Origin of the sequence: Serratia sp. ASV30, assembly GCF_016428815.1 — a bacterium.
Classification (GTDB): domain Bacteria; phylum Pseudomonadota; class Gammaproteobacteria; order Enterobacterales; family Enterobacteriaceae; genus Chania; species Chania fonticola_C.
In genome coordinates, this window is the sequence record NZ_JAELTL010000018.1 from 1 (window position 1) to 57,671 (window position 57,671).

52 protein-coding genes are annotated in these 57,671 nt (G+C 54.1%); 22 read left to right on the forward strand and 30 right to left on the reverse strand.

The genetic code is table 11. The features are described 5' to 3' along the window. From JHD74_RS10305 to fis, 7 genes are all read left to right on the forward strand, one after another. On the forward strand, positions 1–427 hold a 427-nt coding region (locus tag JHD74_RS10305; protein ID WP_233169500.1), incomplete at its 5' end, for a carbohydrate kinase family protein. A gap of 131 nt (positions 428–558) precedes the next feature. Next, positions 559–801 (forward strand): YhdT family protein, encoded by a 243-nt coding sequence (locus JHD74_RS10310; RefSeq protein WP_024486310.1) that lies wholly within the window; start codon positions 559–561, stop codon positions 799–801. Further along, positions 791–2,236, forward strand: coding sequence for a sodium/pantothenate symporter (panF, locus tag JHD74_RS10315; protein ID WP_024527980.1), 1,446 nt, complete (start codon positions 791–793; stop codon positions 2,234–2,236). Before JHD74_RS10310 ends, panF begins: the two co-directional genes overlap by 11 nt. A gap of 10 nt (positions 2,237–2,246) precedes the next feature. Beyond that, positions 2,247–3,128: a 50S ribosomal protein L11 methyltransferase gene (prmA, locus tag JHD74_RS10320; protein WP_199062671.1), complete on the forward strand. Its 882-nt coding sequence runs from the start codon at positions 2,247–2,249 to the stop codon at positions 3,126–3,128. A 191-nt stretch (positions 3,129–3,319) separates the two neighbouring features. Beyond that, positions 3,320–4,054, forward strand: a complete 735-nt coding sequence (locus JHD74_RS10325; protein WP_024527982.1) for a carbonic anhydrase — start codon at positions 3,320–3,322, stop codon at positions 4,052–4,054. A 355-nt stretch (positions 4,055–4,409) separates the two neighbouring features. Further along, complete coding sequence (gene dusB, locus JHD74_RS10330) at positions 4,410–5,375, forward strand: tRNA dihydrouridine synthase DusB (protein WP_037411678.1); 966 nt, start codon at positions 4,410–4,412, stop codon at positions 5,373–5,375. Between the two features lie 21 nt (positions 5,376–5,396). Continuing rightward, the gene (fis, locus tag JHD74_RS10335; RefSeq protein ID WP_000462905.1) at positions 5,397–5,693 is read left to right on the forward strand and encodes a DNA-binding transcriptional regulator Fis; all 297 of its coding nucleotides are present in this window, start codon (positions 5,397–5,399) and stop codon (positions 5,691–5,693) included. Positions 5,694–5,772: 79 nt separating this feature from the next. Here fis and JHD74_RS10340 read toward each other — a convergent pair whose 3' ends face one another. Further along, complete coding sequence (locus JHD74_RS10340) at positions 5,773–9,090, reverse strand: autotransporter domain-containing protein (protein WP_199062672.1); 3,318 nt, start codon at positions 9,088–9,090, stop codon at positions 5,773–5,775. Between the two features lie 361 nt (positions 9,091–9,451). Here JHD74_RS10340 and lpxP point away from each other — a divergent pair, with 361 nt between their 5' ends. After that, positions 9,452–10,372, forward strand: a complete 921-nt coding sequence (gene lpxP, locus JHD74_RS10345; RefSeq protein WP_024527984.1) for a kdo(2)-lipid IV(A) palmitoleoyltransferase — start codon at positions 9,452–9,454, stop codon at positions 10,370–10,372. A 228-nt stretch (positions 10,373–10,600) separates the two neighbouring features. Further along, complete coding sequence (locus tag JHD74_RS10350; protein ID WP_024527985.1) at positions 10,601–11,290, forward strand: CTP synthase; 690 nt, start codon at positions 10,601–10,603, stop codon at positions 11,288–11,290. Between the two features lie 28 nt (positions 11,291–11,318). Here the strand turns inward: JHD74_RS10350 and JHD74_RS10355 are convergent, their stop codons facing one another. After that, positions 11,319–12,008, reverse strand: coding sequence for an LrgB family protein (locus JHD74_RS10355; RefSeq protein ID WP_074031510.1), 690 nt, complete (start codon positions 12,006–12,008; stop codon positions 11,319–11,321). Beyond that, entirely contained in the window at positions 12,001–12,423 is a 423-nt protein-coding gene (locus JHD74_RS10360) for a CidA/LrgA family protein (protein WP_024527987.1), read from the reverse strand. The genes JHD74_RS10355 and JHD74_RS10360 overlap by 8 nt, the downstream gene beginning before the upstream one ends. A 134-nt stretch (positions 12,424–12,557) precedes the next feature. Here JHD74_RS10360 and JHD74_RS10365 point away from each other — a divergent pair, with 134 nt between their 5' ends. Both JHD74_RS10365 and JHD74_RS10370 read left to right on the forward strand, forming a co-directional pair. After that, a complete protein-coding gene (locus JHD74_RS10365) occupies positions 12,558–13,442 on the forward strand; it encodes a LysR family transcriptional regulator (protein WP_024527988.1) in 885 nt (294 codons plus the stop codon). Between the two features lie 281 nt (positions 13,443–13,723). Then, positions 13,724–15,451, forward strand: a complete 1,728-nt coding sequence (locus JHD74_RS10370) for a SulP family inorganic anion transporter (RefSeq protein WP_074031509.1) — start codon at positions 13,724–13,726, stop codon at positions 15,449–15,451. A gap of 35 nt (positions 15,452–15,486) precedes the next feature. Here JHD74_RS10370 and JHD74_RS10375 read toward each other — a convergent pair whose 3' ends face one another. From JHD74_RS10375 to dcuC, 6 genes are all read right to left on the reverse strand, one after another. Further along, positions 15,487–17,136, reverse strand: coding sequence for a Na+/H+ antiporter (locus tag JHD74_RS10375; RefSeq protein WP_024527990.1), 1,650 nt, complete (start codon positions 17,134–17,136; stop codon positions 15,487–15,489). A 182-nt stretch (positions 17,137–17,318) separates the two neighbouring features. Beyond that, positions 17,319–18,680, reverse strand: a complete 1,362-nt coding sequence (locus JHD74_RS10380) for an NCS2 family permease (RefSeq protein ID WP_024527991.1) — start codon at positions 18,678–18,680, stop codon at positions 17,319–17,321. A gap of 388 nt (positions 18,681–19,068) precedes the next feature. Further along, positions 19,069–19,476 carry a VOC family protein gene (locus JHD74_RS10385; RefSeq protein WP_074031508.1) on the reverse strand — a complete coding sequence of 136 codons (408 nt, stop codon included), beginning with the start codon at positions 19,474–19,476 and terminating at the stop codon, positions 19,069–19,071. 46 nt (positions 19,477–19,522) lie between these two features. Then, positions 19,523–20,191 carry a glutathione S-transferase family protein gene (locus JHD74_RS10390; RefSeq protein WP_074031507.1) on the reverse strand — a complete coding sequence of 223 codons (669 nt, stop codon included), beginning with the start codon at positions 20,189–20,191 and terminating at the stop codon, positions 19,523–19,525. Next, positions 20,188–20,643, reverse strand: a complete 456-nt coding sequence (locus tag JHD74_RS10395) for a lipocalin-like domain-containing protein (protein WP_199062673.1) — start codon at positions 20,641–20,643, stop codon at positions 20,188–20,190. The genes JHD74_RS10390 and JHD74_RS10395 overlap by 4 nt, the downstream gene beginning before the upstream one ends. 105 nt (positions 20,644–20,748) lie before the next feature. After that, positions 20,749–22,221 carry a C4-dicarboxylate transporter DcuC gene (gene dcuC, locus JHD74_RS10400; RefSeq protein WP_199062674.1) on the reverse strand — a complete coding sequence of 491 codons (1,473 nt, stop codon included), beginning with the start codon at positions 22,219–22,221 and terminating at the stop codon, positions 20,749–20,751. 204 nt (positions 22,222–22,425) lie between these two features. Here dcuC and JHD74_RS10405 point away from each other — a divergent pair, with 204 nt between their 5' ends. Then, complete coding sequence (locus JHD74_RS10405; RefSeq protein WP_199062675.1) at positions 22,426–23,772, forward strand: adenylosuccinate lyase family protein; 1,347 nt, start codon at positions 22,426–22,428, stop codon at positions 23,770–23,772. Positions 23,773–23,839: 67 nt separating this feature from the next. On the opposite strand, the gene JHD74_RS10410 is transcribed toward JHD74_RS10405, so the two are convergent. Next, the gene (locus tag JHD74_RS10410) at positions 23,840–24,763 is read right to left on the reverse strand and encodes a LysR family transcriptional regulator (RefSeq protein ID WP_199062676.1); all 924 of its coding nucleotides are present in this window, start codon (positions 24,761–24,763) and stop codon (positions 23,840–23,842) included. A 362-nt stretch (positions 24,764–25,125) separates the two neighbouring features. Here JHD74_RS10410 and JHD74_RS10415 point away from each other — a divergent pair, with 362 nt between their 5' ends. Continuing rightward, on the forward strand, positions 25,126–25,386 hold the full coding sequence (locus JHD74_RS10415) for a YdgH/BhsA/McbA-like domain containing protein (RefSeq protein ID WP_024527998.1): 261 nt from the start codon (positions 25,126–25,128) through the stop codon (positions 25,384–25,386). A 196-nt stretch (positions 25,387–25,582) separates the two neighbouring features. After that, positions 25,583–26,332 (forward strand): 3-oxoacyl-ACP reductase family protein, encoded by a 750-nt coding sequence (locus tag JHD74_RS10420; protein ID WP_199062677.1) that lies wholly within the window; start codon positions 25,583–25,585, stop codon positions 26,330–26,332. 58 nt (positions 26,333–26,390) lie between these two features. Here JHD74_RS10420 and ssb1 read toward each other — a convergent pair whose 3' ends face one another. Next, positions 26,391–26,933 (reverse strand): single-stranded DNA-binding protein SSB1, encoded by a 543-nt coding sequence (gene ssb1 / locus JHD74_RS10425; protein WP_024483970.1) that lies wholly within the window; start codon positions 26,931–26,933, stop codon positions 26,391–26,393. Positions 26,934–27,220: 287 nt separating this feature from the next. On the opposite strand from ssb1, the gene uvrA reads away from it, so the two are divergent. Next, complete coding sequence (uvrA, locus tag JHD74_RS10430) at positions 27,221–30,049, forward strand: excinuclease ABC subunit UvrA (RefSeq protein WP_199062678.1); 2,829 nt, start codon at positions 27,221–27,223, stop codon at positions 30,047–30,049. 234 nt (positions 30,050–30,283) lie between these two features. Here uvrA and JHD74_RS10435 read toward each other — a convergent pair whose 3' ends face one another. The 4 genes from JHD74_RS10435 to JHD74_RS10450 form a co-directional block, all read right to left on the reverse strand. Then, complete coding sequence (locus JHD74_RS10435) at positions 30,284–30,703, reverse strand: DUF1090 domain-containing protein (RefSeq protein WP_024528001.1); 420 nt, start codon at positions 30,701–30,703, stop codon at positions 30,284–30,286. Between the two features lie 375 nt (positions 30,704–31,078). Continuing rightward, positions 31,079–31,432, reverse strand: a complete 354-nt coding sequence (locus JHD74_RS10440; RefSeq protein ID WP_021180803.1) for an MmcQ/YjbR family DNA-binding protein — start codon at positions 31,430–31,432, stop codon at positions 31,079–31,081. 245 nt (positions 31,433–31,677) lie between these two features. Beyond that, a complete protein-coding gene (locus JHD74_RS10445) occupies positions 31,678–32,871 on the reverse strand; it encodes an amino acid aminotransferase (RefSeq protein ID WP_024483973.1) in 1,194 nt (397 codons plus the stop codon). A 147-nt stretch (positions 32,872–33,018) separates the two neighbouring features. After that, positions 33,019–33,486: an Lrp/AsnC family transcriptional regulator gene (locus JHD74_RS10450; RefSeq protein ID WP_199062679.1), complete on the reverse strand. Its 468-nt coding sequence runs from the start codon at positions 33,484–33,486 to the stop codon at positions 33,019–33,021. Between the two features lie 224 nt (positions 33,487–33,710). Between JHD74_RS10450 and JHD74_RS10455 the strand changes: the two genes are divergently transcribed. Continuing rightward, positions 33,711–34,478: a transporter substrate-binding domain-containing protein gene (locus JHD74_RS10455; RefSeq protein WP_199062680.1), complete on the forward strand. Its 768-nt coding sequence runs from the start codon at positions 33,711–33,713 to the stop codon at positions 34,476–34,478. A gap of 49 nt (positions 34,479–34,527) precedes the next feature. Here the strand turns inward: JHD74_RS10455 and alr are convergent, their stop codons facing one another. Next, positions 34,528–35,607: an alanine racemase gene (alr, locus tag JHD74_RS10460; RefSeq protein WP_199062681.1), complete on the reverse strand. Its 1,080-nt coding sequence runs from the start codon at positions 35,605–35,607 to the stop codon at positions 34,528–34,530. A gap of 17 nt (positions 35,608–35,624) precedes the next feature. Continuing rightward, positions 35,625–37,037, reverse strand: a complete 1,413-nt coding sequence (dnaB, locus tag JHD74_RS10465) for a replicative DNA helicase (RefSeq protein WP_024483977.1) — start codon at positions 37,035–37,037, stop codon at positions 35,625–35,627. 167 nt (positions 37,038–37,204) lie between these two features. Here dnaB and JHD74_RS10470 point away from each other — a divergent pair, with 167 nt between their 5' ends. Then, positions 37,205–38,194, forward strand: coding sequence for a quinone oxidoreductase (locus JHD74_RS10470; protein ID WP_024528006.1), 990 nt, complete (start codon positions 37,205–37,207; stop codon positions 38,192–38,194). Between the two features lie 297 nt (positions 38,195–38,491). On the opposite strand, the gene pspG is transcribed toward JHD74_RS10470, so the two are convergent. From pspG to JHD74_RS10485, 3 genes are all read right to left on the reverse strand, one after another. Next, positions 38,492–38,710 carry an envelope stress response protein PspG gene (gene pspG / locus JHD74_RS10475; RefSeq protein WP_024528007.1) on the reverse strand — a complete coding sequence of 73 codons (219 nt, stop codon included), beginning with the start codon at positions 38,708–38,710 and terminating at the stop codon, positions 38,492–38,494. Positions 38,711–38,868: 158 nt separating this feature from the next. After that, entirely contained in the window at positions 38,869–39,879 is a 1,011-nt protein-coding gene (gene dusA, locus JHD74_RS10480) for a tRNA dihydrouridine(20/20a) synthase DusA (RefSeq protein ID WP_199062682.1), read from the reverse strand. A gap of 153 nt (positions 39,880–40,032) precedes the next feature. Next, on the reverse strand, positions 40,033–40,605 hold the full coding sequence (locus JHD74_RS10485; RefSeq protein ID WP_024528009.1) for a sugar O-acetyltransferase: 573 nt from the start codon (positions 40,603–40,605) through the stop codon (positions 40,033–40,035). A gap of 220 nt (positions 40,606–40,825) precedes the next feature. Here JHD74_RS10485 and zur point away from each other — a divergent pair, with 220 nt between their 5' ends. Continuing rightward, on the forward strand, positions 40,826–41,335 hold the full coding sequence (gene zur / locus JHD74_RS10490) for a zinc uptake transcriptional repressor Zur (RefSeq protein WP_065684847.1): 510 nt from the start codon (positions 40,826–40,828) through the stop codon (positions 41,333–41,335). 115 nt (positions 41,336–41,450) lie between these two features. Here zur and JHD74_RS10495 read toward each other — a convergent pair whose 3' ends face one another. From JHD74_RS10495 to JHD74_RS10510, 4 genes are all read right to left on the reverse strand, one after another. After that, positions 41,451–41,660, reverse strand: coding sequence for a CsbD family protein (locus tag JHD74_RS10495; protein ID WP_024483982.1), 210 nt, complete (start codon positions 41,658–41,660; stop codon positions 41,451–41,453). Positions 41,661–41,966: 306 nt separating this feature from the next. Further along, on the reverse strand, positions 41,967–43,307 hold the full coding sequence (gene dinF / locus JHD74_RS10500; RefSeq protein WP_065684846.1) for an MATE family efflux transporter DinF: 1,341 nt from the start codon (positions 43,305–43,307) through the stop codon (positions 41,967–41,969). Between the two features lie 111 nt (positions 43,308–43,418). Continuing rightward, positions 43,419–44,027 carry a transcriptional repressor LexA gene (gene lexA / locus JHD74_RS10505; RefSeq protein ID WP_021180815.1) on the reverse strand — a complete coding sequence of 203 codons (609 nt, stop codon included), beginning with the start codon at positions 44,025–44,027 and terminating at the stop codon, positions 43,419–43,421. A 123-nt stretch (positions 44,028–44,150) separates the two neighbouring features. After that, entirely contained in the window at positions 44,151–44,519 is a 369-nt protein-coding gene (locus tag JHD74_RS10510; protein ID WP_021180816.1) for a diacylglycerol kinase, read from the reverse strand. A 322-nt stretch (positions 44,520–44,841) separates the two neighbouring features. Here JHD74_RS10510 and plsB point away from each other — a divergent pair, with 322 nt between their 5' ends. Next, on the forward strand, positions 44,842–47,307 hold the full coding sequence (plsB, locus tag JHD74_RS10515; RefSeq protein WP_199062683.1) for a glycerol-3-phosphate 1-O-acyltransferase PlsB: 2,466 nt from the start codon (positions 44,842–44,844) through the stop codon (positions 47,305–47,307). A gap of 69 nt (positions 47,308–47,376) precedes the next feature. Here the strand turns inward: plsB and ubiA are convergent, their stop codons facing one another. The 6 genes from ubiA to JHD74_RS10545 all read right to left on the reverse strand — a co-directional run bounded on the left by ubiA (position 47,377) and on the right by JHD74_RS10545 (position 53,507). After that, positions 47,377–48,243: a 4-hydroxybenzoate octaprenyltransferase gene (gene ubiA / locus JHD74_RS10520; protein ID WP_024528013.1), complete on the reverse strand. Its 867-nt coding sequence runs from the start codon at positions 48,241–48,243 to the stop codon at positions 47,377–47,379. Positions 48,244–48,260: 17 nt separating this feature from the next. Next, the gene (gene ubiC / locus JHD74_RS10525; RefSeq protein WP_024483987.1) at positions 48,261–48,782 is read right to left on the reverse strand and encodes a chorismate lyase; all 522 of its coding nucleotides are present in this window, start codon (positions 48,780–48,782) and stop codon (positions 48,261–48,263) included. Between the two features lie 301 nt (positions 48,783–49,083). Continuing rightward, entirely contained in the window at positions 49,084–49,986 is a 903-nt protein-coding gene (gene malM / locus JHD74_RS10530) for a maltose operon protein MalM (RefSeq protein WP_024528014.1), read from the reverse strand. A 113-nt stretch (positions 49,987–50,099) separates the two neighbouring features. Next, entirely contained in the window at positions 50,100–51,395 is a 1,296-nt protein-coding gene (locus JHD74_RS10535; RefSeq protein WP_199062684.1) for a maltoporin, read from the reverse strand. Between the two features lie 29 nt (positions 51,396–51,424). Continuing rightward, a complete protein-coding gene (malK, locus tag JHD74_RS10540) occupies positions 51,425–52,540 on the reverse strand; it encodes a maltose/maltodextrin ABC transporter ATP-binding protein MalK (protein ID WP_024528016.1) in 1,116 nt (371 codons plus the stop codon). Beyond that, positions 52,533–53,507: an alpha-amylase family glycosyl hydrolase gene (locus tag JHD74_RS10545; protein WP_199062685.1), complete on the reverse strand. Its 975-nt coding sequence runs from the start codon at positions 53,505–53,507 to the stop codon at positions 52,533–52,535. Before JHD74_RS10545 ends, malK begins: the two co-directional genes overlap by 8 nt. Before the next feature lie 354 nt (positions 53,508–53,861). Between JHD74_RS10545 and malE the strand changes: the two genes are divergently transcribed. The 3 genes from malE (at position 53,862) to malG (ending at position 57,632) form a co-directional block, all read left to right on the forward strand. Next, positions 53,862–55,058: a maltose/maltodextrin ABC transporter substrate-binding protein MalE gene (malE, locus tag JHD74_RS10550; protein ID WP_024528018.1), complete on the forward strand. Its 1,197-nt coding sequence runs from the start codon at positions 53,862–53,864 to the stop codon at positions 55,056–55,058. Positions 55,059–55,151: 93 nt separating this feature from the next. Next, positions 55,152–56,729: a maltose ABC transporter permease MalF gene (gene malF, locus JHD74_RS10555; protein ID WP_024528019.1), complete on the forward strand. Its 1,578-nt coding sequence runs from the start codon at positions 55,152–55,154 to the stop codon at positions 56,727–56,729. 12 nt (positions 56,730–56,741) lie between these two features. Beyond that, complete coding sequence (gene malG, locus JHD74_RS10560) at positions 56,742–57,632, forward strand: maltose ABC transporter permease MalG (protein WP_024528020.1); 891 nt, start codon at positions 56,742–56,744, stop codon at positions 57,630–57,632. Positions 57,633–57,671: the final 39 nt, after the last annotated feature.

The window sequence follows — 57,671 nt, forward strand, 5'->3', positions numbered from 1 at the left end:
GATGAGCCAGGCCTTCGATTACATCCTCGAATATACCGATATCTTCCTGCCGAGCGAGGGAGAAGTGCATCACTTTGCCAGCAGCAAAAACCAACAGGAAGCGGATATCGTGCAGGAACTGTTGGCCAGTGGCGTGAGCCACATCGTGATCAAGCGCGGCCAGAAAGGGGCCAGCCATTACCAGCAACAAAACGGCCAGACGCAGGAGCTACACACTCCAGGCTATAACAGCAAAATGGTCGATCCGACCGGAGCAGGCGACTGCTTTGGCGCGACCTTTGTCAGCCTGTTCCTGTCCGGCTTCAGCGCAGAAAAAGCGTTGCAGTATGCCAATGCCAGCGGTGCCCTGGCGGTTTCCCATAAGGGGCCGATGGAAGGGCTATCCAGCCTGGCGCAGATTGAGCATTTTATTGCACAACAGGCGTAAAGCCCATCAACCGGCCAGCCTTTGGCCGGTTTTTTATCCCGATTGCCAACATAACGGCTTGGCAAAACCGTCCCTTGTCGTAAAATCCCCTCCTTTGCCAATCCATAACCGTAAACCCCTTGGAGGCACGGATGGAACAACGCTTTGTTCAAGCTAACCGCGAAGCACGCTGGGCACTGGGCCTGACGCTGCTTTACCTGCTGGCCTGGTCGCTGGCGGCCTATCTGCCAGACAGCAACGCCGGGATCACCGGGCTGCCACACTGGTTCGAAATGGCCTGCCTGCTGGTACCGCTGCTGTTTATTGGCCTGTGCTGGCTGATGGTACGCGGCATCTTCCGCGATATCCCCCTGGAGGATAGCGATGCAAACTGAGGTCATTCTGCCGCTGATCGCCTATCTGTTGCTGGTATTTGGCCTCTCGGTGTATGCCTATACCCGTCGCCAAAGCGGTAACTTCCTGAGTGAATATTTCCTCGGCAACCGTTCGATGGGTGGCTTTGTGTTGGCCATGACGCTGACCGCCACCTATATCAGCGCCAGCTCGTTTATCGGTGGGCCGGGTGCCGCCTATAAATACGGCCTCGGCTGGGTGCTGCTGGCGATGATCCAACTGCCCGCCGTGTGGCTTTCACTTGGCGTGCTAGGGAAAAAGTTTGCCATTCTGGCGCGGCGCTACAATGCCATTACCCTTAACGACATGCTGTTCGCCCGCTATAAGAGCCGCTTGCTGGTATGGCTGGCCAGCCTGAGCCTGTTGGTGGCCTTCCTTGGGGCAATGACGGTTCAGTTTATCGGTGGCGCACGCCTGCTGGAGACCGCTGCGGGCATTCCTTACGACACCGGCCTGCTGATATTTGGTATCAGTATTGCGTTGTACACCGCGTTTGGCGGCTTCCGTGCCAGCGTGCTGAACGATGCCATGCAGGGGCTGGTGATGCTGATAGGCACGATATTACTGCTGGTTGCGGTGATCCACGCGGCGGGCGGCTTGCATAGCGCGGTCGATAAGCTGCAACAGATCGATCCGGCGTTGGTTTCACCGCAAGGCGGCGATCAGATCCTCAGCCTGCCGTTTATGGCTTCGTTCTGGATCCTGGTGTGCTTTGGCGTGATTGGCCTGCCGCACACCGCCGTACGCTGTATCTCATATAAAGACAGCAAAGCCGTGCACCGTGGCATTATCCTCGGCACTATCGTGGTGGCTATTCTGATGTTTGGTATGCATCTGGCTGGCGCCCTGGGCCGTGCGGTGCTGCCGGATCTGAAGATCCCCGATCAGGTGATCCCAACGTTGATGATCACTGTGCTGCCTCCGTACGCCGCAGGGATCTTCCTGGCCGCACCGATGGCGGCTATCATGTCGACCATCAATGCGCAGTTGCTGCAATCCTCTGCCACCATCATCAAAGACCTCTATCTGGGCGTGCGTCCGCTGCAGATGAACAATGAGAAGATGATCAAACGCTTTTCCAGCCTGACCACGCTGATCCTCGGATTACTGGTGCTGCTGGCCGCCTGGCGCCCGCCTGAAATGATCATCTGGCTGAACCTGCTGGCGTTCGGCGGGTTGGAAGCGGTATTCCTCTGGCCGCTGGTGCTGGGCCTGTACTGGGAACGCGCCAACGCGCAGGGAGCCCTTAGCTCAATGGTCACCGGTGCGTTATGCTATACGCTATTAGCCAGCTTCGGCCTGCAACTGGCCGGATTGCACCCTATTGTGCCTTCGCTGTTACTCAGCCTGTTGGCGTTTTATCTCGGTAACGTCTACGGCGAAAAGCGCCAGTTGCCGTCGTCCTTACCCTCTTGAGAGAATTGTTATGCCTTGGATCCAATTAAAACTGAACACCACCGGCAGCCAGGCAGAAGACCTGAGCGATGCGTTGGTTGAAAGCGGCGCAGTATCGGTCACCTTCCAGGACACCCACGACAACCCGGTATTTGAACCGCTGCCGGGCGAAACCCTGCTGTGGGGCGATACCGATGTGATCGGCCTGTATGATGCCGAAACCGATATGGCCGAAGTGGTCGCCATACTTGAACAGCATCCGCTGTTGGGCAGCGGTTTCCGCCACAAAATCGAGCAGTTGGAAGATAAAGACTGGGAACGTGAGTGGATGGATAACTTCCACCCGATGCGTTTTGGCGAGCGCCTGTGGATTTGCCCAAGCTGGCGTGACGTGCCCGATCCGGACGCGGTGAACGTCATGCTAGACCCTGGCCTGGCGTTTGGCACCGGCACCCATCCGACCACCGCGCTTTGCCTGCAATGGCTGGATGGATTGGATCTGGCTGGCAAAACCATCATCGACTTCGGCTGTGGCTCCGGCATCCTGGCGATTGCCGCGTTAAAACTCGGTGCCGCCCGCGCCATTGGCATCGACATCGATCCCCAGGCCATTCAAGCCAGCCGTGACAACGCGCAGCGTAACGGCGTTTCAGAGCGTCTTGAGCTGTATCTGCCAAAAGACCAGCCAGCCGATCTGCTGGCCGATGTGGTGGTGGCGAACATTCTCGCTGGCCCGCTGCGTGAACTGGCACCATTAATCAGCGACCTGCCAAAATCCGGCGGCTATCTGGGCCTGTCAGGCGTACTGGCAACTCAAGCCGCCAGCGTAGCCGAAGCCTATCAGGATAAATTCAATCTCGACCCGGTGGCCGAGCGTGAAGAATGGTGCCGCATCACCGGCCAACGCAACTAGTTACATTTTCCCTGCTTGCCAAAAACCATCGGAAATTTAAACAGTTCCGATGGTTTTTTCTTTTCCTAAGAATCCGCCAGTTTATCCCGACACTTGCTGGGCGTATTCTCCTGCTCGGAGTGAAGGTGGCCCGCAGCATACGAGCCGCCCACCCAGGATAATTGGTATTTTCATTGGACAAGGATTAGGAAATGAAAGGAAAAATGTTGCTGGCTGCCCTGTTGGCCGCCAGCTTCTCGATCGGTGCCGCAGAACATGCTCATTGGGGCTATGAAGGCCAGGAAGACCCGGCGCATTGGGGTAAGCTTTCACCCGATTTTTCACTGTGTGAAACCGGTAAAAACCAGTCCCCGGTCAACATTCAGGGCGCGCTGAAAACCCAGCACGGCAAGCTTGAGCTGGCTTTCCAGCAGGGCAAACAACAAATCGTCAACAACGGGCACACCATTCAAGTCAACGTCAGCGAAGGCAACACCCTGCGCCTGGACAACGACACCTTCACGCTACAGCAGTTCCATTTCCACGCCCCGAGTGAAAACGAGATCGACGGCAAGCAGTTCCCCCTGGAAGCACACTTTGTCTACAAAGACAAAGACGGTGCCCTGGCGGTGCTGGCCCTGATGTTCCAGCAGGGTAAAGCCAATCCGCAACTGGCGCAGGCCTGGCAACAAATGCCTACCGCTGTCGATCAGACCGCCGTGCTGAACAAACCGCTGGATATCAAAGCGCTGCTGCCGAAACAGTTTAACTTCTACCGCTTCAGCGGTTCACTGACGACGCCCCCCTGCTCCGAAGGGGTCAGCTGGTTGGTGCTAGATCAGCCTGTAAGCGCTTCTGCCGAACAAATCAGTCAATTCCACTCGGTAGTCCACCATAACAACAATCGCCCGGTACAGCCGCTGAACGGCCGCGTCATCGTCGATTGATTTTTGCCAGCGACAACAGCCGCTGCCCTCACTGGGGTGGCGGTATTTCCAAGCACCATTCTTGCCGATTTGTCAAAGTATTAAGCTGAGAATGTTACAAATAACCTGATGTTACGATCTGTTATTACCGGCACGTAAAGATAAAATCCTGTCGTTAGTGGAATATTTTTGCGCACGAAAATTAAGCACAATCACACAACTAATTGTTAAATAAACATAATATTTTCATCAAGGGTGCATAAGCGCACTTTTATTGCCCAATAACTGTCGATTGGTCAAAGTTTGGCCTTTCATCTGAATGAAAAAATGCGTAATATACGCGCCCTTGCGGACACAGTATGGTCAGTCTTTGTCTATGCGCATTGGACACCACCAGTTAACAAATTGCCTGATTGCGGCCCCGATGGCCGGCATCACAGATCGCCCATTCAGAACCTTATGTCATGCAATGGGTGCTGGGATGGCTGTATCCGAAATGCTCTCCTCCAACCCGGAGGTGTGGCGCACGGATAAGTCACGTCTGCGTATGGTACATAGCGATGAACCAGGGATCCGTTCCGTGCAAATAGCCGGATGTGATCCTGATGATATGGCCGCCGCGGCGCGCATTAATGTGGCCAGCGGTGCACAGATCATCGACATCAATATGGGGTGCCCAGCCAAGAAAGTGAACCGGAAGCTTGCAGGGTCTGCGTTACTGCAGTACCCGGATCTGGTTAGACAGATCCTCCTCGCGGTGGTTAACGCGGTGGATGTGCCGGTAACACTTAAGATCCGAACCGGCTGGGAACCAGAGAACCGTAACTGTGTAGAAATTGCCCAACTGGCCGAAGATTGTGGTATACAGGCCCTGACGATTCATGGCCGAACCCGTGCCTGCCTGTTCAACGGCAACGCGGAGTACGACAGCATTCGGGCAGTTAAGCAGAATGTCTCCATTCCGATTATCGCGAATGGCGACATTACTGACCCGCATAAAGCCAGAGCAGTGCTCGACTACACTGGGGCTGATGCCCTGATGATAGGCCGTGCTGCTCAGGGGAGACCCTGGATCTTCCGGGAAATCCAGCATTATCTGGACACTGGGGAGCTGCTGCCACCGATGCCACTTGGCGAAGTGAAGCGCTTGTTAATAGGGCATATTCGGGAATTGCACGGCTTTTACGGCCAAGGCAAGGGATTCCGGATTGCTCGAAAGCACGTCTCTTGGTACTTACAGGAGCATGCCCCTAATGACCAGTTTCGGCGCACATTCAACGCCATAGAGGATGCCAGCGAACAGCTGGAGGCGTTGGAGGCATATTTCGAAAATCTTGCGTAACAAAAAAGAGCTGACAGAACTATGTTCGAACAACGCGTAAATTCTGACGTACTGACCGTTTCAACCGTGAACTCACAGGACCAAGTGACTCAAAAGCCTCTGCGTGACTCGGTTAAGCAAGCACTGAAGAACTATTTTGCTCAACTGAACGGTCAAGACGTTAACGATCTGTATGAGCTGGTACTGGCTGAAGTTGAACAGCCACTGTTGGACATGGTGATGCAGTACACCCGTGGCAACCAAACCCGCGCTGCCCTGATGATGGGGATCAACCGCGGTACACTGCGTAAGAAATTGAAAAAATACGGCATGAACTGATACTAGTCAGTCAAGCTGTTGAAAAAAGGCGCTTTTACCTCATGGGTCAAGCGCCTTTTTCTTTTATCATACCGGCCTGTCAGAAACGCCAGGTGGCCGATAGGTTACCCGCTACCGAGTCATAACCAGAACGGAACAGATCGCTCTCTACCCCCAAGCCCAGCTCCACATCCCTATTGATTTGGTAACGAACTCCGGCTTTCACCCCCATGGAGTCACGCCCAGTCACCTGATTCTTGTTGCTGAAGCTCGCCGTGCGGTAGTTGGCGAAAGAGGCTTCTTGCGATACGTCGCTATCCAGCAACTCATGATCCCAGGTAAGTTGCAGATCGGCAGCAATAGCAGCGCCCGAAGAGAGCGGAAGATCCCAACTGCTGTTGACCCCAATGCTGGAGCGCAGAGAATCAAAAGTGCTAGAACCTAGCGCCAGGCGGCTACTGTCGTTGCCCGTTTCCGTCACGCTTGGGCGATGCAGGGTCGTGTAATTCAGTGCGGCCACCGGGCCAGCGCTCCATTGGTCATTCAGCGCCCAGCGGTAGCCGCCACCAGCAGCTACAGAACCCGCCAGGCCGGTCCAACTGGCATGTTGGCTCGCATGATAAGTCTCGACGCTGATGCTGCGATCCAAACGGCTATCTTCAATGCCAAACCGACCATTGCCGAATAAATACATCCCCGCTTGCCGATCGGCGGCATAACGAGCCTGGATGCCCAGATCGAAAGCCGTGGTTTTACCGGTGGCGTTTTCCGGTGATTTGACCGTTACCGATTGCCCACTGACCGCACCATGGAAGCCATAAACCCAGTCGCTATTCTGCTCACTGTGCTTTTCAGCACCAAAGACTATGCCGTAGCTGCTGGCATCATAGCCAACCCGATCGCCTTGGCGCTGCTGCCAAAAACCGCCACCAAAGGGTATGGCAAAACTATGCCATTCGCCTGCAACCTGCTGCTCTGGCGTGGTGGAATGAGATCCGCTGACGATCCGCGTAATCTGTTGTTCGCGATTAAGAGAACTGGCGAACATCGCACTGTAGGCTGCGGGCGAAAGTTGCTGCAAAGCGCTGCTGATGCTCCGTCCGTCGACAGCAGAGAAGTCCAATGTGCGGTACAACGGCTGGATGTCTGCACCCGCGCCAGACACAATGTGGTCCAGCGCCTGGCCAACCTGCCGCGCATTGCTGTCCTGGGCATACTGGCTGTAGGCGTTGTCTGCACGCAACATCGCGAGTTGCCAACGATCCTCACCCTGCGGCGTTGCCTGCAAGGCCAGCGTAGGCGAACTGAGTAACCCGTCCACCGTGCTGAATTCTCCGCTATGCGAGGTGGCTTTCAGCATCTCGCCCGAATCCAGCCGCCAGTCTGTGGCATACCAGTCTGGCTGAGGCGCAAACGTTAGCTGACCGTTGAATGCAGCATGGCCATTAACCACCAGGGTATCGTGTCCACCACGGCCATCGACCTCTAACAGCAACTGCCCCTTCTCGCCCTGTTGATAGAGGCCGGTGACCTCGATTTGCCCTAGCGAATTCCCCGGCGCGAGGATACCGTCATTCACAAAGCGGCCCGCCGGGTTCAAGGTATAATCGCTGTTGCCAGCCAGCGTGGAGCCTGGTGCGATAGACATGCTGTAAATCTGGTGGTGACCATTAAGCGAAGTGATCCCCCCGCGAGTGCTCAGCGCCAGATTGTCGATACCTTCAATATTTCCCCGATAGTTGAACCGGAATTTGGGGTCTGCCTGATCGGTTGCCTGCCCTTGCAAATTGGCCAGGCGCCCAAAGGTAAACTGGGTCAGGCGCTGCTGGCCATGCTCATCCAACTGGTTATAATCCGAGTAGATATTCCCTTCCAGCTGAGCACCATTTAATAGATTGATATTGTTGACCAGCGCGTTTGGCGAGATATAAATCGCCGCACCTTTAGCGGCAACCTGGCCGCTAATATCCGCATTATTGACCAGCGCCCCCTGTAGCTCCGGCAATAATGTTGCAACCTGTCCACCAACATAATGTATCCAGGATCCCCGGTAATCCACATCGTTGCCCAGCAGGTTATTGCCAAAATCAAAACTGAGAGCAACGCCATTAGCGCCTAGCGCTTGAACATCGCCACGCTGAATGAGATTGTGGTTCTTGCCATAAGCAAACATCACGCCGCGGCCATTGACCCCGTCAGCGTAGACGCGAGTGCCAGGCTCAACGTTCAGCGTGTTGTTTTGCCCATCGATACGAATACCTGCTCCACCGGCGCCCAGTGTTAACAGATCCGCTTGCTGGAAGATGTGGTTATTGCTGCCGTAAACATGCAAACCAACGCCCAATGTCGCGGTATTATACTGCCCCGTGATGTAGCCATCGCCCTGCTTGTTACGTAAAAAGTAACCCTGTCGATTAACCAGCGTCTGCCCATCACCGTAGAGCGAAAAACCGAAGAAATTACGCCGGTCGATCTGATAATCCATGTCCTGCAATAACGCCAACTCGGCTTCCATAAACGTGGTGTAGTTGCGGTAATTCTGGTGGCTCATCATGCTGTTTTTCAGCTCGATATGGCTCATATAGTTATCGTCAACCGAGCCATCATCAGCCAACATTTTCACCGGAACGCCGGGCATGGCGCCCGCCAGCACTTCATCCACGTGCTTACCCGCGAAATACCCCTTATCAAGGCGCACATCAAAACCTTGTGGATCCCATGCGTTATTGCACCCTTTGCACAGTATGACCTGGCCGGGACGTGCCGGATTTCCATTGTCATCACGCAGATGCTCAGTCCAGGAACCAAAAGGCTGATCGGCGTCAAAAGCTGGGGTAAATGTCCCCTCCCCAGCCCAATCGGTGGCCATATTAGAGATACCCAACCCATGAGCCAATTCATGAACGGCAACACTGACCAGATCCGTTTTTCCGGAGCGGGGTAATTGCGCTGGAACATAGGGAATATTATCAAAATCCATTTTTCCCATGATAAATTGGCCATGAGAACCGAAGGTTAGCTCGCCGGTATCAATACCGTTCAAAGCCCCCTGCAGTTGTGTAATGCTGATTACACCATCGGTTACCGATTCGCTGGAGCCTGCAGCATTCACCTCATTAAAAGTGCCTACGTTGATGATGGCTGGCAATTGTTCGGGTCTGGGGGTAATAACTTCAGCCCAGTACCGCATGGCATCCAGTATTTTTTCTTTCTGTTGGTGATTCAGATCCCAGGTCGACTCAATTGGCTGCGGATAGTTCGGCATAAAAGGGCCATCACCCACATCAAAGAAGCGTACCTGGAAGACGGCAACATTATTCGTGTTATAAACCAGGTAACTGTCTGCGGCGTAGCTAGGGTGACTGGCGAAAAAACCGGTTAACGCCGCCGAGATGAAAAGCTTTTTCAAATCAACCATCCTTGTATGCAAAGAAAGGAACCATTTCCTTCCAGTATAGAAGGACATACCTCATATAAACAAAGAATCAACATAACTAACAGGAAATACCCAAATAGCCCTCGGATAACCCTTTGTAGACGAATCCCCCACCCACTCTCACACCCACGTTTTGTGTGGTATAATCGCAAATACGAGAGCCCCTTCGCTGGCAAGCAGCCGTCCTTCCGAAGTCTGATAGCAGTGCGAACCGCCCTTCGAATGTAAAGGTTTAGTCAACGGCTAAACGATCGTCATGACTGGGTGTCAGAGTATAGTATCGCTATTGAGTCGCTTCTTTATGCGCTACAGGTTTCTACCCCATTTCGCATACAGAGTTGATATGAAGCGTCCACAAACTTTTAAACTTGCGTTACTGCACCCACGCTACTGGCTGACCTGGTTTGGCCTGGCGATACTGTTCCTGCTGGTTCAACTGCCCTATCCCGTGCTGCACAAGCTCGGCGGGTGGATGGGCCGCACCTCTATGCGCTTCTTGAAACGCCGCGTGTCGATCACCCGCCGCAATCTTGAACTGTGCTTCCCGGAGATGGATGAAGCGCAGCGCGAACGTAAAATTATCGGTAACTTCGAATCCCTCGGTATGGGCCTGCTGGAAACCGGTATAGCCTGGTTCTGGTCAGATAAACGCGTAAAGCGCTGGTTCAACGTAACCGGCATCAACCACCTGAAACAGGCCCAACAAAATGGCCGTGGCGTGCTGGTAATCGGGGTGCATTTCATGTCGCTGGAGCTGGGTGGCCGGGCGATGGGGTTGTGTCAGCCAATGATGGCTATGTATCGTCCACATAACAATAAAGCGATGGAATGGGCACAAACCAAAGGTCGTATGCGCTCCAACAAAGCCATGCTGGATCGCAAAGATCTGCGCGGCATGGTGCAAGCCCTGAAGCGTGGCGAAGCCGTATGGTTTGCTCCCGATCAGGATTACGGCCCGCGTGGCAGCGTGTTTGCCCCGCTGTTTGCCGTCGATCAGGCAGCGACCACCAGCGGTACCTTTATGCTGGCCCGCATGGCCAAACCGGCGCTGGTGCCGGTCGTGCTGATCCGCCGCCCGAAAGGCTGTGGCTACGATCTGCTGATCCAGCCGGCGTTAGAAGACTACCCAATTGACAATGAAGTGGCCGCTGCCGCCTACATGAATAAAGTGGTAGAGAAAGAGATCATGCGTGCTCCAGAGCAATATCTGTGGCTGCACCGCCGCTTCAAAACGCGCCCGGCGGGTTCGCCCTCACTGTATTAAACCCGCTTTCTGGCAGGTGTTGTTGCTCAGCCGAGAACGGCAATCCCCCTCACCCCAACCCTCTCCCACAGGGAGAGGGAGCCGTACGGAGCCGAAATCAGGTACGGCAAACAATGTGTAGCACGCTCTCAATCTCTCGAACATTTTGTGCTCCCCCCTGAAAAATCCACAGACCCGTTTTTAACTCTGCTGTAACATCCTTTTTTACCCGCTCAGGAAAAAGAAACGATGAAAACACAGGTTCGTCTCGCTCTGATTGGTGATTACTGCAGCGAAATTGTTGCCCACCAAGCCATCCCCGTCGCTCTCCAACTTACCGCTTCACACCTGAATCTTGATATCCAATCCCAATGGCTCCCCACAGAAACGTTGACCGATGTCTCTGCCCTACAGGGCTACGATGCTATCTGGGTGGTCCCTGGCAGCCCGTATCGCAACGATGACGGCGTCTTTATGACGATCCGCCATGCTCGCGAGCACAACATCCCCTTTCTGGGGTCTTGCGGTGGGTTTCAATATGCGGTGGTGGAATATGCTCGCAATGCGATGGGTTGGCACGATGCTGGCCACGCGGAGACCGATAGCGGGGGCCGCTTGGTGATCGCACCGCTGAGCTGTTCACTGGTTGAGAAAACCGGCACCATCCTGTTTCAGCCAAATTCGCTGATTGCCCGCGCCTATGGCAAGCTGGAGACTCACGAAGGCTACCACTGTAACTTTGGGGTTAACCCTGAATTTGTGGCAGATTTGGAGCAACACCCACTGATTATCAGTGGGCATGATATTGAAGGCGATGTTCGCTCGGTGGAGCTGCCAGGGCACCGTTTTTATGCCGCTACCCTGTTCCAGTCAGAACGTGCAGCGTTACGTGGGGAGCTTTCCCCACTGATTGTGGCCCTGGTCCAGGCCGCTCGCTAAACCTTGTCGGGGGCTAATCCTGCCCCCATTACCACATCAAGCGGCCAATCAATGGCGCCCCGATCACCGTGATAATCCCCGCTAACATCATCACCAGGCTGGACACTACGCCTTCTTGCTGGCCTATCTCATAGGCTCTGGCGGTACCAGCTCCGTGGGAAGAGGCACCAAGCCCCGCTCCTTTTGCCAGACCGCTGCGCACCGAGAGGCGCAGGAACAGAATATCGCCTACCGCCATCCCAAACACGCCAGTGATCACCACAAACAGCGCCACCAAGTCAGGTTGGCCGCCCATCTGCTTCGCCGCTTCCAGCGCAAACGGCGTCGTAATGGAACGCACTGCCAGGCTACGCTGCACCTCATCAGGCAACGTCAACCAACGGGCCAGCCACACCGAGCTGTAAACGGCTACCACCACCGCGGTAAGCACCCCGGCAGTTAGAGAAAGCCAATGGCGACGAATAATATGCAGGTTTTCATATACCGGCACGGCAAAGGCAATAGTTGCCGGGCCAAGCAGCCACAGCAGCCAGTGCGTTTCACCGATATAGCTCTGATAGGAGATATGCGTCACCACCAGCAACAGCACCAATACCATCGGCGTCAGCACCAACGGCATCAACAGCAGGCTACGGCGGCGGCGGTAGAGCCTTTTATTGGCAAAGTAGAGTACCAATGTCACCACCAGGCAGGTGATGCTGAGGATCACGTCATTCATTACGCATTTTCCGCCGTTGCAGCCAGATCTCGAAACGATAAACGCGATCCACTACCAGCCCGGTCGCTCCCAGCGTCAGCATGGTGCTGATAGCGATCACCAGAAAAATCTTCCAGCCCTCCACCATCAACAGTTGGGCATAGTTCACTACCGCCACCACTGCCGGCACAAAAAACAGCAGCATTTCGGCCAGTAGCCAACGCGACCCCGCTTTTACCCAGTTCAACGGCAAAATGCGCAACAGGATCAGCGCCAGCATCATCAACATACCCACGATGTTGGCGGGCAAAGGCAGATGAAACTGTTGCACCAGCCGATCGGCAAGCAGGAATAACAAAGCATACAGCACTACCTGGATGGGCACCTGTAGGCGGAGCAGAAAAGCAGGCGCAGCACGGCGTAACGCCAGAGACATGAAAGTAACCTCAGAAAAAATCACGGCTTACAGTATACGCAGCCGGGAAACCCTGCCTGAAATGAATTAAAATCATCAACATCATGCCGTAAGGGAATAGTTTCCCGGCAGCACCGCCTTCAGGAGAGCCCAAAGTGGATGTCCGCACCCTGCGTTATTTTGTGGAAGTGGTTCGCCAGCAGAGTTTCACCCGCGCGGCCGAGAAGCTGTTTGTTACCCAACCCACCATCAGCAAGATGTTGCGCCATCTGGAAGACGAGTTGGAGTGCACACTGCTGGTGCGCGAAGGGCGCAAGTTGCACCTCACCGACAGCGGGCAGGCGGTTTATCAGCGCGGCCTGGCGATCCTGGATGAATTCCGCCAGCTGGAGGCCGAACTGGAGGACATCAGCTCGGTGAAAAAGGGGGTGCTGCGGCTGGGTATTCCACCGATGGTCGGCAGGCAGATCGCCGGTTTGATCCGCCAGTTCCGCCAGACCTATCCGGGTATCGAATTGAAGATCTCCGAACTGGGCGGCCTTTCGGTCGAACAGGCGGTGTTAACCGGAGAATTGGATCTGGCGATGACGATACTGCCCGCAGTATCTGACCAGCCGTTGACCTTTTTGCCCCTGCTAAGCCACCCGATGTGCGTAGTTGTGCCAAAGACGGCACACTGGCTCAACCGCACCAGCATCGCGATCAATGAGCTGGCCGAGTGGCCAATCCTGATTTATAACGAAGACTTCACGCTGTATAAAATGCTGATGGCAGCTTTTCAGCAGGCGGGCTTTGAACCCAAGATTGCCGTACGCAGCGGCCAGTGGGATTTTCTGGCCGCAATGGTGCAGGCCGGCGTGGGAATTGCCACCTTACCAGAGCCAGTCTGCCAATGGCTGGATAAAGAAAACCTGATCTGGCTGCCACTGGAGCCACGAATGGAATGGCAAGTGGGGCTGATCTGGCGCCAGGGCAGCTATCTTTCCCACAGCGCCCAGGCCTGGATTGCCTGCTGCCGGGAGTACTGGCCTCAGTCTTAATCGTCGTCTGTTTCCCCTCACCCCGGCCCTCTCCCAAAGGGCGAGGGAGCTGTACGGGGCCAAAGTCAGGTGCAACATAAATCTGTTGCACCTTCAGTCTCTCCATTCCTGCACCAGCGAAAATAAAGTCTAATATCAGGCCCCGTGCCGCAAAATTCAGGTCACAATCCCCTGCTATACTTCGGCTAATGCTCACCAAAAATCACTAAAAAACCGCTGATTTACTCTTCCGGCCAACGAAAGAGACAGCATGCCCCTTTATTCAGCCGGATGGAAAAGATATGCAGCGGAAATCCCTCCAGAGTATCGCGCCTGGCCTGATGAACCTGCTCGCTTACGAGCGTAGCTGGTTGAAACCTGATATCCGAGCTGGCCTCTCGGTGGCGGCAGTGGCATTACCGGTGGCGATTGCCTACGCCGAGTTGGCTGGCGTGAGCGCCATCGTCGGGCTTTACTCCTGTATTCTACCGATGATCGCCTACGCCATTTTTGGCTCATCGCGTCAGCTTATCGTCGGGCCTGATGCAGCCACCTGCGCGGTCATCGCCGCAGTAGTCACTCCGCTAGCGGCTGGCCATACCGAACTGCACTGGCAATTGACCATCGTGATGACCCTGATGATGGGAACCTGGTGCCTGATTGCCAGCCGCTTCAAGCTGGGAGCCATTGCAGACCTACTGTCACGCCCGATCCTCAATGGGTTGCTCAACGGTGTGGCGCTTACGATTATCGTCAACCAGATCAGCAAGATATTCGGTTTTTCCTCGCCCTCCAGCGAGCTGATTGAACGCATTTACGCGCTACCGGTTAACTTGCTCAACAGCCATTGGCCCACGGTGCTTATGTCACTGCTGACGCTGCTGATCCTGCTTGGCATCCACTATGCCCGGCCTAACTGGCCCGCACCGCTGTTCGCCGTGGTGCTGACGACGGCGTTGACCTGGGCGGCGAATTTGCCGCATTTTGGCATTGAAACGGTTGGAGGCTATACCGGTGGCGGTTTGCCCATGGTGTCATGGCCTGATTTTAAACCCGGGCTGCTGCGCGATCTGGTGATCCCGGCGCTCAACCTGGCCGTAGTCAGCTTTGTCAGCATGATGCTGACCACCCGGAGCTTTGCGGCAAAAAATGGCTACGAAGTTGACGCCGACAGCGAGTTTCGAGCGCTGGGGCTGGTAAATATCGTCTCCGGACTTTCGCAGGGATTCGCCATCAGCGGTGCCAACTCCCGTACCGCCGTTAATGATGCCAACGGTGGCAAAAGCCAGCTGGTTTCGGTGATTGCCGCGCTGGCGATCGCTTTGGTAGTGGCATTTTTTAGCGAGCCGCTGCAGTTTATCCCCATCCCGGTACTTGGCGTGGTGCTGATTTATGCCTCTTGGTCGCTACTGGATATGCGCAGCATTTTCCGGCTGCGTAAACGCAATCGCCCCGCGTTCTACCTGGCGCTGTTTACTTTCCTGAGCGTACTGCTGGTAGGGATCATTCCCGGCATTGGGCTGGCGGTGCTGCTGGGTCTGTTGCAGTTTCTACAGACGGTTTTCCGGCCTACCGAGCAACTGCTGGGGGTCAATGCAGACGGTATGATCCATTCGCTGGACAAGAGCAACGGGATCCAGCCTGTCGATGGCGTCATTATGTACCGCTTTAATTCGCCGTTGACCTATTTTAACGTCGCCTATTTCAAGCGGCGGATCGCCACTCTGGTAGATGGAGCGCCGAGCCAGCCACGTTGGGTGGTGATTGACGCAGTGGCCAGCTTCACCCATGCGGATATCAGCGTGCTCGCGGCTGTCGAAGAATTGAAGCGGGATCTGCAACTGCGAGGGATTGGACTGGTGCTCGCAGGCCGCCGTACCGAACTGACACGCTGGTTTCGCCTGGATCGCTCCGGCAGCAAGGAGAATAAACTGATCCTGGTTCCCGACCTGTATCTGGCGTTAAAGCTGATCCAAAGCAAGGAGAGTAAAGCGCAAGGGGATCGAGATGCCGAAGCCTTGGCTGAGTAAGATAGGGGCCGCATAGCGGCCCCATAAAGATGTGGTTAGCCTTCTCGCTCAACCAGCAAGGCTTCCAGCAAATCGAGATCGTGCAGCAGTTTTTGCAGCGTCTCATTGCTGATTTTTTGCGTGGCGCGCAGGTGATAAAGCTCACCACGCTCCGCCCGCAAGGCGGTCAAACGGAAACGCCGTTCGAGGTTTTCCAACGCCAGCGCATTTTCGATATCGTCTTTACTGGCAATACGCCGCCGCAACATCCCGGTCACCCTGGAACTGACCTCTTTCAGCAACTGCGGATCGAGGTTTTCCTCGGTGTCTGCCGCCAGCCGTTCTTCCATCTTGTTGATGCTCTCAATCGCTACCTCGGCAGCCATGGCAATCGCCATACGTTCTTCGGTCTTGCTGGCGCTCTTGTCTGCGACATGCACCCCGCGCAGCAATAACGGTAACGCCAGTACGCCAACGATCAGTGACAGCAAGATCACTCCGGCGGCGATAAACACCAGTTGATAGCGCGCCGGGAAGGCGGTGCCATCGCTAAGTAACAGCGGGATAGAGAGCACACCAGCCAGCGTAATCGCCCCACGTACGCCAGCGAAAGAAGCAACCCACAGCTCACGTATGCTGTAATCGCCAAACTGTAGAGGGCGCTTTTTCATAAAGCGATTGCTGGCCTTTTTCATCACCCACAACCAGCTGAAACGCAGCACCAGCAGCGCGGCATAGATAATCGCCACGTCGGTGAACAGATACCAGGTCTCGATGGTCGGATCCAGCTCAGCCTGCACGATCGAGGTTTCCAGGATCCCCGGCAGTTGCAGCCCCAGCATGATGAACACCATGCCGTTGAACACGAACTCCAGCATCGCCCAGACGCTGTTCGCACGCAAACGCATGGCCAGTGGTGCGTTACGGATCACGCCAGACTGGCTGATGGTCATCCCCGCGGCGACGGCAGCCAGAATGCCGGACACGCCGATATGTTCGGCGATCAGATAGGAAGCAAAAGGTAACAACAACAACAGCACAATCTGCGTGGCCGGATCGTCTCCGCTCCAACGGCTCATCACGCGCAGCGATTTACTGTAGGTCCAGGTCACCGCCACACCGGCCAGCAGACCACCGATCGCCACCTTCAGGAATTCCATAGTGGCACCACCGACGGTAAACACCATGGTCCCCATCGCCACCGCGATGGCAAACTTCAGCGATACCAGGCCGGAAGCGTCATTCATCAACGCCTCGCCTTCCAACACCCCCATGATACTTCTTGGGATGCGCCCTTTGCCGACGATCCCCCCCAGAGCCACGGCATCGGTAGGTGACAACACTGCAGCCAGCGCAAACGCGGCGACCAATGGGATCCCTGGCACCATCAGGTAAATGAGATAACCCACGCCGACAACGGTGATCAACACCAGCACCAAGGCCAACCCCAGGATTTCACGCCCGTGGTGCAGGAATTCGCGTGTCGGTGTTTTCCAACCATCGGCAAACAGCAACGGTGGAATAAACAGCACTAAAAACAGTTCGGGGTCAAAATCAACGTGCAGCCCGAAATGCGGCCAGGCCAGCAAGGCCCCAATGGCGATCTGCATTAAAGGTAACGGGATCTGGAACGGCAACATACGTGTTACCACCCCAGACAGGGAGACCACCAGGATCAAAATGAGGATTGTAAAAAAGATTTCCATGCTTTCCTTAGACTCTTGAGCTCGTATCACCAAAGCGCGGGTAAAAGTATCTGGATAGTAGATCACTTTTTTAGGTACGGATAAAGCTTGTTGTGCCTTTCAAAACACGTCGCAGAAGATAAGGAGAATAGTCTGAAGAGGATAAACAACGGGGCCGGAGGTCAGCCCCATTGAAGGAAGGCTTAAATTGCCCAGCCGCCAGCATAGAACGCCACCAGCGCCACCGCGATTAACACGGTACCGATGTTCAGCCTACGCCATTCACCAGAGAACACGCGGCCAATCACCAGTGAACTGAAGCCCAGCATGATGCCGGTCACGATGTTACAGGTCAGCACGATAAACACCGCGCACAGCAAACCGGCCATGGCGTCGACAAAGTCGTCGAAATCCAGCTTGGTGACGTTGCTCAACATCAGCAGGCCAACGTACATCAGCGCAGGAGCGGTGGCATACACTGGCACCAGATAGGACAGCGGCGACAGGAACAGGATCAGCAGGAACAACAGCCCGACCACGGTGGCCGTCAGGCCGGTTTTACCGCCCGCCGCCGTACCCGCGGCAGATTCGATATAAACCGCGGCAGGTGCAGCCCCAACCAGCCCGGAGAAGATGCTGCTCAGGGAATCTGAAGTCAGCGCTTTGCCACCGTTAATAATCTGGCCATCTTTATCCAGCAGATTGGCCTGCCCGGCAACCGCACGGATGGTGCCCGTGGCGTCGAACACCGCAGTCATTACCAATGCCAACACGCTTGGCAACACCACCGGTTGTAACGCCCCCATGATATCCAGGCTGAAGATCAGCGATTTGCCATCTGGCCCCGCCAGGCTAGGCATGGCGAATAACCCTTGATATTTCACCGCCGGGTCAAAAATCAGGCCGATAACCGAAATGGCAATAATAACCAGCAAGATGCCGCCTGGCACACGCAGTTTTTCCAGGCCGAAGATCACCGCCAGCCCGATTAACGTCATCACCACTGGAAACGAGGTAAATGCCCCCAGCGCGACCGGCAAGCCATCCAGCGGATTCTTCACCACCAGGCCGACACCGTTAGCCGCGATCAGCAGCAGGAACAGGCCGATACCAATACCGGTGCCGTGCGCCACTCCCATTGGCAGGTTACGCAGGATCCAGGAACGGATACCGGTAATCGAGATGATGGTAAACAGGATCCCCATCAGGAATACCGCGCCCAGCGCCACGGGAATGCTGATGTGCTGACCCAGCACCAGGCTAAAGGCGGTGAACGCCGTCAGTGAAATGGCACAACCAATCGCCATCGGCAGGTTGGCCCACAAGCCCATCAGCAGCGATCCCAAACCGGCAACCAGGCAGGTGGCAACGAATACCGCAGTCGGTGGGAAACCGGCTTTACCCAGCATGCTGGGAACCACGATCACCGAGTAAACCATCGCCAGGAAGGTGGTTAACCCTGCCACCACTTCCTGACGCACGTTGGTACCCCGTGCTGTAAGTTTAAAATACGCATCAAGCCCGCCTTTGGGTGTCACGGCGTTATTTGCTTGAGAATTCGACATGTTGCAGTCCCCTGTTTTTCATTGCTGCCAGCCTGGATGAAATGGCTTGTTATCCCACTGATGCATGGTCATTACGAAACCGTTTCCGTCACGTTCGCTTCCTTACCCTTCAGGAACGCGGCAACAGACGCCGTGTAAAAGGCAAACGTTTAACTCTCATCGCATGCAGCGGGTGATTTATGGTGGTCTTGCCCCAAAAAATCCCAAACGCTACCGGGAGGGATTTTCAAGGCAAACGATTATCTAGCCTTCTATACCGTCTGATCAACTAAAGATCGCGACAATTTATGCGAAAACGTATTGGCAGCCATCATTGTTGAAGATGTGAGGTTTATCACATTACGACTTAAAGGGGGAAGTTCGCCCCGACAGCTTGGGGCGGAAAAGATTATTGCGATTGCATCGCCTGCTCATCCATGTACATCAACTCCCAGATATGGCCATCCAAATCCTGGAAGCCATGGCCATACATAGTGCCGTAATCCTGTGGCTGATTATAAGTATTGCCACCGGCGGCAATGGCTTTGCGTACCAACGCATCTACCGCAGCACGGCTGGGTTGAGACAGGCAAATCAGCACTTCCGTCGCTTTGTTGGCATCGCTGATAGGATTGGGGGTAAACAGTTGGAATTTCTCGTGAGACAGCAACATCACGTAAATACTCTCACTCACGACCATGCAGGCGGCAGTGTCATCGGTAAACTGCGGGTTGAAGGTAAACCCCAATTGGCGGAAAAACTCGATAGAAGCGGGCAAATTGCTGACGGGCAGGTTAACAAAAATTTGCGTAGCCATGGGCTATCTCCTATGAAAGTGACCCTATCGAGTATAGTTCAAGCCTTCAACCCAGCACGCTAAACGGCCCACCCTGTTCCAGAGCCCGCTGATACGCAGGACGTGCGTGAATGCGTTGCAGATAGTCTTGCAGTTTCGGGCACCCCTCCAGCCCGCCTCGCCCAGCTAGTGCCTCCACCGGGAAACTCATCTGGATATCTGCTGCGCTGAATTCATTGCCCACAAACCAGATGTTTTTATTCAGGTGTTGCTCCAGATAATCGCGATGCGTCGCAATCTGCTTATCCAGATACTCTTTCTGTACCCCTTTACCGATCGCCCCGGCAACCGGGCGTATCACCCATGGGATTGGCGGATGTCCTAAACGGCTAAACACCAGTTTCATTACCAGTAGCGGCATCAACGACCCTTCTGCATAGTGCAGCCAATAGCGATACTCCTGGCGGGCGTGGAAATCCGTGGGAGTGAATAACCCTTGTGCATCATAGGCCTCCTGCAGATATTCTATAATGGCGCCCGATTCCGCCAGCGTCAGATCGCCGTCTACCACTACCGGCGATTTGCCCAGCGGATGGATCTTTTTCAACTCGGGCGGTGCCAACATGGTGGTTTTATCGCGTTGATAACGCAGAACCTGATAGGGAACACCGAGCTCCTCCAGAAACCATAAGATGCGCTGCGAACGTGAGTTATTCAGATGATGCACGATAATCATGATTTTTCTCCCTCAGCGGCCTGGAGCCGTTGCCACACCAACTCGCCAATTTGCACGCTGTTACCCAGCTGCAACGGTACGGTGCGTAATGTGAGTTTATCGTCAGTGAAACTGTAGAAGCGGATCTGCTGGCTACCCAGCCAGCTGGGGAACGAACAGCCCTCGACCCGATGAATGATGCACTGTTTATCTTCATCAATCCGATAGCGGCCAAAGTAACAAAGCATATTCACAAAGGCGGGGCGGATCTCTCGATCGCTGCCCTGCGCCAAATCCTCCGAGGCAAACCTTGGCCGCGTTGCGCTATAGAGCTGCGCTGCCATGGTGCCGTTGGCCTCATAGTTGAGCCGCCCCAACACCTGCTCGCCCAAAGGGTGATGTATTGCCCCATCCTCCCCTTTGAATACGGAAGAAACCAGCGCCCAACTGCCAATAAACCGGTCTGCCATCATCACATACCCCTCTTAAACGCCCTGGTTAAAAGGTAGTTGTGATTTCAACTATCGCCAATGATGCCTATGATTGAGTTTAATGATCTGCCCCCCAGCCTTATTCACTCACAAATAGGACAGAGAAAGTGCCATCATCAGGACATAGGCAATGGTTAATTGCACACAGTTTCTTTTGATTATCTGGAACGGCGTCACCCCTACGAAGCCAGACACGGCGATAATAACGCCTGAAATTGGCGAAAAGCTCCGCCCTAAACTGGCTGAAAAATGCAACGGCACCAACATCTTAAACACCGAAATACCCGCACCTTTCGCCACTTCAGCACTAAGAGGAGCAAAGGCATTAAACACCGTCCCGGTCCCCATGATCACTGAGCCACAGAAAATCAGTAAACTAAACAGAACGACGATGACCGTGGCATAGTGACCCTCATTAGGAATAAAACCAAACAGCGTATCAATAAAGCCAATTTTTATAATCCCCGCCACCAAAACCTGAGCACAAAGCAGAATAGAGACCACGGTAATAAAAGACTGCCCCATCTGATCGAATAGCCCAAGCACCTTATCGGTTGATTTCTTGAGGTCGAAGGTTCTGATTGAATCAATCAGGAAAGCAATAAAGAACGATAAAATAATCGCCGAAACCACATCAATTTTAATTTGCAAATAAAAGGGGAGATACTCCTCCACCAGACTGGAGAAAACGAAGAGAATGATCATTGGAACGACAGGCAACAGAGCATAGTACGTCGGAACATGCTTGGAAATGTCAGCGTCCTTGGCATGACTTTCGTTATCATCTTCATTTACAGCTTCTTTTCTGTCCCAGTATGCCTGCATCACCATATGAGATATCCCGATGACAACGAAGAGGATGGCAACAATAGGGACCTGCTTATCCACAAAGAATGAAAACAGGTCATATCCAGTGAGTTCGGAAATCAGCACGCTCCCGGTAGCGGATGGCCCATAGTCAATACATATGCCAGAGGCAATCACTGAGGCTACAGCCGCTTTTGAACATCCAATAGAACGTAAAACCGGATATAGCGTTGTGAGCATCAAGAGAGCCAGCCCTGAAGGGCTTGAAATAAACAAGGCTAAAACCTGCATCAGGATATAACAACAGCCTAAAAGTACGTACTTCGCATTGATTCTCTTGAGGGGCTTAATACAAACCCCGACCAGTTTTGCCGACGCGCCAATATCATTCATGTATCTTGAAAAGCCGGCAATAACCATAATAATCAAGCCAAGCTTGGAAATACTATCGGAAAAAAGCACTTTTATTTCAACGAAAATATCAATGAATTTGGAACCAGACGCTGCCTTGGTAATACTGACATCAGGAAAGGCAATGACCGTTGCTATCAAGAGAATAATGCCCCCGGTTAAAATCACAGCTTGAGCATAGTATTTCTTTGCGATGCCAGCGCAAACCAACACAATCACCAGAAAGGTGATAGCAAGAATAAAGGGCTTGTCACCAAACAGGTGCTTCAACGCGCCCAGCGCTATTAACCCCATAATAATAAACAACATCGTTTTAGCTTGATTCAACATTACCCTTTGCATGATGACTCACCTTTGCATGAAGTAGCACCCGACAAATATCATTACCTTTATGATATGATCACATAACCAATAAAACATGTGATAACGATCTCAAAAGCAATAAAACGCAATAAAACCGCAGTTATCAGTTGACTACGCTGCTTTTTCACACCAATAATCAAAAAAGGAATACATACATAACCAAAATGTAATGAGAGGTATGTTATGAATACGGGTATGTTCGAATCATGCATCACAGGTCACTGGTTCAATCCCCAAGCTGTTGAACTGTGGTCTGATGTTAAAACAATACAAGCATGGCTAGATGTCGAAGCGGCTCTTGCTCAAGCACAGGCAAAACTGGGGATCATCCCCGAAGAGTGTGCGCAAAAAATTACTCAATCCGCTAACGCAGATTTGCTGAACATTGACGCTATCAAGCAAGGGATCCGGGAGACTTGTCACCCGTTCGTACCTGTCTTAAGAGAGTTTGAACGTGTCTGTGGCAAACAAGCTGCAGGCTATATTCACTGGGGGGCCACGACTCAAAACATCTTTGATACGGCTGCGTCTTTACAGCTTCGTGCCAACCATAAGCTCATCACCGGTTATCTGGAAAAGGCATTGCTCTCTTTTTCCGCACTGGCTTTAAAATCAAAGAGCTACACCCAGGCGGGAAGAACTCATGGGCAGCATGCCCTGCCAATCACTTTTGGCTTTAAGGTCGCGTCATGGTTTGCTGAACTTCAGCGCATCAAAAGCAGGCTCTCCAATGCCACGTCAGAGGCTTTTACTGTCAGCCTGGGAGGGGCTGTAGGAACCTTCTCTGCCATGGAAGGCAAAGGCCGGGAGATTCAAGAGGGCATGGCTGCCTTACTTAATCTGACATCCAACACGATCCCGGTACGCACCTCCAGCGACTCACAAACACATTACGTCGCCATTCTTGGGCAATTGGCGAGCTTTACTGAAAAAGTCGCTCAGGAAATCATTTTCTTGCAAAGAACGGAACTGGCCGAACTGGAAGAAAGTTTCCATCATGGCAAGGTTGGCAGCTCCACGATGGCCCAGAAGCGTAATCCGCAAAATGCGCAAAACCTGGTTGGCCTTTCACAATTGCTACGCGCCCGTGTTCCCTTATCATACATGGCGATGATCAAAATGAATGAAGGTGACGCTGCGGAAAGTAATGTGATGGATGTCACCCTTCCCGAAGTGGCTATTCTGGCAGTCTCGATCAGTGAAAACCTGTTTAAACTGATCGACGGATTACAAGTTTATCCGGAAAAAATGCTGGAAAACATCAAGCTGACCAAAGGCCTTATTCTCTCAGAATCTATCATGATGGCTCTTGCCAAAGACATTGGCCGCGCTGAAGCACACCATATATTATACGAAGCCGCCATGGAATCGGTGTTAACTGGCGCAGCATTTTCCGATTGTATTCGTGCTCAACTCATCAAGGAAGATGTCGTTGCAACAATAGATATCGATAAATTACTTGATGAGGCAAGCTATATCGGGGAAGCCGAGAACTGTGTTGATTTTATCTTGCAGAATGTAAAAAGATAAACAGCGCTTTATCCATGCTGCACAGGTCTATCCGAAAGGCTCATTTATACATCAATGAGCTCTTTCTTCATTTTGACAAATGTTGTATAGACTGCAAATGATCAGTCACATACTCTACGTAATCACTGCAGTAGGGGTTTAAGATATTGGGCAGATAGAAAAAGGCCATTTCATCGTAAATCTCCACATCAATGTCTTTGATAATGATGTTATCGTTGAACTGATGGATGACTGGGAAATTTGGCACCAAACATAACCCCAGATTTTCATTGACAAAATTCAGGGCCACCAGCGAATCCGACACCTCTGCTATAACGTTGGTTTCCACACCAGAACCACTGAATGCTTTCATAATTTTGGAAAACAAAATATTCCTTGTGGTATACATAATAATATTTCTGAAATTAAAATCTGAAAGCACCAGCTTTTCTTTCTTTGCCAACTCATGATTTTTGTGCATCATACACACAATTTTGGATTTAAATATTGGCTCTATCGTTAATTCTGCCAGGTTGTTATTTATATCCGCATTTGCCAGTGCAATATCGGCCCGCCCTTCTCTGAGCAAATTCATCATATCGACAGAATTCACCACGCTAAATGAGACTTTGACATTACTTCTTTCTTTAGCATAGCGAGCTGTCAGGGGGGCGAGATAGGAATACGCAATGGTTGGGGTTGTGATCACTTTTAACGTCTTGCTGGACTTACTGGCCCAATTGTTATCATCGATTCTCTCGAGGGAGTTAAAGATATTAACAATTTCCTCATAGAAAAACAGAGCATCTTTGGTGGGGTTCAGGCGCCCTTTCTCACGGGTAAATAGTGTCTTACCCAACTTTTCTTCAATACTGGCAACCGCCTTACTAACTGCGGGTTGGCTTATTCCAAGGGACTCGGCAGCCTGGGTCGCAGAACCTTTTTCAATAATAGCCTTGATAATTTCAAAATCTCTCAAAGAGGCCGATCTTATCGATAGATTATTCTTCATGCCTGCTTCCCGATACATAGCTTAACGTTAGTGGGCTGACCTAACTGGTTGGTCATTGTAACAAGGAAAATGAGTAAAACTGAAGAAGAAACAAGCCCCAGCACCTATTCGCCTAAAGGGTAATGCGTTGCCCCCCTCTCCTTTAAATACCCAATAAATCGTGCCGCCTTCATGATAGACACTTCTCAAGTGGCCAGTTAGCAGATAGCTACCCTTTCAACTTTCACCCCCTTTCAATAATTCAGTTTATTTGATGTAGATACTCAAAACTATCCGATTTTCCATTCCCACCAAGTGGCCTATCATTCAACACATCGAGAGAAAACAGCCTCTCACCTAACAAAACCCCTGAGGATTGAATCATGAAAAGCATCAAAATTTTTGCTACTGCTGTACTGTTAACTTCCGCTTCTTTCGCCAGCATTGCCGCTGACCAGGTCACCAGCCAACCCGCTGCCGACGCACAAAAAATCGGTGTGGTTTCCGTAAGCGGTGCCAGCAACCTGAGCGCTCTGGAAGCCGAACTGGCAAGCAAAGCCGCCGCATCCGGTGCCAACTCTTACCGCATCGTGTCCGCCGGTGGCCAGAACAAGCTGTACGGCACCGCAGAAATCTTTAACTAATCGTCAGATTATGAGCCCCGCAAGGGGCTTTTCACGTTTTAACCGGTAGTAAAAACCGGAACAACCAGACTACTCTATAATGTAACCCATCCCCGCCAGCCAACCGGCACATGGCCCATTTTGGCAATCCCCTGCCTGTGTTTTCCCAGATACTGCAGTTGCTATTTATCACCATCACAACTTTTGGAGAGATATCATGTCGGTAACCCAACTTCTGTCAGGCCGAGTGGCTTTTGTCCAGGGTGGTTCACGCGGTATCGGTGCAGCCATCGTTAAGCGCTTGGCACGTGAAGGCGCAACCGTCGCTTTCACCTACGTTTCCTCCCCCGATAAAGCCGATGAGGTGGTTGAAGCTATTACGACCGCTGGCGGTCAAGCCATTGCCATCCGTGCAGACAGTGCCGACGCTGAGGCTCTGCAACTGGCGATACGCCAGACGGTAAACAGCTTCGGCAAGCTGGATATTCTGGTGAACAACGCGGGCGTGCTGGCAATGGGTAGTCTGGCGGAATTGTCGTTAGCAGATCTGGATCGCACGCTGGCCGTTAACGTCCGCAGCGTATTTGTTGCAAGCCAGGAGGCAGCTCGCCATATGAACGACAACGGTCGCATTATCAATATTGGCAGCACCAACGCCGAGCGCATGCCGTTTGCCGGTGGGGCGATCTACGCCATGAGCAAGTCGGCGCTGGTCGGTTTAACCAAGGGTATGGCTCGCGATCTGGGTTCACGCGGCATTACCGTCAATAATGTCCAACCCGGCCCGGTAGATACCGATATGAACCCGGCTGATGGCGATTTTGCCGAACAGTTGAAACCGATGATGGCCGTTGGCCGTTATGGTAAGGATGAAGAGATTGCCAGCTTTGTGGCTTATCTGGCGGGGCCAGAGGCGGGATATATCACCGGTGCCAGCCTGACGATTGACGGTGGCTTCTCGGCGTAATGCCCTCTAAAGCAAAAAAGCCCCAAAAAGGGGCTTTTCGTTTTGAACCTGAGGACAATCAGAACGGAATATCGTCGTCAAAGTCCATTGGCGGTTCGTTGCTAGCTGCTGGTGCGCTGTTTTGCGCTGGGCGAGCCTGCTGCTGTTGACCACCGCTGAACTGGTTGCCGCCCTGTGGCTGCTGAGGTTGACCCCAACCGCCCTGCTGGCCACCCGCTGGAGCGCCGCCGCCTGCTGGAGCACCGCCACCTTGGCGGCCACCCAACATCTGCATGGTGCCACCCACGTTGACCACGATTTCGGTGGTGTATTTTTCTACGCCCGCCTGATCGGTCCATTTACGGGTCTGCAATGCACCCTCGATGTAAACCTGGGAACCTTTACGCAGGTATTCACCCGCCACTTCTGCCAGCTTGCCGAACAACACCACGCGGTGCCATTCCGTTTTTTCTTTCTGCTCGCCAGTAGCCTTGTCACGCCAGCTTTCGGAGGTCGCCAGGGTAATGTTGGCAACTGCGCCGCCATTAGGCATGTAACGGACCTCAGGGTCTTGACCCAGATTCCCGACCAAAATTACTTTGTTTACGCCTCTGCTGGCCATGTTCGATCTCCCGATGAGTCATTTAAGTGGATTCAGACCACATTTTGGATAGTCTAAACCACAAATTGTAGCATGCCACCTGCTTAGATTATACCTGCGAAGTGCCTTCCAAAAATGTCTCTGCGAACGACCTTGTTGCATTCGTATACTGGATATTCATTCAGGTTTTTTTGTGCCATAATTATGCGTTTCGTACTGGCCGAGCCGTTTTTTTGCGCAATAGATCACATAATCGCCCACAAAAGAACGCAGACAGGCGCGGTGTATCATCAAGACGGGAAGTGTAAATGGACAATATCGAAGTTCGTGGTGCTCGAACCCACAATCTCAAAAACATCAACCTGATTATCCCGCGCGACAAGCTGATCGTCGTTACCGGTCTATCAGGTTCAGGCAAGTCCTCACTGGCTTTTGATACACTGTATGCCGAGGGGCAGCGGCGCTACGTTGAATCGCTCTCTGCCTACGCTCGCCAGTTTCTTTCGCTGATGGAAAAACCGGACGTCGACCATATTGAAGGTCTGTCCCCGGCGATCTCCATCGAGCAAAAATCGACCTCGCATAACCCGCGCTCCACGGTCGGGACCATTACCGAGATCCACGATTACCTGCGCCTGCTGTTTGCCCGCGTCGGCGAACCGCGTTGCCCGGATCACCACGTTCCGTTGGCGGCACAAACCGTCAGCCAGATGGTGGATAACGTGCTCAACCAGCCGGAAGGCAAACGCCTGATGCTGTTGGCACCGGTGGTGAAAGATCGTAAGGGCGAACACACCAAAACGCTGGAAAACCTGGCAACCCAGGGCTATATCCGCGCGCGCATCGACGGTGAAGTGTGCGATCTCTCCGATCCGCCAAAGCTGGAGCTGCAAAAGAAACACACCATTGAAGTGGTGGTGGACCGTTTTAAAGTGCGTGACGATCTGGCACAGCGTTTGGCCGAGTCGTTTGAAACCGCATTGGAACTGTCCGGCGGTACCGCCGTCGTCGCCGATATGGATGACGAAAAGGCCGATGAACTGCTGTTCTCCGCCAACTTTGCCTGCCCTATCTGCGGCTACAGCATGCGCGAGCTGGAGCCCCGGCTGTTCTCGTTCAACAACCCAGCCGGCGCCTGCCCAACCTGTGACGGACTGGGCGTGCAGCAGTTCTTCGATCCTGAACGTGTGGTACAGAATCCCGAGCTTTCTCTGGCCGGTGGCGCTATCCGCGGTTGGGACCGCCGTAACTTCTATTATTTCCAGATGCTGCGCTCGCTGGCGGAGCACTATAGCTTTGATGTGGAAGCCCCGTTCAGCAGCCTGGATGCCAGCGTGCAGAAAGCGGTACTGAGCGGTTCGGGCAAAGAGTCGATCGAATTCAAATACATCAACGATCGCGGTGACACCACCGTGCGCCGCCATCCGTTTGAAGGCGTGCTGCATAATATGGAGCGCCGCTACAAAGAGACCGAATCCAGCGCGGTGCGCGAAGAGCTGGCCAAATTTATCAGCAACCGTCCTTGCGCCTCGTGCCGTGGCACCCGCCTGCGTGAAGAAGCCCGTAACGTGTTCGTGGAAGATACTACGCTGCCGGAGATCTCTGAGCTCAGCATAGGCCATGCCATGACCTTCTTCCAGAATATGAAACTGAGCGGTCAACGTGCCCAGATCGCCGAGAAGGTGTTGAAAGAGATCGGCGATCGTCTGAAGTTCCTGGTTAACGTCGGGCTGAACTACCTTTCACTGTCACGCTCTGCGGAAACGCTGTCCGGTGGTGAAGCCCAGCGTATTCGCCTGGCAAGCCAGATCGGTGCTGGCCTGGTAGGCGTGATGTACGTGCTGGATGAACCTTCCATTGGCCTGCACCAGCGCGATAACGAACGCCTGCTGGAAACCCTGATCCACCTGCGTAACCTGGGCAACACGGTGATCGTGGTAGAGCACGACGAAGACGCGATCCGCGCGGCCGACCACGTGATCGATATCGGCCCTGGTGCCGGTGTTCACGGCGGCCAGGTGGTAGCGGAAGGCACCGTCGATGACATCATGGCCCAACCGGATTCACTGACCGGCCAGTTCCTTAGCGGCAAGCGCTCAATCGCCATTCCGGCCGAACGCGTGCCCGCCGATCCGACCAAGGTGCTGAAACTCAGCGGCGCACGCGGCAACAACCTGAAAGACGTGACGCTCACGCTGCCTGTCGGGCTGTTTACCTGCATTACCGGCGTTTCCGGTTCCGGCAAGTCAACGCTGATCAACGATACGCTGTTCCCGATCGCCCAACGCCAGCTCAACGGTGCAACCATTGCCGAAGCGGCTCCTTACCGCGAAGTGACCGGTCTGGAACATTTCGACAAGGTGATCGATATCGATCAGAGCCCAATTGGCCGTACGCCACGCTCTAATCCGGCCACCTATACCGGGATCTTCACCCCGGTGCGTGAACTGTTTGCCGGGGTACCTGAATCCCGTACCCGTGGCTATACGCCGGGCCGTTTCAGCTTTAACGTCAAGGGCGGCCGCTGCGAAGCCTGCCAGGGCGACGGCGTGATCAAGGTAGAGATGCACTTCCTGCCGGATATCTACGTGCCTTGCGATCAGTGCAAAGGCAAACGCTATAACCGCGAAACGTTGGAAGTGAAGTACAAGGGCAAAAACATCCACGAAGTGCTGGAAATGACCATTGAGGAAGCCCGTGAATTCTTCGATGCCGTACCCGCCTTGGCGCGTAAGCTGCAAACGTTGATGGAGGTTGGGCTTTCCTATATCCGTCTCGGGCAGTCGGCCACCACCCTTTCCGGTGGTGAAGCGCAGCGTGTGAAACTGGCGCGTGAGCTGTCGAAACGGGGCACTGGCCAGACGCTGTATATTCTTGATGAACCCACCACCGGCCTGCACTTCGCCGATATCCAGCAGTTGCTGGCGGTGCTGCATCAGTTACGCGATCAGGGCAACACCATCGTGGTGATTGAACACAACCTGGACGTCATCAAAACGGCGGACTGGATCGTCGATCTGGGGCCGGAAGGCGGCAGCGGCGGCGGTGAGATCCTGGTGTCCGGCACGCCGGAAACCGTGGCCAACTGTAAAGAATCCCATACCGCGCGATTCCTGAAACCGATGTTGCAGAGATAAAACCGTGGCCAACATGCCGAACACCTAAGCTCGGCATGTTGGCTGTTATTACGGCGCAACCTAGGGACAGCAATAAGTTTCCACCTTAGAAAGGCGGGAGCGGATTTGGGGTTTTAACTGTCACACGGACGGATAGGTAAAACGCTTAACGTGCCGACTCAGTGGCCAAATCACTCTCACCGCCAAAACTCGGCATTATTTATCTGAGGCTAACATCTGCTCATATCGGCCAGGTTATCCTCCCCATGCCTGCACCTGTTTCAATTCAAATTCGGCTTCGGCTAATTTTCTCTGTCGTTTAGCAATTTTGCTCGGCTTGCCTTTGAGCTGGGCTTCATACAGCTCTTGTTTCCTTTTTTCTACTTTTCGTTGCTTCTTGGCAATTTGATACTGGCGATCAAATTCAAACGGCTGAGCGGCTGGCGCATAATCGTATCTATTATAACGACCTTGATAACTACCGTGGCAGTAGGTCTGCACATTGGCCAAGGCCCGATTAAGCCCCTCAACACGATGGACATTGCCATAACGCGTCGCGTAATCGAGCTGCTCTCGCAGTTTTTGTTCTTTTATTGCACAATTTGGCGAAGCTAATGATAATGAGGAATAAACGAGCAGCGGCAGTACCAAAAATATTGAATGATGCAGTTTCATAATTAAATTTCCTTTTAGTAGGTTCCCCTAGGGATCCTTTATCCTTATTTGCCTTTGAGCAGATTAATATAGACGCATTAGTAACACAGTCATAATTTAGATTCCAATGAGAACTCTCTTAATTAACTGCGCCGTGCTATTGAAAATAAATTATCAACCTATTTTTATCAGTCTTTAAATTATCAAAAATTAATATAAAATAATCCAATCAGCGGAATTAACCACAAAAAAACCTTGCCAATCCTGTTTCTTAGAACTAAATAACGCAGTAAACAATATTGACCTACAAAATAAAATTTCCCCATAGATATCGGGGGACGTAGTCCTCTTGGCCTGTCGCCACTCTTGAGCCAACAGGCCTGGCCACCTATAAATTCAAATGCGCAGCTCTTGGCGCACCTGATCGGGCAACCCTTCCAGCACCAACCGATATGAGCTGTCGATCAAGTGATAAAACTGCGAGTTGGGCAGGTTGCCATCCAGAAATACTGCGTTCCAATGGGCTTTATTCAGATGTTCGCAGGGGACGATTTCTGGATGCTGCTCACGCAGGCTTTCCGCCAGTTCCGGGCTGCTTTTGATCGCCAACGCCGGGCGACCCTGCACTTCACACACCATAGCGAACATGACATCACCCACCTTGATCTGGCTGGCCTGCCATTGGTTTTGATCGCTTTGGTGTGCGCCAGGTTTCGCCATGCAGTATTCCAGCAGTGCTGAGTTATTCATTGGGTTATTCCCCGAAAGACACAATGCGGCGCGAACCACTGTGAGTATGCTGTTGCCAGCCAGATACCCTGCCAGTCAGGTAGAGAACCGCGCCTGGTCGCTGAAAGCAGGGCTTTATGGCGCATACGAAAAGTCTTAGCGCCCTCAATCAGTATATTCTTTATCCCGTTGGCGGCAATCGCCAGTACGCAGAAACAACAAGGGGCGATATCGCTATCGCCCCTAAAATCACTGCATTCAGGCCGTTACTGCACCGCAGCAAAGGCCTCTGCCACTTGACGAACGTTATTGTGGTTAAGACCCGCCACACACATACGACCGCTGTGGATCAGATAGACACCGAACTCTTCACGCAGCCGATCAACCTGAGCCGCACTAAAGCCGGTGTAGCTGAACATGCCGCGCTGCTCGAGCAGGTAATCGAAGTTACGCTGTGGCAATGCACCCTTGAGCGTTTCGACCAGCGCTTTACGCATCTCCAGAATACGGCTGCGCATGGACTCCACTTCGGCCAGCCATTGCGCTTTCAGCTGCGCATCGTTCAGCACTTTTGCCACCACCTGCGCACCGAAGTTCGGTGGGCTGGAGTAGTTACGGCGCACGGTCGCTTTCAACTGCCCCAGCACGCGTTCAGCAGCTTCGCTGCTTTCACACACCACAGAAAGCCCACCCACGCGCTCACCGTACAGCGAGAAGATTTTCGAGAATGAGTTGCTCACCAGGCACGGCAAACCGGCAGCTGCGATGGCGCGAATGGCGTAGGCATCCTGATCCATTCCGCCGCCAAAGCCCTGATAGGCGATGTCGAGGAACGGGATCAGTTCACGTTCGGCGATCACTTTAACCACCTGATCCCACTGGGCATTGGTAAGATCGGAACCGGTCGGGTTATGGCAGCAAGGATGCAGCAGCGCAATGCTCTTGGCTGGCAACTGTTGCAACGTGCTCAGCATGGCATCAAATTTCACCCCCAGTTTTTCACCGTCGAAATAGGGGTAAGTATTCACTTTGAAACCAGCACCACCAAAGATGGCTACGTGGTTTTCCCAAGTCGGATCGCTGACCCAAACCTGAGAATCCGGGAAATAGCTTTTCAGGAAGTCGGCCCCCACTTTCAACGCACCAGAGCCGCCCACGGTTTGAATGGTGGCGATACGCCCCTGTTGCAGCATGGGGTGTTCGGCACCAAACAACAGCTGTTGGATTGCGCTACGGTAAGGCTGTAGGCCTTCCATCGGCAGGTAGACCGAGGCCCCCTGTTCAACGCTGTTAAGTTGGGCTTCAGCAGCGGCAACGGCCTTCATCTGTGGGATGATGCCTTGCTCGTTGTAGTAAAGGCCAATACTCAGGTTCACCTTGTGCGCACGGGGATCTTTTTTGAATTTTTCCATCAGCGACAGGATCGGGTCACCTGCATAGGCTTCAACATTCTGGAACACGGGTTGGTTCTCCTGATTTTGGTTATTCGGACACTGTCTAGGCCCTGCAACCTCCGCCTTGATTAGGGCTTTTGGGTCTGCGACGGCACCACGGTCAATTGGGGGACACAGCCTACTATAGCCACAAATTGGCGTTGGGTTTTAGCTTTATCTCGCTACCGGAAGCAAACCGTTTTCTTTGATCCGTTCCAGCACCACCGCCGTTTTGATATGTCCGACACTTTTATGGCGGGAAAGCGTCTGGCTGATAAACTCACTTAACGCGGGCAGGTCTGCTACCGCTACTTTCAGCAGGTAGTCGGCATCGCCGGTGGTTTTATAAACGTCAACAATTGCGTCCACTTCTGCCAGCATCTGATGGAAACTGTCGATCTGCTCTTGGGTATGCGTCAGCAGGCTTACCTCTATCAGCCCCACCAGCCCCAATCCCACCGCCTCCGGTGCCAACCGGGCATGATACCCTTTGATCAATTGGGCCTGCTCCAGGCTGATACGGCGGCGCGAGCATTGCGAGGCCGAAAGCCCGATCAGTTCGCTCAGTTCCTGATTGGTCAGACGACCATTGGCCTGTAACAGCGTCAGGATTTTCATATCAAAATCGTCAATGTTGTACATAGCCACCTGTAAAATGTGTTAATAAATGTTGACGCTACAGACTAGCAGCTTTTTTAGCCTTGCAACCATCGGTGCTGGCGGGTTGTGAGAGACATAGCAGCAAAGCCAGCTTCCCTGCTCAGAAATGGCATAAAAAACGGCTAAATTACGCAAACCAACAACAATTAACGGCAAAACCGCGCATAAAACCACAAATGTATTTGTCGACATGAAAAGGAAATTTGATGAAAAAACTATTGCCTCTCGCCTTGCTGGTCGCCACCGGGAGCGCCAGCGCACAATCCAATCTGGACAAGGTATTGCAGCAAAAAACGCTGACGGTCTGTACCACCGGCGATTACAAGCCCTACACCTTCCAGAAAGAGGATGGCAGCTACGAAGGCATTGATATCGCCATGGCCGAGTCACTGGCCAACAGCCTGGGAGCCAAAGTGAAATGGGTAAAAACCACCTGGAAAACCCTGACGCCTGACTTTGTGGCCGGGAAGTGTGACATCGCCATGGGAGGGATCTCAGTGACGCTGGAGCGTCAAAAGCAGGTGTTTTTTGCCGAGCGGCTTGATACCGATGGCAAAATCCCACTGGTGCGTTGTACCGACGTGAAAAAATACCGCACCATTGAGCAGATTAACAATCCTGCGGTGCGGCTGATCGAGCCTGCCGGTGGCACCAACGAAGCCTTTGTCCGTGCCCATCTGCCCAAGGCCAACCTGACGCTGTCCCACGATAATATGGGCATTTTCCAGCAGTTGGTGGACCGCAAGGCCGACGTGATGATCACCGATGCCTCCGAAGCCCTGTACCAGCAGAAACGCTATCCCAAGCTGTGTGCGGTGAACCCGGATAAGCCGATGCAATACGGTGAGAAGGCCTATATGCTGCCGCGTGATGATATGAGTTGGAAGCTGTATGTCGATCAATGGCTGCACTTGAGCAAGGCCAGCGGGGAGTACCAGAAGATTATCGGCCAGTGGCTGGCGGTGAAGAAGTAAGCTGACGAATGCCTCCTCATCTTCTCCCGCAGGGAGAAGATGAGGGAAATTACTCGCCGATATATTCCATCGTGACGCGCTGGGTCAGCTTGGTGATCAGCTCATAGGCGCTGATGCCGCTAAAGGCAGCCACCCGTTCAACCGGCAGCTCATTGCCCCACAGCACCACTTCATCACCCACTTTATCGCTGGCATCCGGCCCCAGATCGACGGAAATCATATCCATGGAGACACGGCCGACAATCGGTACTTCACGTCCGTTCAGCCATACCGGAGTGCCAGAAGGCGCACTGCGTGGGTAACCGTCACCATACCCCATCGCCACTACACCCAGGCGGGTATCTCGTTCACTCACCCATAGTCCGCCGTAGCCAACCGGCTCTCCGGCACGATGCTCACGCACGGCTATCAGACTGGATTTAAGCGTCATGGCAGGTTGCAGCCCAAAGTGATCGGCATAAGGCTCCTCCAACGGGGATACGCCATATAGGATAATCCCTGGGCGTACCCAGTCAAAATGAGCCTGTGGCCACAGCAAGATCCCGCCGGAGGCCGCGATCGACTTCATGCCCGGCTTATCGTTGGCGAAGCGCTCAAAGCAGCTGATTTGCTTTTCGGTCGCATCCACCAGCGGCTCGTCGGCACGGCTGAAGTGGCTCATGATATTGACCGGCTGTACCACGTTGCGACAGGCGCTCAAACGCTGGTAGAACGCCTCTGCCTGTTCCGGACGCACGCCCAGACGATGCATACCGCTATCCAGCTTCATCCATACCGACACCGGGTGCGCCAATTCAATCTGCTCCAGCGCCTCAAGCTGTTCGATGCTGTGAACGGCGGTTTCGATATTATTCGCTACCAGCGCGGGCAGATCTTCAGCACAGAAGAACCCTTCCAACAGCAGGATCGGTTTAACGATGCCACCGGCACGCAGCATCAACGCTTCGCCGATACGCGCTACGCCGTAACAGTCGGCATCTTGCAAGGTGTGAGCCGTTTCCAACAAGCCATGTCCATAGGCGTTGGCTTTCACCACGGCAATCAGGCGGCTTTGCGGCGCCAAGCGACGGATTTGTTGCAGGTTATGTCGCAGAGCGCGGCGATCGATGACAGCAGTTGCCGCTTTCATTTCAATTCCTTAGCTGATTATTCATCATCATATTGTGGCCCCGCATAGTTATCGAAGCGCGACCACTGGCCGTTAAAGGTCAGGCGTACGGTACCAATAGGGCCGTTACGCTGCTTACCCAGAATAATTTCGGCAATCCCTTTCAGATCGCTGTTCTCGTGATAAACCTCATCACGGTAGATGAACATAATCAGGTCGGCATCCTGCTCGATGGAGCCAGATTCACGCAGATCGGAGTTAACCGGGCGCTTATCGGCACGCTGCTCCAAGCTACGGTTCAACTGCGACAGCGCCACCACCGGCACCTGCAGTTCTTTCGCCAAGGCTTTGAGCGAGCGGGAAATTTCGGCAATCTCCAAGGTACGGTTGTCGGAGAGTGACGGCACGCGCATCAACTGCAGGTAGTCGATCATGATCAGGCTGATCCCGTCATGTTCACGGAAAATACGCCGCGCGCGGGAGCGCACTTCGGTGGGCGTCAGGCCAGAGGAGTCGTCAATATACATATTGCGCTTCTCCAGCAGGATCCCCATGGTGCTCGAGATCCGCGCCCAATCCTCATCATCCAGTTGGCCGGTACGGATACGGGTCTGATCCACGCGCGATAGCGAGGCCAGCATACGCATCATGATCTGGTTGCAGGGCATCTCCAGGCTGAAGATCAGCACCGGTTTATCCTGCGTCATCGCAGCGTGTTCGCACAGGTTCATCGCGAAGGTGGTTTTACCCATTGCCGGACGGGCCGCGACGATGATCAGGTCAGATTTTTGCAGACCGGCGGTTTTCTTGTTGAGATCGTGATAGCCGGTGTCTACGCCGGTGACGCCGTCGTGCGGCTGCTGATAGAGCTGCTCAATGCGGGCGACAGTATCTTCCAGAATACGTTCGATGCCTTTGGGGCCTTCATCTTTGCTGGCACGGTTTTCCGCGATCTGGAATACCCGGGATTCGGCCAGATCGAGCAGATCTTCACTACTACGCCCTTGCGGATCGTAACCCGCATCGGCGATTTCGTTGGCGACGGAGATCATTTCACGGACGACCGCACGCTCACGCACGATATCGGCATACGCACCAATGTTGGCCGCGCTAGGGGTGTTTTTCGATAATTCTGCCAGATAGGCAAAACCGCCCACCGTCTCCAGATCGCCCCTCTGTTCCAACGATTCGGACAGCGTGATCAGGTCGATAGGCCGGCTCATCTCCAGCAGACGCTGCATTTCGGTAAAGATCAGGCGGTGTGGGCGGCTGAAGAAGTCGTTGGCGACTACGCGCTCCGCCACGTTATCCCAGCGTTCGTTATCCAGCATCAAACCGCCCAACACGGACTGCTCCGCCTCCAGCGAATGTGGCGGCATCTTCAGCCCTTCCATCTGGCGGTCTCTGGGTTCGTACGTGTTTGTCTTGTTGGTTGGTTTTTTGCCTGCCATGAAGCCTATTCTTTATTCAGTTGCGAATGGGGGAAGCTGACGCAAGAGTATACGTGATTTTCAGTCATGATTCCCTGCGCAAAAAAGGATTAATCACTGCGCAACGGGCTAGATAGTCTGGGCTGATAAGCGTAGGGTGAAAATAGCCATTTAAACGAGGTAGCGACATGTCAAAACGCATCCAATTCTCCGCCACCGGCGGCCCGGAAGTGCTGCAGTATGTTGATTTTACTCCTGTCGATCCCGCTGCCGGGGAGGTTCAGGTCGAGAACAAGGCGATCGGTATCAACTATATCGATACCTACGTACGTAGCGGCCTGTACCCACCGGCAAACTTCCCAAGCGGGTTAGGTACCGAAGCGGCCGGGGTGGTCATCAAGGTCGGGGCAGGTGTCAGCGCGGTCAAACCGGGCGATCGCGTGGTTTATGCCCAGTCCGCACTGGGTGCCTACAGTGAAGTTCACAACGTCCCGTTGGAAAAGGTGGCTATCCTGCCGGATAACCTCACTTTCGAACAAGGTGCAGCCTCATTCCTCAAAGGGTTGACCGTACATTATCTGCTACGACAAACCTATGAGGTCAAGCCGGGCGAGGTATTCCTGTTCCATGCCGCCGCCGGGGGGGTTGGGCTGATCGCCTGCCAGTGGGCCAAAGCGTTGGGTGCCAAACTGATCGGCAGCGTGAGTTCTGACGAGAAAGCCGAGCAGGCATTGCGTGCCGGCGCCTGGGCCACCATCAATTATCGCCAGGAAAACATCGCCCAGCGCGTAGCTGAACTGACCAACGGCGAAAAGGTTAACGTGGTCTATGACTCCGTAGGGCAAAGTACCTGGCAGGACTCATTGAACAGCCTGAAGCGCCGCGGGCTGATGGTAAGCTTTGGTAATGCCTCTGGCCCGGTTACTGGCGTCGATCTGGCGTTACTCAATCAGAAAGGCTCACTTTACGTCACCCGCCCTTCGCTCAATGGTTACATCACCAACCGTCAGGAATTGCAGTTTGCCAGTAACGAGCTGTTTTCGCTGATTGGCAGCGGTGCGATTAAAGTTGATGTGAAAGCGACACAGAAGTTTGCATTGGCAGATGCCCAGAGGGCACACCAGGTCCTGGAAAGCGGCCAAACCAGCGGCTCCAGCCTGCTGATCCCTGGTCTGTAGCGCCAATAAAGAAAGGGCTCCATAAGGAGCCCTTTCTAGTTTACTGCGTTTTGTAGGGGTAGAGCAGAGTCCGCCAGAGATGGGGGTTGCTTTAAGCAACACTCTTGTCAGCTCTCGCGGTGATGAAAATGATTAGCATCACTGCTGCGGGAGTCATCCTAGCAGCCTCGATAAGTAAAAAATATGCTTAATGTGCCGTATTCACATTTAAAACATCAAGCTGTGATCACCACCACACTGGCAAGCAATCTGCAGGGTGAGTTTCAGCGTGACTGACTGATATTTCGGCAAAAAATATTAATAGCGCCGTATCTGTGGTTTCTGCATAGAGCGGTATATCCACACGCCAATCACCGCCAGGATCAGCCACGGCAGCAGTTTAAACACCATGGCAAACAGCCCGCCCAGCAGCATAAAAGCCGCGGCCACAAATAACGCAGCCATCACGCCCAACAGTGAAATACCGGTTACCAGCAGCATGGCGACAAAGCCGATCAGAAAGAAGAGTTCTAACATGGGTTGCTCCTTGGCAAAACAATAGGTCTGTCTTGTTCTTTACAAGAAACGTGCCAACTTGAAGTTAATGATAACTTATTGAAATGATGAAAAAATAGCGCCACACCCCGTGACGCTATTAGTCAAAAAAACCAACTTTTAGTCAAGTTTTTTGTCGATTATGCCATTTCAGTACGCGGTGAACGCACCAGAGCCAAAGCCTGTTCGACGGTGCGCACATCAGCTCCTGGCTTATGGGCATTTTCACTCAGATGACGGCGCCACTGCCGCGCGCCAGGGATCCCCTGGAACAAACCGAGAATATGGCGAGTGATGTGGCCCAGATAGGTGCCGTTCGCTAGCTCGCGCTCGATATACGGATACAGCGATTCGATAATCGCCACGCTGTCCATCACCTCGCTCTGGCGGCCGAAAATCTCGCTGTCTACCCGCGCTAGAATGCCTGGATTTTGGTACGCCTCGCGCCCCACCATCACACCGTCCAGATGTTGCAGATGCTGTTGGGCCTCTTCCAGCGTTTTCACGCCGCCGTTGATCGCAATGGTCAGCGCCGGGAAGTCACGTTTCAACTGATAAACGCGCGGATAGTCCAACGGAGGGACTTCGCGGTTTTCTTTCGGGCTCAGGCCAGAAAGCCAGGCTTTACGGGCATGAATGGTGAACATATCGCATTCCCCGCGCCCAGCAACGGTAGAGATAAAATCGCACAGGAACTCATAGCTGTCCTGGTCATCGATGCCAATACGGGTTTTTACCGTCACCGGGATCGACACCACGTCGCGCATCGCCTTGATACAGTCGGCCACCAAGGTCGCCTGCCCCATCAGACAAGCACCAAACATGCCGTTCTGTACTCGATCCGACGGGCAACCGACATTGAGGTTGATCTCGTCATAGCCACGCTGTTCCGCCAGTTTGGCACAGTGCGCCAATGCAGCCGGATCGCTGCCCCCCAGCTGCAATGCCACAGGATGCTCTTCCTCGCTGTATGCCAGGTAGTCACCTTTACCGTGGATGATCGCACCGGTGGTCACCATTTCGGTGTACAGCAGCGTTTCCTTGCTCAGCAGGCGATGGAAGTAACGGCAATGGCGATCGGTCCAGTCCAACATAGGAGCAATGGAGAAACGATTGGCGGCGTATTGGGTGTTGTTAATATCTTTCGTCATGCTGAGTTACTGGCTACCTGATAAGTCCGGGACTCGACAACCGACGCGCTGTGCCGATGCCGCAAACGGCTATTATAACGACAATCGACGCTCTTGGGAAAATCGTCGTTCATCCTGATTAGGATCTCAGAGCGGTAACGTTTTCACACGGCCCTATTCCAATTGTCGGATCACCCGGCACGGCTGCCCAAGCGCCAACACGTTAGCTGGAATATCCTCGGTCACCACGCTGCCCGCGCCGATGGTGGTGCCATCACCAATGGTGACTCCAGGCAGGATCACCACGTTGCCGCCAATCCAGACGTTACTGCCAATCACCACCGGCCTGGCTGAGGTATGGAACGGAAAATCGGCATTGCCGGTAAACCGCTCACTGGCCTTGAGAGGGTGGCTTGGCGTGTAGATTTGCACGTTCGGGCCAATCAGCGTGTTATCGCCAATGGTGATGGTGTTGCAGTCAAGAAACACCGCATTGACGTTGATAAAACAGTTCCTGCCAATGCTGATATGCTGCCCGTAGTCGCACCAGAACGGTAATTCAATCCAGCTGTCATCCCCCCAGGCCGCAAGCAGCTCACGCAACAGTCGCTGTTTCTCTTCAGACTGATGTGAATCCAACGCTGCGAGCTGTTTAGTCAGGCTCCGCGCCCGATGGTACATGGCAATCAGCTCATCATCACGGCTGTTATAGACCTCGCCGCGCAGCAATTTCTCTCTTTCTGACATCCCAGGCTCCTGAAAGGTTTGGCTCCATATGGGTTATACCGCCGTGCCCGAGTGGAACCTATGACATAAAGCGGCAAACCGTGACCCGCATCTCATTCTGCCTAGTCTTGCTGCGGAAAATCGCCCTATTAGCCGCGTTATCCAGGGAAAGCGGGGCAACCCTCGGCGATTGCGTTGAAACATGATAAAATCGGCTTCTTTGCATAGCCGGATACTTGCCATGAACTCAACCAACCAGGAAAAGCTGCTCGCGCAGGCTGAACAACTCTGTCAGCAACGCAACGTGCGACTGACCCCGCAACGGCTGGAAGTGTTACGCCTGATGGCTGAGCAACCCGGCGCCATCAGCGCTTACGATTTGCTGGATTTACTGCGTGTGGCAGAGCCGCAGGCCAAACCACCTACCGTCTATCGTGCACTGGATTTCTTGCTGGAACAGGGGTTTATCCACCGCGTTGAATCGGCAAACAGCTATGTGCTGTGCCACCACTTCGAACAACCTATGCATACCTCTGCCCTGTTTATCTGCGATCGCTGCGGACAGGTCACGGAGCGTACTACCGAAGGGGTAGAAGAAACCTTGCAGAAACTGGCTCAAGAATCAGGATTTGTGCTGCGCCACAGCGTAGTGGAAGCCCACGGTCTGTGTTCTGGCTGTGTGGTGGTAGAAAATTGTGAGAACCAACACGATTGCGATCATGACCACAGCATTGTGGTAAAGAAAAAATAAGCGGATTGGATTGCAGGAGGGAGCGGGTACATCCTTGTTCCCGTGGCCGTGGCAGGGGGGAAATCTGCCAGGCCGGATGGTGTCGTAGCGCCGCAATACTCAGCGGCTCATCGCGCTACCAACGATACTTGCTGTGTTCTTCCCAGGCTTTGACTTCTTTTTCGGCTGCCTCTTTCTGGTAGCCATAGCGTTCCTGGATTTTACCGACCAGCTGTTCGCGTTTCCCTTCGATCACGGTGATATCGTCATCGGTCAGCTTGCCCCATTTTTCCTTCACTTTACCTTTAAACTGCTTCCAGTTACCGTCGGCTTGATCTTTGTTCATAATCTCTCCGTTACTCTTGGTTGTCAGTTTTAGATAAATCTGGCTGGACTTAACTGAGTCAAATTTAAGGTTATCTAATGCGTCCGTTGCCAATTAAGCGCGGGCTTAATTCGCCAGCCACGTGATTAACTATAGTCACCCATCACGAAAAGTGCTCGAAAAGCAGCATGAAATAGGGTTAGGAAAAGTCTTAATAGCAAAAAACGCCATTAAAACAGTAAGCAAGCGAACTAAAACAGCCCCGAGCACATGTAACTAAATGTGAAAAATCATCCCATCTCATCAACGAGCCTGGCCTATCCATCGCTAATGGGGGGATGAAAACCAGGTGCCCTGCACGCTATGACGATGCCATACCCAGCCCAAAGCCGCCCCGCGCAGTGCCAGGAATACCGCCAGAGCCAGCCATAAACCGTGGTTGCCCAATACCGGCAGGGTGAACAACGTCAGCCCGTAGCCCACTGCGGCTACCGCCATGCTGTTACGCATTTCTGCGCCACGGGTGGCGCCGATAAACATGCCATCCAGCAGGTAGCACCAAACCCCCACCAGGGGCAGCACTACTTGCCAAGGCAGATAATGATTTGCCAGCGCACGCAATTCCGGCAGCGAGGTTAAGCCCGCCACGATCTGCTGCCCGGCAAACAGATAAATAACGGCAAAACCACAGGCAACCAGGCAAGCCTGCCGACAGGCTGCACGCCATACTTTATGCAGTTGCCGCCCGTCCCGCGCACCATAGGCGTGGCCGGAATGGGCTTCCACTGCGTAGGCAAAACCATCCAGCGCGTAGGCGGTAAAGGTCAGTAAATTCATCAGCACCGCATTCACCGCCACCACTTCTCCGCCCATACGGGCTCCCAGAATGGTTAACGAGGCGAAACACAGTTGCAGTAATAACGAGCGCAGCATAATGTCGCGGTTAAGTGCCAGCAGGCGGCGCAGATCCCCACGCCAGGCGGTACGCAGCATCGCCAGCGAAATCCCCCGCATGCGTAGTACCCGCCATGCTAACCACAAACCTAGCAGCAGCGTGGAGTACTCCGCAATCACCGTGGCAGCCGCGGCCCCCTGCACGTTCCAACCCAGCCCCATCACCAGCCAGATATCCAGCACGATGTTCAGCAGGTTACCGACGATCAGCAAGATCACCGGCGCCCGCACGTACTGAACTCCCAGCAACCAGCCGAGCAGCACCATATTGGCCAATGCCGCCGGAGCGCTGAGCCAGCGGATCTCCAAAAATAGCCTGGCCTGTACCAATACTTCCCGATCGCCCCCCACAATGTTCAGCGCCAAGGTGATCAATGGGGCTCGCAACAGCACAATTGCCAGCCCGGCCACCAGCGCCAACAATAACGGCTGCATAAAGGCGCGAGCCAGCCGGTAGGGATCTTGCGCCCCCAGCGCCTGCGCAGTCAGCCCGGTGGTGCTCATACGCAGGAACAGCAACAACATAAACAGGAAGCTGGTGGCCATTGACCCCACCGCGACCCCGCCAAGGTAGCTAGGGCTATCGAGATGGCCGATAACGGCGGTATCCACCAGGCCAAGCAGGGGCACGGTAATATTGGAGAAGATCATCGGCAACGCCAGGCGCCACAGAGCTTTGTCGGTGTCACTGGTGAAGGCAGAAAGCAGGCGCATGGCGATATGTTCCCGTACAAACATGGATTTTAGCGTAGCTTAGAAATGACATCGCCCCAGAGTTGGGGCGAGGTTGGCCGTTTTAAAGGGCTGTAATACGTGGTAAAGCGGTTAGATCCAGTCGCCGTTGCGGATCACACCCACCGCCAGGCCTTCGATGGTGAAGTTCTGCTGACGCAGATCGACCACAATCGGTTGGAATTCGCTGTTTTCTGGCAGCAGTTCGACGACGTTACCGTGTTTCTTCAGGCGCTTGACCGTGACCTCGTCTTCAATACGGGCGACGACAACCTGGCCGTTGCGCACGTCTTGAGTCTTATGTACCGCCAGCAGATCGCCATCCAGGATACCGATATCGCGCATCGACATGCCGCTAACGCGCAGCAGGAAATCGGCATTAGGCTTGAACAGAGAAGGATCCACCTTATAGTGCCCTTCAATGTGCTGCTGAGCCAACAGAGGTTCACCGGCAGCCACACGGCCCACCAGAGGTAACCCCTCTTCATCTTCCATCAGCAGGCGGATACCGCGTGATGCGCCGGAGATGATCTCGATGACGCCTTTGCGAGCCAGCGCCTTCAAGTGCTCTTCTGCAGCATTTGGTGAGCGGAACCCCAGGCGCATTGCGATCTCGGCACGCGTCGGTGGCATGCCCGTTTGCGAAATATGATCGCGAATCAGGTCGTAGACCTCTTGCTGTCTGGTAGTTAGTGCTTTCATTCCGCCCCCTGTTTGTTTATACAGTCTTGCTGTGAGTATATACAGCTAAGTCTGGATTGGGAACCGAAGAATAAATAAAAATCAGCAGGTAGCGAGCGGGATCGCAACGATACCCGCAGGTTTTCACGCCAAATGCTGCCAAAGTACCGAAGCCCAAACGAACAGTGCCAGAATGATTGCCAGCGATACCGCCGCCGAGCCCATATCCTTGGCCCGCCCGGAAAGCTCGTGATATTCCGTACCCACGCGATCGACAACGGCCTCAATCGCGCTGTTGAGGATTTCGACAATCATCACCAACAGCACCGAGCCGATCAACAAGATGCGCGCGATCGCCCCCACGTCCAGCCAAACCGCCACGATGATAGCCACTACCGTCGCCACCAGTTCCTGGCGGAAGGCGGCTTCGTTCTGCCAGGCGGCGGTTAAACCTTTATAGGAATAGCCTGCTGCTTTAATGATACGCGTCAGGCCAGTTGCTTGATTTGCCATAGTTAAGAACGCCTTTCTCCAAGATGAATCATGTACCCGCATGTCGCCAGCCGCAACGTTCCAGACAGATTTGCCAGCCCAATCACATTTTTATCGCAGCGCAGTATACAGCAAGGTTGGAATACCTTAATCACCTAGCTATGTCATACCAATGCCGCGAGAGCATGAATGCGCTAGAGCGGTCAATTTGATATCCATCAGGTATAATTCAACTATGTACTTCCATGGCCGTGAACGGTCGTGGATTTCCCAACGCCACAGATCTGCTACCCGGTTTCTGGTATGCTTGCGGCGAATTGCTAACAAGAGGCTTCACGTTGTCATGTCAGGTTGGCGTAAAATCTATTATAAGATATTGAACTTACCACTAAAAATGTTGGTAAGAAGTAAGGTTATCCCTTCAGATCCGGTCACGGAGTTAGGGTTGGATCCCTCACGACCGATTTTGTATGTTTTACCTTATAATTCCAAGGCGGATTTACTCACCTTGCGCACCCAGTGTCTGGCGCAAGATCTGCCCGATCCCCTTAACCCGTTGGAAATCGATGGCACCGTGCTGCCAAGCTACGTGTTTATCCACGATGGCCCACGCGTATTCCGCTATTACACCCCCAAAGAAGAATCGGTAAAACTGTTCCACGATTATCTGGATCTGCACCGCAGCAACCCGGATCTCGATATTCAGATGTTGCCGGTATCGGTGATGTTTGGCCGTTCCCCTGGGCGCGAAGGCCACGGCACGCCGCACCTGCGCCTGCTGAACGGTGTACAGAAGTTCTTCGCCGTACTGTGGCTGGGGCGCGACAGCTTTGTCCGTTTCTCCAACACCGTGTCACTACGCCGGATGGCAACCGAGCACGGCACCGATAAAACCATCGCGCAAAAACTTGCCCGTGTCGCACGCATGCACTTCGCACGCCAGCGCCTGGCTGCCGTTGGGCCAAGCCTGCCTGCCCGCCAGGATCTGTTCAACAAGCTGCTGGCCTCCAAGGCGATTGAAAAAGCGATCGAAGACGAAGCGCGCAGCAAAAAGATCTCCCACGAAAAGGCCCAGCAGAACGCGATTGCGCTGATGGAAGAGATTGCTGCCGATTTCTCGTATGAAACGGTGCGCCTGTCCGACCGCGTGTTGAGCTGGACCTGGAACCGCCTGTATCAGGGCATCAACGTCACCAACGCCGAACGTGTGCGTCAGTTGGCGCAGGATGGCCACGAGATCGTCTATGTGCCGTGTCATCGCAGCCATATGGACTATCTGCTGCTGTCCTACGTGCTCTACCATCAAGGGCTGGTGCCACCGCATATCGCAGCGGGTATTAACCTGAACTTCTGGCCTGCCGGGCCGATATTCCGCCGTCTGGGCGCGTTCTTTATCCGCCGCACCTTCAAGGGCAACAAACTCTATTCAACCGTATTTCGTGAATACCTCGGTGAGCTGTTCACCCGTGGTTACTCAGTAGAATACTTTGTTGAAGGCGGGCGCTCCCGTACCGGCCGCCTGCTGGAACCGAAAACCGGCACCCTGTCGATGACCATTCAGGCTATGCTGCGCGGCGGCACTCGTCCAATCACCCTGGTGCCGATTTATATCGGTTACGAGCACGTGATGGAAGTAGGTACTTACGCCAAAGAGCTGCGTGGTGCGACCAAAGAGAAAGAGAGCCTGCTGCAAATGGTGCGCGGCTTGCGCAAGCTACGCAACCTCGGCCAGGGTTACGTGAACTTTGGCGAACCGCTGCCGTTGACTACGTACCTGAACCACAACGTCCCGCATTGGCGTGAGTCTATCGACCCGATCGAAGCACAGCGCCCAAGCTGGCTGACGCCTGCGGTCAACGATCTGGCCGCTCAGATCATGGTGCGTATCAACAACGCTGCCGCCGCCAACGCCATGAACCTGTGTTCCACCGCGCTGCTGGCCTCACGCCAACGTTCGCTGACCCGTGAGCAGTTGCTTGAGCAGTTGGAATGCTACTTACAGTTAATGCGTAACGTGCCGTATGCACCGGACGCCACCGTACCAACACAAACGCCAGACCAGTTGCTGGATCACGCTTTAAACATGAACAAGTTTGAAGTGGAGAAGGACAACATCGGCGACATCATCATTCTACCGCGCGAGCAGGCGGTGCTGATGACGTACTATCGCAACAATATCCATCATATGCTGGTACTGCCTTCGCTGATCGCCTCTATCGTGATGCATCACCGCCGCGTGTCGCGCGTTGAGCTGTTGCGTCAGGTCAGCCTGATCTATCCGATGCTGAAGGCAGAGCTGTTCCTGCGCTACGACAAAGAACAGCTAGCCGAAGTGCTGCAACCGCTGATCGAAGAGCTGATACGTCAGCAACTGATTTGTAGCAAAGGCGATGAACTGGTGCTGAATCCTGCGCGCATCCGTCCGTTACAGCTGCTGGCCGCCGGGGTTCGTGAAACCCTGCAACGCTATGCCATCACCATGTCGATCCTCAGCGCCAACCCAAGTATCAACCGGGGTGCCCTGGAGAAAGAGAGCCGCATTATGGCCCAGCGTTTGTCGGTGCTGCACGGCATCAACGCGCCGGAGTTCTTCGATAAGGCGGTGTTCTCCACCCTGGTGGCGACGCTGCGTGAAGAAGGCTTTATCAATGATATTGGCGATGCGATCCGCGAGCACACCATGGAGGTTTACACCATGTTGAGCGATCTGATCACCCCGGAAATCAAACTGACCATCGAAAGCGTCAGCATGCCGGAAGAAACCAATACCCCAGCGCTAGCGGCGGAAGTGGTAAAAGAAGACGAGTAACCTGCTGGTCGGTTACCACGAAAAAGGCATCCGATAATGGATGCCTTTTTACTTTCTGCATTGAGCAAATCAAACGTAGCTAAGCGCAATACCGATGAACAACACCAAACCAACGTAGTTGTTATTCAGGAAGGCACGGAAGCAGGCATCGCGCTCGCGGCCAGCCACCTGCTTTTGCTGATGGATAAACAGCGCTCCCGCCAGCAACAGCGACCAGTAAAACGCGCCTCCCAGTTGCACTAGATAACCCACCCACAGCATCAGCAACAGCGTAGCAAACTGCAACAACCCGACGATCAGCTTGTCATGGCGGCCAAACAGCACCGCGGTGGACTTGATCCCAATCTTCAAATCGTCATCACGATCGACCATGGCATACAGGGTATCGTAAGCCACCGTCCAGCAGATATTGGCCAGAAACAGCAGCCAGCAGCTCAGTGGCAGCGACTCGCTGACAGCAGCATAGGCCATCGGGATCGACCAGCCAAACGCCGCCCCCAGCACCACCTGTGGCAGATTGGTCACCCGCTTCATAAACGGGTAAACCCAGGCCAGCGCCAGAGCCGCTAGCGACAGCCAGATGGTCATCGCGTTCAACGTCAACACCAGCGCAAAGGAAACCAGCACCAGCGAGACAAACAGGATCTTGGCCTCTTTTTCGCTGACGCGGCCGCTCGGCATCGGGCGGCCAGCGGTGCGTTTCACATGCCCATCGAAAGCGCGATCGGCATAGTCATTTACCACGCAACCCGCAGCACGCATCAGGAAAACGCCGAGCACAAACACCAGCAATACCGACGGCGAGGGAACTCCCCCCCCTGCCAACCACAATGCCCACAAGGTAGGCCACAGCAACAATAGCGTGCCAATCGGCTTATCGATACGCATCAGATGGCAATAGGCCTGCCATTTGCTTTGAATCACGCTCCCTTCCAAAGTTCTTTCTCCCCTAATTATGCCGGAGTGCCCTTTTCCACCGCATACAGTGGAGAGGCCGGTAGAAACAGTTCCGTCAGTAATAATGGTTTTCCCGCCAGACGAAGACGAGAACGCCGCGCCCACAGATCCTTCTGCTGGCCAACATGGATATAATCACGAGTCAGGCTTTCACTGCTGAACAGATAACGGCCCAGTGGCAACGTCCCCAGATCGACCAACGCCAGATCCGGCCCGGTCAGTGTTTCCTGTGGGATCACCGTACGCCCCAGCAGCCAAGGCTCGCCGTCACCCAGTAAGACGATCTCACGCAGCCAATAGCGCTCGCTATGTGGCAGATGAACTGCCTCTTCGGCAAGCTGGTCACGAGTGATGAAGCATTCACGCTGAGGCTCTACCTGCACGCGGCCACAGTGGCGCTCAAAACGGCGGGTCATGGAACCTAACTCCATCAGCCAATCGCTAACGGCGGCAGGTATTGAGGAATGTTCAGACAGCCACTCAATAGGCGGCAGGATGGGATCCCTATTGCCAGACATTTTGCTACTCCAGGCCAGAGGCTGCGTGCCGCGCCAAGCCATACAAACTGTTAACAGAAATCCATTGTAACGCAGAAATGCAAAAGCGGCAGGCAGATTCGTGACGTAACGCGCCCCCCATTATCAGGGGGTAAAACGGCAGGCTGCCGTAGTGGAAGATATCATAACGCGAGGGCGTTCGCGCTGTTGGCGCCAAGCTTGAGCAAGAAAGCCCCCGCCTGCTGGATGTAAGTGACTTGCAGATGAAAAAAGGTGCGCCAAAGCGCACCAATCATCAAGCCAGCATCAGTAGCGTGGGGGATTACCCCTTGCCTTTCACGCTGCCAATAAACGTTTCACGAGCGGTGGTGGAACCCAGTTTTTCGGCCTCATTCATCAGTTTCAGCGCCTTATCAATATCCCCCGCCTTGACCGCCTGTTTGATGCCGTTATTGAAGTAAGCCTCGGTATCATTGAGCATCGGCTCTGCCGGTGCGGTGGCAACCGGTGCTGGTGCCGCAACTGCCGGAGCGGTGGCACCCACCACGACCGGAGGCGTTGCCGGAGCCGATTGCAGCATGCCAATCATGATGTTGCTGGCCCCTTGTTCTGCTGTCACCTTCAGCTTCAACGTGCCGCTGGTGCTGTGGCTGGCGATCGGATCCGGGATGTCCGGTACCGCGTTACCCACCCCTTGGGCGTAGGCTTTGGCCGGGTTGGTCAGGATGGTGGTTTTAGCCAGATCCTGCTGGGTGGTGTACACCAACAGATAAATCTGTTTTTGCCCCAGCGCAGGGGTCAGTTTCAACGTGCCCTCCAGCCGATCGGCGGACATCACGCCCGGTGGCTGGTAAGCGAAATAGCTGCTCGGATAATAGGCCGCCGGGCGCATATGTTCATCCAGCACCAATACGCTTGGGGCATAGATTGAGTTTTTATTGGCCAGACTGCTCAGTTGGATTTCCAGCGATCCCCGATCGGCCGGCAGCGCAAATGCGGCAACGGCCCCCTGGATCTGGCCCTGGTTGATCTGTGGGCTGACGGTATTGAGTTGGACATCCTGGGTCACCGGCGGTACCAAGGGCTGCCAAGGCAAACTTTGCAGGGTGGCGGCACTGATGGCCGGTGCGACAGAAACGTTGGCCGGAGTATCGGCATAGGTCGCCAGCGGTGCGCCGACGGTCAACGCCAGAGACAGGCAGAGTGACAGTAGATTTTTTTTCATTGTTATTACCCTCTCGCTTTAAGCGTGTATCCCGGCAGCGGGCAGGCAAGCGCACTATTGCCGGTTAAACGGTAAGAGGGAGGGCGTGCAGACGCCCTCCCGTCAAGCCAGTATTACCACCAGATTTCCATCTGGGCACCGAAGGTGACTTCGCTGTCTTTACCACGGCTGAAGGTATGCATGCTGGTATCGTTATAAGCCGTACCTGCGTTGTAGCCCGCACCGGAATCGTTGTTTGCGTAGCCCCACTTCTCATCCCAGTTGGCGTAGGTCGCGAAGACACGGATCGCCGGACGTGACCAGATGCTGTTACCCGCTTGCCACTGTTGTGCCAGGGTAACTTTGTATTGACCGTTACGATCGCCAGTACGTTGAGACTTCACGTTGTCGTAGCCAACTTCCATCAGGGTGCTCATGATTGGCGTCCATTTGTACATTGGGCGTACGCCCACGGTGTACCAGGTGGTGCCGTTGTCATTGTCGCGGTTAACGTCCTGATACATGGCAACGTACATCATTGCCCAATCATCGTTGAAGTCGATGGCACCGTGATCCAGCACGCGGATCATCTTGCCGTTGTTATCAATGGAAGCCCCTTGGCTGCGGCCGTTGTTCTGCGCAGTCATGGAATCGGTAGCGTACTGCACCGTGAATTTGTTGAAGCCGCCCAGGATGCTCTGGGTATGTTCCGCAGTAAACATCCAACCGTCTTTACTTGCCCCGTCGACCAGGTGGTAACCGTCTTGCTCATTGGCACGGCCATAATCCACACCCAGTTCCAACGTACCGCCCGGGTTCAGCTCAAGGCCAGCCAAACGCAGGTCGTAGGTATCGTTGACGGTTGGACGCTCGTCACGTTGATTGTCGATATAGCCTAAGGAACCACCGGATTCGGTGTTACGGGTCACGGCAGCAGACAGCTTGCCGAAGCCCAGATCGATATTTTCCAGACCGGCACCAGGACCTGAGATGTCCCAGTAGTAGAAGTCGATCATATGGACGTCATGACGTTGATAGAAGCGCTTACCGGCCCACATGTTGGCACCTGGCAACGCGTCAATCAGGTTTTTACCCTGCACGTTAACTTCACGGAAGGCCGGGCTGGTAGATTCCCAGTCAGACTGTTGCGACACGGAATAGGCCACGTTAGTGTCGAAGTAGAAGCTCTTGTCGCCCTCTTTCCACACTTCCTGGCCCAGTTTCAGTTCCGCATAGGTTTCACATTCGTTACCCAGACGGTACTTACTGCTGGCACCGGTGGTCTGGAAACACTGTTGCTCACCGCCGCTCCCGGTCCAACCGATACCGGAACGTGCGTAGCCGTGGAAATCCACCGCCATCGCTGATGAGGATAAGACACCGGCGGCGACAGCCAGAGTCAGAGGAAGTTTGCGCAGAGTAGTCATCATTATTCTCCTGTTATACAGACCTTGATGCTTTAAACACCCGGTTCCTGATGCAGCCGTTTACACGCCGTCCCATCCTCACGGAACAGGTGGCAGCGGTGTGGCGGCAGGCCGATGGCGAATGTTGCACCTTCTTCTACCAGCACCACGTCGTTCTGGCGGTAAACCAGGTTTTGACGAATTGCCGGAATTTGGATATGGATTTGCGTCTCGTTGCCGAGCTGCTCCACCACCTGTACTTCACCCATCAATGTCACTTCAGATTCGGAACTCGGTAACAGATGTTCTGGGCGGATACCCAACGACAGGTTGGTCCCCACCTCAATGCCCTGCCCTTCAACCGGCAGCCATACCAATTGACGATTAGGCATCGGCAGTTCGATCTGTACCCGCAGCGCTTCCACACCGGTCACTTTCACCGGCAGGAAATTCATTTTCGGCGAGCCGATAAAGCCCGCGACAAAGCGGTTGGCCGGGTAGTGATAGAGTTCCAGCGGCTTACCGATCTGGGCCACACGCCCGGCGTCCAGCACCACGATTTTGTCGGCCAGCGTCATCGCTTCGACCTGGTCGTGAGTGACGTAAATCATGGTGCGCTGCAGCCGCTTGTGCAGACGTGAGATCTCAATGCGCATCTGCACCCGCAGTGCGGCATCCAGGTTGGAAAGCGGTTCGTCCAGCAGGAATACATCGGGTTCAGCCACCAGCGTACGGCCAATCGCCACACGCTGACGCTGTCCACCGGACAGGGCTTTTGGGCGTCGGTCCAGCAAATGCGCTAATTGCAGCACTTCGGACACCTGATTAACCCGCTGATTGATTTCCGCTTTTTTAGCCCCGGCCAGCTTCAGGCCAAATGACATGTTGTCGGCCACGGACAGATGTGGGTACAGCGCGTAAGACTGGAACACCATGCCGATACCGCGCTCGGAAGGCGGCACCTCATTCATCCGTTTTTCGCCGATGAACAGATCGCCAGAGGTAATATCCTCCAGCCCGGCGATCATGCGCAGCAACGTTGATTTACCGCAGCCGGATGGCCCGACAAACACCACAAACTCGCCGTCATCGATAGTCAGATTGACGTCTTTGGAAATCACGACCTCGCCGAAGGCCTTATAAACGCTGCGCAGTGTGACGCTAGCCATGCGTTACTCCCCTGCTTTCGCAGTTAACATTTCGTGTGAAGATGGCGGAACCGAAGCCCGCCAAGACCCATTGATGACCCTCTTGCTGCGCACCGTACTGCCATGCCATAGGCTTGGTCGCCTCAGCCGGTGCGGCCGGCTGAGTATAAGGCTGTAGGTTGATCAGCGCTTCAAGGCATTGATCCTGATGGGTAATAAGTAAGCGAATAACGCCATTTTCCTGGCTGATCTGGTTCAGAACACCACATTGGATCACCGGGTGCTGACGCAGGGCCAATAGGGCCTGGCAGTAACGTAAGGTTGAATGGTGGTCGTGTTGCTGGCGGCTGATGGCCAGCGCACGGTGTTCTATCGCCACCTGTTGATACCAGTGGATCTCTCCTGCGGTGACCTGCTCCGGCGCTTCATGCCAAGGCATCGGGGTTTGTGCCCCCTGCGGTTCTTGCAGATCCGCCGCGTGTGGCAAGCCCAATTCTTCGCCCTGATACAAACAGATAGGAGCGGGCAGCAATGCCAGCAGGGTCAGGAAAGCCTGCGCAGAACGCAGATCGCCTTGCCCCCAATGGCTGACCACCCGCGGCTGATCGATTTCGCCAGTACTCCAGACTTTTTCGCCCAGTTGGTGACGATGCGTATGTAATACCTCCACCAGCTTTTCGCAGCTGAACGGCACCACTTCCAGCGCCAACGCGCTGCGGGCATAGTGCTGTTCGGGAGCGGCACTGCGGCAGATACGCTGAGTGCCTTCACTGTGCCAAAGTGCCAGCCCGTGTCCGGCCACTTCCGCTCCAGCCTCTGGCGATAACGCCAGCGGCAATAACAGCCCGTCCACCGCCAGTGCTTTCAGATAGGGCAGCGCCGCCATCATGCCGTGTACGTCGCCCACACCATCGCCGTTTCCATCGCGGAAACTGACCGGATGGATCCGGTACAACGTGGGGTGAGTAGCGGTACGCACTGGTGACATAGGTCAGGGTTCCTGCAGCGTTAGGCGGTAAAAATCAATGTTGCCAATAGTGAGGTAATGGCAAGGAGGGGTAATCATCCGTAACAGGATTTTTCATGGGGGAGGAGATGGGAGGATGAGAGAACGACGATGCGCGGCGAAAGTTCCCGGCAGAAGGCAAATCTGTGATCTTCCTTGCAAAAATAGCCCTGCCTTTTAGTGTCCGACACCACAGAATAGGGCGGTTTGCTAGCTGGATCACACTACTCAGGCATGGGGCGTAGACGGGGGGAGGATGAGAACACAGCGGGTTGTGACCCACTATTAGCGCGTAACCGCTCTCCTTACCGCAGTCCCCACAGAAGGATTGGATTTATGAATCGCACAATGACAACAACCGTACGCACGCTGGCGCTTTCAGCATTAACGACGCTGGTGCTCTCCTCCTCCGCTTTCGCCAAAATAGAAGAAGGCAAACTGGTTATCTGGATCAACGGCGATAAAGGCTATAACGGCCTGGCCGAGGTAGGTAAAAAGTTTGAGAAAGACACCGGCATCAAAGTGACCATCGAACACCCGGACAAACTGGAAGAGAAGTTCCCGCAGGTTGCCGCTACCGGTGACGGCCCGGATATCATCTTCTGGGCTCACGACCGTTTTGGGGGCTACGCGCAATCGGGCCTGTTGGCAGAAATCCACCCTTCCAAAGCCTTCCAGGAAAAAATCTATCCGTTCACCTGGGATGCGGTACGCTTTGACGGCAAGCTGATCGGTTACCCGATCGCGGTGGAAGCCCTGTCGCTGATTTATAACAAAGACCTGATCAAAGAAGCGCCAAAAACCTGGGAAGAGATCCCGGCGCTGGATAAAGAGCTGCGCGCCAAAGGCAAAAGCGCCATCATGTGGAACCTGCAAGAACCCTACTTCACCTGGCCAGTTATTGCCGCCAATGGCGGTTATGCCTTCAAGTTTGAAGATGGCAAATACAACATCAAAGACGTGGGCGTAGCCAACGCCGGTTCACAGGCTGGCCTGCAGTTCATCGTCGATCTGGTGAAAAACAAGCACATCAACGCTGATACCGACTACTCGATTGCAGAAGCCGCCTTCAACAAGGGCCAGACGGCGATGACCATCAACGGGCCTTGGGCCTGGACCAACATCGAGCAAAGCAAAATCAACTATGGCGTCACGCTGCTGCCAACCTTCCAGGGCAAACCGTCCAAGCCGTTCGTTGGCGTGCTGACCGCAGGCATCAACGCCGCCAGCCCTAACAAAGAACTGGCGACCGAGTTCCTGGAGAACTACCTGATTACCGATCAGGGCCTGGCTGACGTTAACAAAGATAAACCGTTGGGTGCCGTGGCGCTGAAATCGTTCCAGGAACAGCTGGCAAAAGATCCGAAGATTGCCGCCACCATGCAGAACTCGCAAAACGGCGAAATCATGCCAAACATCCCGCAGATGAGTACCTTCTGGTATGCGATGCGTAGCGCCGTGATCAACGCCATCACAGGCCGCCAGACGGTGAAAGCCGCACTGGAAGATGCTCATACCCGTATCACCAAGTAATACCCTGGCCATTGGCGGGCTGTGATGCCCGCCTTTGCCCTGCTGTGTGAGAGGCCGTTGGCCTCTCGCGGTAACACCTGAAAGGAAAGCCCTATGCAACTTGCTCACGCCGGAACACCCGCGCGAAAAAAATCGAAGTGGTGGCAGAGTGACATACTGAAATGGCTGATTGTCGGCCTGTTCAGCCTGGTAACCTGCTATCTGATTGTGGTGATGTATGCACAGGGAGAATATCTGTTCGCCATCCTGACGCTGGTGTTGGTCAGTGCCGGGCTCTACGTGTTCGCCAACCGCCGTGCCTATGCCTGGCGCTACGTCTATCCTGGCGTCGCCGGAATGGGGCTGTTCGTCCTGTTCCCGCTGATTTGCACCATCGCCATCGCCTTTACCAACTACAGTAGCACCAACCAGCTGACCTTCGAACGCGCTCAGTCGGTGCTGATGCAACGCCAATTCCAGACCGGTAAAACCTTCACCTTTGGACTGTATCCGGCAGAAAACCAACAGTGGCGTTTGCAGTTAACTCATCCAGATAGCGGCCAACTACTGATATCCGCGCCGTTTAGCCTCAACGCCAGTGAGCCACAAACGTTGAAATTGGCGGTTGAAAGCGCTGAACCCGCCGGTGAGCGCGCTACGCTGCGCGTGATCACCCAGAATCGCCAGACGCTGAGCCAGATTGTTGCCATCCTGCCAGAAGGTGGCGAGTTGCGCATGAGCTCCCTGCGCCAGTTCTCCGGCACCAGCCCGTTGTACACGCTAGCCAAAGACGGCAGCACGCTGACCGATAACCAGACCCAGGTACAATATCGCCCTAACCCGGAGATCGGTTTTTATCAGGCCGTTAACGCCGAGGGCCATTGGGCGACCGACACCCTCAGCCCGGGTTATACCGTCACCATCGGCTGGAAAAACTTCTTACGGGTGCTCAACGATGAAGGCATCCAGAAGCCGTTTATCTCCATCTTTGTCTGGACCATTATTTTCTCGGTGATGACCGTGATCCTCACCGTGGCCGTAGGCATGGTGCTGGCCTGCGTGGTGCAGTGGGAAGCGCTGAAAGGCAAAGCGGTGTATCGGGTATTACTGATCCTGCCCTACGCGGTGCCTTCGTTTATTTCCATTCTGATTTTCAAAGGGTTATTTAACCAGAGCTTCGGTGAAATCAACCTGATGCTCAACGCGCTGTTCGGCATTAAACCGGCCTGGTTCACCGATCCACTCACCGCCAAAAGCATGATCCTGGTCGTCAATACCTGGCTGGGTTATCCGTACATGATGATCCTGTGTATGGGCCTGCTGAAAGCCATTCCCGACGATCTGTATGAAGCCTCGGCAATGGACGGCGCCAGCCCGATGCAGAATTTTTTCCGTATCACCCTGCCGCTGCTGATCAAGCCGTTGACGCCGCTGATGATTGCCAGCTTTGCCTTCAACTTTAACAACTTCGTGCTAATCCAACTGCTGACCCGCGGCGGACCAGACATGATCGGCACCACCACACCGGCCGGCTATACCGATCTGTTGGTGAGCTACACCTATCGCATCGCGTTTGAAGGCGGTGGGGGTCAGGACTTCGGGCTGGCGGCGGCCATTGCCACGCTGATTTTCCTGTTGGTTGGCGCACTGGCGATCCTGAACCTGAAAGCCAGCAAAATGAACTTTGACTAAGGGAGAACGACAATGGCCATGGTGCAACCCAAATCCCAGCGCGTACGCCTGTGGATCACCCATATTCTGATGCTGAGCTTTATTGCCCTGATCATGTTCCCGTTGCTGATGGTGGTGGCGATTTCGCTACGCTCCGGTAACTTTGCCACCGGCAGTCTGATCCCGGATCAAATCTCTTGGGATCACTGGCGGCTGGCGCTAGGGATGAGCGTTACCCAGGCGGATGGCAGCGTCACTCCACCGCCTTTCCCTGTACTGTTATGGCTGTGGAACTCGATTAAAGTCGCGGCGATCACCGCAGTGGGGATCGTGACGCTCTCTACCACCTGTGCCTACGCCTTTGCCCGCATGCGTTTTCGTGGCAAAAGTACCCTGCTGAAAAGCATGCTGATCTTCCAGATGTTCCCGGCAGTGCTGTCTTTGGTTGCACTGTATGCCCTGTTCGATCGTCTGGGGCAGTACATTCCGTTTATCGGCCTCAATACCCATGGCGGTGTGATATTCGCCTATATGGGCGGTATTGCGCTGCACGTCTGGACCATTAAAGGCTACTTCGAAACCATCGATAACTCGTTGGAAGAAGCCGCCGCCCTGGACGGTGCCACGCCTTGGCAAGCGTTCCGCCTGGTGCTGCTGCCCCTTTCAGTCCCGATCCTGGCGGTGGTGTTTATTCTGTCGTTTATCGCGGCAATCACCGAGGTGCCAGTAGCTTCACTGTTGTTACGCGACGTAAACAGCTACACGCTGGCCGTCGGCATGCAGCAATATCTGAATCCGCAGAACTATCTATGGGGTGACTTTGCCGCCGCAGCGGTGTTGTCCGCCATTCCGATCACTGCAGTATTCCTGCTGGCGCAGCGCTGGTTGGTCGGTGGCCTGACGGCGGGAGGGGTGAAAGGTTAATTTATGCCACTGCAATACGTTTGATGTACTTTGTTTCTC

Coding starts and splice junctions, on each gene's coding strand:
- JHD74_RS10310 (WP_024486310.1), top strand. CDS start 559: ATGGAACAACGCTTTGTTCAAGCTAACCGCGAAGCACGCTGGGCACTG.
- panF (WP_024527980.1), top strand. CDS start 791: ATGCAAACTGAGGTCATTCTGCCGCTGATCGCCTATCTGTTGCTGGTA.
- prmA (WP_199062671.1), top strand. CDS start 2,247: ATGCCTTGGATCCAATTAAAACTGAACACCACCGGCAGCCAGGCAGAA.
- JHD74_RS10325 (WP_024527982.1), top strand. CDS start 3,320: ATGAAAGGAAAAATGTTGCTGGCTGCCCTGTTGGCCGCCAGCTTCTCG.
- dusB (WP_037411678.1), top strand. CDS start 4,410: ATGCGCATTGGACACCACCAGTTAACAAATTGCCTGATTGCGGCCCCG.
- fis (WP_000462905.1), top strand. CDS start 5,397: ATGTTCGAACAACGCGTAAATTCTGACGTACTGACCGTTTCAACCGTG.
- JHD74_RS10340 (WP_199062672.1), bottom strand. CDS start 9,090: ATGGTTGATTTGAAAAAGCTTTTCATCTCGGCGGCGTTAACCGGTTTT.
- lpxP (WP_024527984.1), top strand. CDS start 9,452: ATGAAGCGTCCACAAACTTTTAAACTTGCGTTACTGCACCCACGCTAC.
- JHD74_RS10350 (WP_024527985.1), top strand. CDS start 10,601: ATGAAAACACAGGTTCGTCTCGCTCTGATTGGTGATTACTGCAGCGAA.
- JHD74_RS10355 (WP_074031510.1), bottom strand. CDS start 12,008: ATGAATGACGTGATCCTCAGCATCACCTGCCTGGTGGTGACATTGGTA.
- JHD74_RS10360 (WP_024527987.1), bottom strand. CDS start 12,423: ATGTCTCTGGCGTTACGCCGTGCTGCGCCTGCTTTTCTGCTCCGCCTA.
- JHD74_RS10370 (WP_074031509.1), top strand. CDS start 13,724: ATGCAGCGGAAATCCCTCCAGAGTATCGCGCCTGGCCTGATGAACCTG.
- JHD74_RS10375 (WP_024527990.1), bottom strand. CDS start 17,136: ATGGAAATCTTTTTTACAATCCTCATTTTGATCCTGGTGGTCTCCCTG.
- JHD74_RS10380 (WP_024527991.1), bottom strand. CDS start 18,680: ATGTCGAATTCTCAAGCAAATAACGCCGTGACACCCAAAGGCGGGCTT.
- JHD74_RS10385 (WP_074031508.1), bottom strand. CDS start 19,476: ATGGCTACGCAAATTTTTGTTAACCTGCCCGTCAGCAATTTGCCCGCT.
- JHD74_RS10390 (WP_074031507.1), bottom strand. CDS start 20,191: ATGATTATCGTGCATCATCTGAATAACTCACGTTCGCAGCGCATCTTA.
- JHD74_RS10395 (WP_199062673.1), bottom strand. CDS start 20,643: ATGATGGCAGACCGGTTTATTGGCAGTTGGGCGCTGGTTTCTTCCGTA.
- dcuC (WP_199062674.1), bottom strand. CDS start 22,221: ATGCAAAGGGTAATGTTGAATCAAGCTAAAACGATGTTGTTTATTATT.
- JHD74_RS10405 (WP_199062675.1), top strand. CDS start 22,426: ATGAATACGGGTATGTTCGAATCATGCATCACAGGTCACTGGTTCAAT.
- JHD74_RS10410 (WP_199062676.1), bottom strand. CDS start 24,763: ATGAAGAATAATCTATCGATAAGATCGGCCTCTTTGAGAGATTTTGAA.
- JHD74_RS10415 (WP_024527998.1), top strand. CDS start 25,126: ATGAAAAGCATCAAAATTTTTGCTACTGCTGTACTGTTAACTTCCGCT.
- JHD74_RS10420 (WP_199062677.1), top strand. CDS start 25,583: ATGTCGGTAACCCAACTTCTGTCAGGCCGAGTGGCTTTTGTCCAGGGT.
- ssb1 (WP_024483970.1), bottom strand. CDS start 26,933: ATGGCCAGCAGAGGCGTAAACAAAGTAATTTTGGTCGGGAATCTGGGT.
- uvrA (WP_199062678.1), top strand. CDS start 27,221: ATGGACAATATCGAAGTTCGTGGTGCTCGAACCCACAATCTCAAAAAC.
- JHD74_RS10435 (WP_024528001.1), bottom strand. CDS start 30,703: ATGAAACTGCATCATTCAATATTTTTGGTACTGCCGCTGCTCGTTTAT.
- JHD74_RS10440 (WP_021180803.1), bottom strand. CDS start 31,432: ATGAATAACTCAGCACTGCTGGAATACTGCATGGCGAAACCTGGCGCA.
- JHD74_RS10450 (WP_199062679.1), bottom strand. CDS start 33,486: ATGTACAACATTGACGATTTTGATATGAAAATCCTGACGCTGTTACAG.
- JHD74_RS10455 (WP_199062680.1), top strand. CDS start 33,711: ATGAAAAAACTATTGCCTCTCGCCTTGCTGGTCGCCACCGGGAGCGCC.
- alr (WP_199062681.1), bottom strand. CDS start 35,607: ATGAAAGCGGCAACTGCTGTCATCGATCGCCGCGCTCTGCGACATAAC.
- dnaB (WP_024483977.1), bottom strand. CDS start 37,037: ATGGCAGGCAAAAAACCAACCAACAAGACAAACACGTACGAACCCAGA.
- JHD74_RS10470 (WP_024528006.1), top strand. CDS start 37,205: ATGTCAAAACGCATCCAATTCTCCGCCACCGGCGGCCCGGAAGTGCTG.
- pspG (WP_024528007.1), bottom strand. CDS start 38,710: ATGTTAGAACTCTTCTTTCTGATCGGCTTTGTCGCCATGCTGCTGGTA.
- dusA (WP_199062682.1), bottom strand. CDS start 39,879: ATGACGAAAGATATTAACAACACCCAATACGCCGCCAATCGTTTCTCC.
- JHD74_RS10485 (WP_024528009.1), bottom strand. CDS start 40,605: ATGTCAGAAAGAGAGAAATTGCTGCGCGGCGAGGTCTATAACAGCCGT.
- zur (WP_065684847.1), top strand. CDS start 40,826: ATGAACTCAACCAACCAGGAAAAGCTGCTCGCGCAGGCTGAACAACTC.
- JHD74_RS10495 (WP_024483982.1), bottom strand. CDS start 41,660: ATGAACAAAGATCAAGCCGACGGTAACTGGAAGCAGTTTAAAGGTAAA.
- dinF (WP_065684846.1), bottom strand. CDS start 43,307: ATGCGCCTGCTTTCTGCCTTCACCAGTGACACCGACAAAGCTCTGTGG.
- lexA (WP_021180815.1), bottom strand. CDS start 44,027: ATGAAAGCACTAACTACCAGACAGCAAGAGGTCTACGACCTGATTCGC.
- JHD74_RS10510 (WP_021180816.1), bottom strand. CDS start 44,519: ATGGCAAATCAAGCAACTGGCCTGACGCGTATCATTAAAGCAGCAGGC.
- plsB (WP_199062683.1), top strand. CDS start 44,842: ATGTCAGGTTGGCGTAAAATCTATTATAAGATATTGAACTTACCACTA.
- ubiC (WP_024483987.1), bottom strand. CDS start 48,782: ATGTCTGGCAATAGGGATCCCATCCTGCCGCCTATTGAGTGGCTGTCT.
- malM (WP_024528014.1), bottom strand. CDS start 49,986: ATGAAAAAAAATCTACTGTCACTCTGCCTGTCTCTGGCGTTGACCGTC.
- JHD74_RS10535 (WP_199062684.1), bottom strand. CDS start 51,395: ATGATGACTACTCTGCGCAAACTTCCTCTGACTCTGGCTGTCGCCGCC.
- malK (WP_024528016.1), bottom strand. CDS start 52,540: ATGGCTAGCGTCACACTGCGCAGCGTTTATAAGGCCTTCGGCGAGGTC.
- JHD74_RS10545 (WP_199062685.1), bottom strand. CDS start 53,507: ATGTCACCAGTGCGTACCGCTACTCACCCCACGTTGTACCGGATCCAT.
- malE (WP_024528018.1), top strand. CDS start 53,862: ATGAATCGCACAATGACAACAACCGTACGCACGCTGGCGCTTTCAGCA.
- malF (WP_024528019.1), top strand. CDS start 55,152: ATGCAACTTGCTCACGCCGGAACACCCGCGCGAAAAAAATCGAAGTGG.
- malG (WP_024528020.1), top strand. CDS start 56,742: ATGGCCATGGTGCAACCCAAATCCCAGCGCGTACGCCTGTGGATCACC.